Annotated in this window: 44 protein-coding genes (1 of these 44 running past the window's edge); 19 read left to right on the top strand and 25 right to left on the bottom strand. The window is 45.5% G+C overall.

Annotation, left to right across the window (positions count from 1 at the left end):
* Window positions 1-1,262 precede the first annotated feature (1,262 nt).
* The gene (locus J2736_RS22055; RefSeq protein WP_310500756.1) at window positions 1,263-1,898 is read right to left on the bottom strand and encodes an SLOG family protein; all 636 of its coding nucleotides are present in this window, start codon (window positions 1,896-1,898) and stop codon (window positions 1,263-1,265) included.
* A gap of 241 nt (window positions 1,899-2,139) precedes the next feature.
* Between J2736_RS22055 and J2736_RS22050 the strand changes: the two genes are divergently transcribed.
* The 5 genes from J2736_RS22050 to J2736_RS22030 all read left to right on the top strand — a co-directional run bounded on the left by J2736_RS22050 (window position 2,140) and on the right by J2736_RS22030 (window position 6,391).
* Entirely contained in the window at window positions 2,140-2,574 is a 435-nt protein-coding gene (locus J2736_RS22050) for a methylglyoxal synthase (RefSeq protein ID WP_310500755.1), read from the top strand.
* A 105-nt stretch (window positions 2,575-2,679) separates the two neighbouring features.
* Window positions 2,680-3,060: a YmaF family protein gene (locus J2736_RS22045; protein WP_310500754.1), complete on the top strand. Its 381-nt coding sequence runs from the start codon at window positions 2,680-2,682 to the stop codon at window positions 3,058-3,060.
* Window positions 3,061-3,184: 124 nt separating this feature from the next.
* The gene (locus tag J2736_RS22040; protein ID WP_310500753.1) at window positions 3,185-4,072 is read left to right on the top strand and encodes an AraC family transcriptional regulator; all 888 of its coding nucleotides are present in this window, start codon (window positions 3,185-3,187) and stop codon (window positions 4,070-4,072) included.
* Window positions 4,073-4,199: 127 nt separating this feature from the next.
* On the top strand, window positions 4,200-5,549 hold the full coding sequence (locus tag J2736_RS22035; protein WP_310500752.1) for a DUF455 family protein: 1,350 nt from the start codon (window positions 4,200-4,202) through the stop codon (window positions 5,547-5,549).
* Window positions 5,550-5,581: 32 nt separating this feature from the next.
* A complete protein-coding gene (locus tag J2736_RS22030; RefSeq protein WP_310500751.1) occupies window positions 5,582-6,391 on the top strand; it encodes a sugar phosphate isomerase/epimerase family protein in 810 nt (269 codons plus the stop codon).
* Window positions 6,392-6,453: 62 nt separating this feature from the next.
* Here J2736_RS22030 and J2736_RS22025 read toward each other — a convergent pair whose 3' ends face one another.
* Window positions 6,454-7,476 carry a dienelactone hydrolase family protein gene (locus J2736_RS22025; protein ID WP_310500750.1) on the bottom strand — a complete coding sequence of 341 codons (1,023 nt, stop codon included), beginning with the start codon at window positions 7,474-7,476 and terminating at the stop codon, window positions 6,454-6,456.
* A 21-nt stretch (window positions 7,477-7,497) separates the two neighbouring features.
* Window positions 7,498-8,784: a Gfo/Idh/MocA family oxidoreductase gene (locus J2736_RS22020; RefSeq protein WP_310500749.1), complete on the bottom strand. Its 1,287-nt coding sequence runs from the start codon at window positions 8,782-8,784 to the stop codon at window positions 7,498-7,500.
* A 167-nt stretch (window positions 8,785-8,951) separates the two neighbouring features.
* On the opposite strand from J2736_RS22020, the gene J2736_RS22015 reads away from it, so the two are divergent.
* Window positions 8,952-9,782: an AraC family transcriptional regulator gene (locus tag J2736_RS22015; protein WP_310500748.1), complete on the top strand. Its 831-nt coding sequence runs from the start codon at window positions 8,952-8,954 to the stop codon at window positions 9,780-9,782.
* Here J2736_RS22015 and J2736_RS22010 read toward each other — a convergent pair.
* On the bottom strand, window positions 9,730-10,650 hold the full coding sequence (locus tag J2736_RS22010) for an AraC family transcriptional regulator (protein ID WP_310500747.1): 921 nt from the start codon (window positions 10,648-10,650) through the stop codon (window positions 9,730-9,732). The two genes, J2736_RS22015 and J2736_RS22010, sit on opposite strands and share 53 nt — an antisense overlap.
* A gap of 148 nt (window positions 10,651-10,798) precedes the next feature.
* Here J2736_RS22010 and yicI point away from each other — a divergent pair, with 148 nt between their 5' ends.
* Window positions 10,799-13,135, top strand: coding sequence for an alpha-xylosidase (gene yicI / locus J2736_RS22005; RefSeq protein WP_310500746.1), 2,337 nt, complete (start codon window positions 10,799-10,801; stop codon window positions 13,133-13,135).
* 368 nt (window positions 13,136-13,503) lie between these two features.
* On the opposite strand, the gene uxaC is transcribed toward yicI, so the two are convergent.
* Both uxaC and J2736_RS21995 read right to left on the bottom strand, forming a co-directional pair.
* Window positions 13,504-14,904, bottom strand: coding sequence for a glucuronate isomerase (uxaC, locus tag J2736_RS22000; RefSeq protein WP_310500745.1), 1,401 nt, complete (start codon window positions 14,902-14,904; stop codon window positions 13,504-13,506).
* A 137-nt stretch (window positions 14,905-15,041) separates the two neighbouring features.
* Entirely contained in the window at window positions 15,042-15,974 is a 933-nt protein-coding gene (locus J2736_RS21995) for a VanW family protein (RefSeq protein WP_310500744.1), read from the bottom strand.
* Between the two features lie 159 nt (window positions 15,975-16,133).
* On the opposite strand from J2736_RS21995, the gene J2736_RS21990 reads away from it, so the two are divergent.
* Window positions 16,134-17,366 (top strand): aminopeptidase, encoded by a 1,233-nt coding sequence (locus J2736_RS21990; RefSeq protein ID WP_310500743.1) that lies wholly within the window; start codon window positions 16,134-16,136, stop codon window positions 17,364-17,366.
* A 52-nt stretch (window positions 17,367-17,418) separates the two neighbouring features.
* Here J2736_RS21990 and J2736_RS21985 read toward each other — a convergent pair whose 3' ends face one another.
* Window positions 17,419-18,708 (bottom strand): hemolysin family protein, encoded by a 1,290-nt coding sequence (locus tag J2736_RS21985; protein WP_310500742.1) that lies wholly within the window; start codon window positions 18,706-18,708, stop codon window positions 17,419-17,421.
* 226 nt (window positions 18,709-18,934) lie between these two features.
* Between J2736_RS21985 and rocF the strand changes: the two genes are divergently transcribed.
* Entirely contained in the window at window positions 18,935-19,852 is a 918-nt protein-coding gene (gene rocF / locus J2736_RS21980; protein ID WP_310500741.1) for an arginase, read from the top strand.
* Window positions 19,853-19,918: 66 nt separating this feature from the next.
* Here the strand turns inward: rocF and J2736_RS21975 are convergent, their stop codons facing one another.
* Window positions 19,919-21,346: an aspartate ammonia-lyase gene (locus tag J2736_RS21975; protein ID WP_310500740.1), complete on the bottom strand. Its 1,428-nt coding sequence runs from the start codon at window positions 21,344-21,346 to the stop codon at window positions 19,919-19,921.
* A 231-nt stretch (window positions 21,347-21,577) separates the two neighbouring features.
* Between J2736_RS21975 and J2736_RS21970 the strand changes: the two genes are divergently transcribed.
* The gene (locus J2736_RS21970; RefSeq protein WP_310500739.1) at window positions 21,578-22,780 is read left to right on the top strand and encodes an ornithine--oxo-acid transaminase; all 1,203 of its coding nucleotides are present in this window, start codon (window positions 21,578-21,580) and stop codon (window positions 22,778-22,780) included.
* 316 nt (window positions 22,781-23,096) lie between these two features.
* On the opposite strand, the gene J2736_RS21965 is transcribed toward J2736_RS21970, so the two are convergent.
* The 3 genes from J2736_RS21965 to J2736_RS21955 all read right to left on the bottom strand — a co-directional run bounded on the left by J2736_RS21965 (window position 23,097) and on the right by J2736_RS21955 (window position 24,567).
* Window positions 23,097-23,705, bottom strand: a complete 609-nt coding sequence (locus J2736_RS21965) for a carbohydrate-binding family 9-like protein (protein ID WP_310500738.1) — start codon at window positions 23,703-23,705, stop codon at window positions 23,097-23,099.
* Window positions 23,706-23,739: 34 nt separating this feature from the next.
* Entirely contained in the window at window positions 23,740-24,183 is a 444-nt protein-coding gene (locus tag J2736_RS21960; protein ID WP_310500737.1) for a DUF2663 family protein, read from the bottom strand.
* Between the two features lie 147 nt (window positions 24,184-24,330).
* Window positions 24,331-24,567 carry a cold-inducible protein YdjO-related protein gene (locus J2736_RS21955; RefSeq protein WP_310500736.1) on the bottom strand — a complete coding sequence of 79 codons (237 nt, stop codon included), beginning with the start codon at window positions 24,565-24,567 and terminating at the stop codon, window positions 24,331-24,333.
* 157 nt (window positions 24,568-24,724) lie between these two features.
* Between J2736_RS21955 and J2736_RS21950 the strand changes: the two genes are divergently transcribed.
* From J2736_RS21950 to J2736_RS21915, 8 genes are all read left to right on the top strand, one after another.
* Window positions 24,725-25,984: an MFS transporter gene (locus J2736_RS21950; protein WP_310500735.1), complete on the top strand. Its 1,260-nt coding sequence runs from the start codon at window positions 24,725-24,727 to the stop codon at window positions 25,982-25,984.
* Window positions 25,985-26,110: 126 nt separating this feature from the next.
* Window positions 26,111-28,480, top strand: coding sequence for a helix-turn-helix domain-containing protein (locus J2736_RS21945; RefSeq protein WP_310500734.1), 2,370 nt, complete (start codon window positions 26,111-26,113; stop codon window positions 28,478-28,480).
* Between the two features lie 351 nt (window positions 28,481-28,831).
* Window positions 28,832-30,496 carry a type 2 periplasmic-binding domain-containing protein gene (locus J2736_RS21940; protein ID WP_310500733.1) on the top strand — a complete coding sequence of 555 codons (1,665 nt, stop codon included), beginning with the start codon at window positions 28,832-28,834 and terminating at the stop codon, window positions 30,494-30,496.
* 75 nt (window positions 30,497-30,571) lie between these two features.
* Window positions 30,572-31,501, top strand: a complete 930-nt coding sequence (locus J2736_RS21935; RefSeq protein WP_310500732.1) for an ABC transporter permease — start codon at window positions 30,572-30,574, stop codon at window positions 31,499-31,501.
* A 15-nt stretch (window positions 31,502-31,516) separates the two neighbouring features.
* The gene (locus tag J2736_RS21930) at window positions 31,517-32,392 is read left to right on the top strand and encodes a carbohydrate ABC transporter permease (RefSeq protein ID WP_310500731.1); all 876 of its coding nucleotides are present in this window, start codon (window positions 31,517-31,519) and stop codon (window positions 32,390-32,392) included.
* Between the two features lie 168 nt (window positions 32,393-32,560).
* Window positions 32,561-33,334, top strand: coding sequence for a class I SAM-dependent methyltransferase (locus tag J2736_RS21925; protein ID WP_310500730.1), 774 nt, complete (start codon window positions 32,561-32,563; stop codon window positions 33,332-33,334).
* 126 nt (window positions 33,335-33,460) lie between these two features.
* On the top strand, window positions 33,461-40,180 hold the full coding sequence (locus J2736_RS21920; protein ID WP_310500729.1) for a hypothetical protein: 6,720 nt from the start codon (window positions 33,461-33,463) through the stop codon (window positions 40,178-40,180).
* On the top strand, window positions 40,177-41,862 hold the full coding sequence (locus tag J2736_RS21915; RefSeq protein WP_310500728.1) for a DUF11 domain-containing protein: 1,686 nt from the start codon (window positions 40,177-40,179) through the stop codon (window positions 41,860-41,862). Before J2736_RS21920 ends, J2736_RS21915 begins: the two co-directional genes overlap by 4 nt.
* A gap of 63 nt (window positions 41,863-41,925) precedes the next feature.
* Here J2736_RS21915 and J2736_RS21910 read toward each other — a convergent pair whose 3' ends face one another.
* The 5 genes from J2736_RS21910 to J2736_RS21890 all read right to left on the bottom strand — a co-directional run bounded on the left by J2736_RS21910 (window position 41,926) and on the right by J2736_RS21890 (window position 47,080).
* The gene (locus tag J2736_RS21910; RefSeq protein ID WP_310500727.1) at window positions 41,926-43,689 is read right to left on the bottom strand and encodes a glycoside hydrolase family 2 protein; all 1,764 of its coding nucleotides are present in this window, start codon (window positions 43,687-43,689) and stop codon (window positions 41,926-41,928) included.
* 318 nt (window positions 43,690-44,007) lie between these two features.
* Window positions 44,008-44,286 carry a hypothetical protein gene (locus J2736_RS21905; protein WP_310500726.1) on the bottom strand — a complete coding sequence of 93 codons (279 nt, stop codon included), beginning with the start codon at window positions 44,284-44,286 and terminating at the stop codon, window positions 44,008-44,010.
* Window positions 44,287-44,451: 165 nt separating this feature from the next.
* Window positions 44,452-45,294, bottom strand: coding sequence for a putative periplasmic lipoprotein (locus J2736_RS21900; RefSeq protein WP_310500725.1), 843 nt, complete (start codon window positions 45,292-45,294; stop codon window positions 44,452-44,454).
* The gene (locus tag J2736_RS21895; protein WP_310500724.1) at window positions 45,291-46,310 is read right to left on the bottom strand and encodes a hypothetical protein; all 1,020 of its coding nucleotides are present in this window, start codon (window positions 46,308-46,310) and stop codon (window positions 45,291-45,293) included. Before J2736_RS21895 ends, J2736_RS21900 begins: the two co-directional genes overlap by 4 nt.
* Before the next feature lie 14 nt (window positions 46,311-46,324).
* A complete protein-coding gene (locus tag J2736_RS21890; protein ID WP_310500723.1) occupies window positions 46,325-47,080 on the bottom strand; it encodes a DUF975 family protein in 756 nt (251 codons plus the stop codon).
* A gap of 165 nt (window positions 47,081-47,245) precedes the next feature.
* Between J2736_RS21890 and J2736_RS21885 the strand changes: the two genes are divergently transcribed.
* The gene (locus J2736_RS21885; protein ID WP_310500722.1) at window positions 47,246-48,826 is read left to right on the top strand and encodes a glycoside hydrolase family 26 protein; all 1,581 of its coding nucleotides are present in this window, start codon (window positions 47,246-47,248) and stop codon (window positions 48,824-48,826) included.
* 95 nt (window positions 48,827-48,921) lie between these two features.
* Here J2736_RS21885 and J2736_RS21880 read toward each other — a convergent pair whose 3' ends face one another.
* From J2736_RS21880 to J2736_RS21840, 9 genes are all read right to left on the bottom strand, one after another.
* Window positions 48,922-49,758, bottom strand: coding sequence for a carbohydrate ABC transporter permease (locus J2736_RS21880; protein WP_310500721.1), 837 nt, complete (start codon window positions 49,756-49,758; stop codon window positions 48,922-48,924).
* A gap of 17 nt (window positions 49,759-49,775) precedes the next feature.
* A complete protein-coding gene (locus tag J2736_RS21875) occupies window positions 49,776-50,714 on the bottom strand; it encodes a carbohydrate ABC transporter permease (RefSeq protein WP_310500720.1) in 939 nt (312 codons plus the stop codon).
* 66 nt (window positions 50,715-50,780) lie between these two features.
* Window positions 50,781-52,127 (bottom strand): ABC transporter substrate-binding protein, encoded by a 1,347-nt coding sequence (locus J2736_RS21870; RefSeq protein WP_310500719.1) that lies wholly within the window; start codon window positions 52,125-52,127, stop codon window positions 50,781-50,783.
* Window positions 52,128-52,491: 364 nt separating this feature from the next.
* Window positions 52,492-53,610: a GntR family transcriptional regulator gene (locus J2736_RS21865; RefSeq protein ID WP_310500718.1), complete on the bottom strand. Its 1,119-nt coding sequence runs from the start codon at window positions 53,608-53,610 to the stop codon at window positions 52,492-52,494.
* 155 nt (window positions 53,611-53,765) lie between these two features.
* A complete protein-coding gene (gene msrB, locus J2736_RS21860) occupies window positions 53,766-54,227 on the bottom strand; it encodes a peptide-methionine (R)-S-oxide reductase MsrB (protein ID WP_310500717.1) in 462 nt (153 codons plus the stop codon).
* A gap of 6 nt (window positions 54,228-54,233) precedes the next feature.
* On the bottom strand, window positions 54,234-55,205 hold the full coding sequence (msrA, locus tag J2736_RS21855) for a peptide-methionine (S)-S-oxide reductase MsrA (RefSeq protein WP_310500716.1): 972 nt from the start codon (window positions 55,203-55,205) through the stop codon (window positions 54,234-54,236).
* A 334-nt stretch (window positions 55,206-55,539) separates the two neighbouring features.
* Window positions 55,540-56,832: an epoxide hydrolase family protein gene (locus J2736_RS21850; RefSeq protein ID WP_310500715.1), complete on the bottom strand. Its 1,293-nt coding sequence runs from the start codon at window positions 56,830-56,832 to the stop codon at window positions 55,540-55,542.
* A 45-nt stretch (window positions 56,833-56,877) separates the two neighbouring features.
* Window positions 56,878-57,246, bottom strand: coding sequence for a hypothetical protein (locus J2736_RS21845; RefSeq protein WP_310500714.1), 369 nt, complete (start codon window positions 57,244-57,246; stop codon window positions 56,878-56,880).
* Between the two features lie 155 nt (window positions 57,247-57,401).
* Window positions 57,402-57,671 carry the 3' portion of a response regulator gene (locus J2736_RS21840; RefSeq protein WP_397341332.1) on the bottom strand. 363 nt of this gene lie beyond the right edge of the window, so the window shows 270 of its 633 coding nt (coding positions 364-633); its start codon lies beyond the right edge, outside the window; the stop codon is at window positions 57,402-57,404.

The raw sequence follows: 57,671 nt of genomic DNA, 5'->3' as shown, positions 1-57,671 counted from the left end.
TTCCCGCTGTATGAGGACGGCCTCATCGGCCCTTCAATGGAGTTCAAGCCGGTGTCCCCATAGCCGATATAAGTGGAGCCCCAAGTGTCCATGCCGTGCTCGTTCGCGCGGATGTTCATCGGTGCGACCAACTCACCCGGCTTATTTACAGCCTCGGTTCCCCCGCCTTGTAAACTTCGGGTTATTTTAAAATCTGATATTGCCTGTATGGTTACGGCGATTGTGTATCTCCTTGTGTTTTCACCATTTGTAACGTCTAGGAAATATGTTCCACCGGTCCAGCCCGGCACCACTCTATTCCCTTGCGAATCTTTTAGCCCCAGCTCGTAATCACCATTGTTTATGCCGGTGAGACTGACGATTTCAGCGCCGCTGCTCTCATAAACCTTAACATTCGAGCCTGCATCGACAACTGGGTGCAGCATCTGATAGAACGTGCCGTAAGGCAGTTCAATAGTAATGGTGCCCGTGGTTCCCGATTTAGTTACCGTCGAGCCTCTGTACGGCTTTGTGAGTACCACATCCAAAGGATCGCTCGGGTCGAGCGTTTGGTTCGCCGAAGTCGAGTAGATATCCGTACCAGCTGCCCGGGCAGTTGTACCGGGTAAAACCATACCGCCGAAAGCCTGAAAAACAAGTGTTAATGTAATCAGAAAACTAATCGGCATATTAAAAATATTCCTTTTTTGCATGCTACTCCCCCTTCTCCATAATAATAAATAAGATCTTCTTGAATTATTTTCATAATTCCAACCCTACTGTGATTGATTCTTTTGAAAGAACATTCCTTCAGTTCCAATGAATGCGTTTTCAAATTTCATTATATACGATAGATAATTTTTTGGGCTTGAAAAAATTTACGATATTGTTGTGTTTGTTTTCGTTTTTTTGCAAGACATATGCACTACTCGTCGGTTATCGCCGATACGCAACAATTAGGAATACATGGTTAAATAGAGGGAAACATGGTTAAATAGAGGAAACGTAGAAAAACATTTGAGTAAGCTGACGGATAACGTTAGTTCAAATAAAACAGCAGCAGTCTAGGACTTTATTTTCTCGTCCATGGCTGCTGCTGTTTCAATTCTTAGGTCAGTCTAATACTTTATTTTCTCAAAACATCAGCACCAAATATCCGTCTCAGCTAGTGCTTGATCTTAGTTGAGTTCCTATGGTGTATGGGACGTTGATTCGACGTTTGTGAAGTACCTATTATGCACGAAGGTATGCTTGGAGGTCCTTCTTTTCGGAAGTCAGTCAGCCTAGATGTCATCATCATAATGCCACTTATCTCCCCCGCTTCCGGTACTGCCCGAGTCACCTGGCAGGTCATCCTGCATGTCGCCAGGATAATCCCCCTGTTCATCCTCGGCTACATTTTGCAAATCAAAAGCGTTGATCGTCATAATCGGATATGTATGGTTGGCTGCGATTTGAGCTACTTGCAGCTTCATAAATTTCGGTGAACCTTCTGTCTCTTCATCATAGACAAGCAAAATACCATCTGAATTGCGTAATAGAAACTTGTCTCGTTCTTTGAATTGCCAAGGTCCCTCATATTTGGTCTTCGTTACACTGTTCACGTAATTTGCACGCTGCATGACATTCGCATAGCAGCCTTTTTTATCATCGCTCCACTTCTCCTCCTGCTCTAGAAATGGTGTAATGACAGCTAGCTTAAGCTCGGGATGCGTGCTCTCTCTCAATTCAAGCACAGCTTCTGCTGCCCAGAGCTCTACGCCCCATTGGCCAGAGACGACGACCCACTCAAGCCCATCATCCAACAAAGCAATGAGTCGTTTTTGAATTGCTTTTTTGATTATGGCAATGCCAGGATGCTTTAGCGAAAATATGCCCAGCTCATTTGCTTTATATCCCGTAATAAGTACTCGTTTCAAGGAACTCACCCCTTGTTGATTATCCTAAAAGGTTAGCATAGAAAGAACTATTAAGAAAGATTCCGTCCTCTGAATAAAATTAATGTTAGTTAATATGACATAATAATCACTTTTCACAATAAAATTATGAATAATTGACTGAATTTTTCAAAATAATGATTGAATTTCACGGAAAATTAAGTTAATCTGTATTCAACACCTAATTAAATGTTATGTAATATAACATAAGGAGCGAGAAAAAATGAATATTGCACTTGTTGCTCATGATGTTTACAAAAACTTACTCGTGGACTTTGTCATTGCTTATAAGCATATTTTTCAAAAACACAAGCTTTATGCAACGGGCACTACAGGCAGAAGAATTAGTGAGAGCGCCAAGCTCGATGTCATTCGTTTGCGCTCAGGTCCATTCGGTGGAGACCAGCAAATCGGGGCTATGATTGCGATGGATGATATTGATTTGCTTATCTTTTTTCGCGATCCCATCTCAGCGTTAGGACACGAACCCGATATTACTGCACTCCTTCGCCTTTGTGATGTTCAACAAATCCCACTCGCTACTAATCTAGGTACAGCAGAAATGCTGATCAGAGCCATGGAAAGCGGCTTCCTCTCTTGGCGTGAAGAAATTCGAAAATATGACTCACCACGACTTAATGGTACGGAACACAAATAATGTAGGTATATACTGATTTCCACATGTATAAGCCATTCGACCGGGGCAAGTCCACAATAATTTGCATATTTTAATATCATCTCTTGTTGAAAGGATGATAGAATAATGGCAAAAATCACACAAGGATCTGGTGGTCCTGTACAATTTAGACATCGCATGGAGGGCTTAACGTCTCGTGTACAAAATCATCGGCATTCTTTCGGCAATTTGAGTGATATCGTAATTCCAGAAGACGGTAGACACCGCCATACCTTCCAAGGGATTACGACAACTGCTGACGGGCACCGTCATTCCTATTCTGGACGCACAGGCCTCAACATCGGTGTAGGACCAAACCATTTTCATCGTTTTCAAATTTCAACAAACGTTGCAGATGGACATCGCCACATCATTTCTGGAAGAACAACAGGTGTCATTCGTCTCGGAGTCGTCGTTGGACACAAATTAATTATTGAGAGCATCGTCCGTCAAAAGGTAAAAAAGTGACAAGAAAACTACTGAACCCTGTTCAGTAGTTTTTCTATTTATAACAGCATGGGTGACAGTCTCACTTATTTTTTGTACATTAAAAGAAAGTGCATTTGTTTGGGCACTGGAAAGGCGTGTGCCTATGGACAATCAATTGCCCCATGTCATAGATCAAGAATTTAACCGTTCGCTTAGCGATTATCCCGTTTATTGCAAAACCAAGCGTGATGCGGCAATGATGGCATTTATCCATGCTCATGACGGCTACGAATTTCACTTCCCTTGTTCGTCCGTCGGAATATGCGTAGTGGATGGACAACAACTTGAGTTTGTTCCTGGCAAACTGACCATCATCCGTCCAGATGCTTATCACTATATCCGCTCAACCCAGACAGTGGAGTACTCACGGATCGTACTATCTGTCGATGAGTCCTATCTCCGGGAACTGTCGGTACAAGAGTCTGTTGTATCCGGATTAGTGGACAATTGGTTTCCAACGGAGCAGATTGTCGCGGTTCAGCTTCACATGGAGTCCAAGGAAGAAATGGAGGCGGTCCAATACCTCCTGCGTACGATCGAGAAGGAGCTTGATCTACGTCGTCCTCACTTTCAATTGATCGTGAAGGCAAGATTGTTGGAGTTGTTTGCAATACTTGGCAGGCAAGCCAGCTTGGATCTCGCCAAACGATTGACACTCCCACCTTCTTATCGTCAATTGATGACGGAGGTCGCGGATTACATAACAGCCCGTCATAATGAGCCGTTATTAATGGATGAACTAGCAGAGACTTTTCATTTGTCCAAGTCTTATTTACACAAGCTTTTCAAGCAACACACAGGGCAGACACCTCATCAATACCAAATGTTGGAGCGGATCAATCGTGCAAAGCTTCTATTGAGTGAGAGCGAAGAGCCCATCACGCATATTTCATTGACCCTTGGATTTGGCGAGATGGCCTATTTTAGCCGATGCTTTAAGGAAATGACGGGCGTGTCGCCGAGCTTTTATCGAAGAAGTATGCGGACTTGACCATAGAATCTATGCCCTTCTAAGAATTGTAGAGGATAATCCAACTAACAGATAGTGGTGTGCAAGCGTGTTCATGATTTGTCTGTTACTGTTGATGTAATCACATTAACAGAGGTGCATGATGACAATGGATGCGAACAAAATAATTATGGTCGACGTTAATGACGTGGGCTTTCTGGATAACACAGAAAATCGGACAGGGGCGTTTATTCGTCCAGTAGATACCGCGCTTATGCTGAAGGATTGCTATTGGATTGAGTTCGAGTTATCCCGTTTGGCGATGGGGTGGGTAACAGCTGCCCCTAATTGGGAGTGGAAAGGCGAACTGGTCCGCATGGGCTATCTACACACAGAACACATGAAAAAGCTTCGACAGCGGATTGATGAGCTGCCAGGCGCTGCGCTGAGCGACCGTTCTTGGACGCCGGAGCGAGTCGCAGAAGTGTTTTTGGCCGTGTCGCTGGCACCTGCTTTTGCCGAATTCGCATTAGCTTACCGGAGCTTTGTGAGTAAGCTTTACAACCGTTATACTTGGCTCGCTGATGCGCTTGATCCTATTCTAGAGGAGCCGACGCTAGACGCGTTGCGGGTCATCGAGTTGGATCGAAAGCGACTCATCGATTGGGCAGATCCGCATGTCCGCTTCGCTTACGTAGACGACTCAGTGAGCCGTATGCGCTTTGACAGTTGGCGGCAGTATGTTGATCGAATGTGGGACGAAATGTTCACAAAGGGAGGGAGTCCAGCGACGGATTGGGCGGAGCGGCTGCAACATCCCCCTGCGGGTCCTGTGCCGGCAAATCCGGCTGTCGATCCCAAATATCCGCACGTCGATCTGACCAAATATAAAAGCGCCATGTTTGACCCAAACTCGCCAACCTATGATAGCGTAAAACATATGATATTTATTAATGCCAGCGAAATGTCGGCGACCGAAAGTCTCACGTACTTGTATTATGGCGTGCAAAAAATGCCGATGGACTTCTATCACGATATCGCTCGCCATACGTGGGACGAAGCGCGTCACAGCCAAATGGGCGTGCGCAGGTTAAAGCAGCTGGGCTACCGTACCGAAGATTTCTCTTGGCATCCTTCAACCGCACTGACGCCAGACAATTTGGAGCGAACATTTCCTGAGTTTTATTCAAGCTTAACGATGGTGATGGAGCCATGCTCGTTTATCAAAAAACGCAAGTCCGTGGAATCCTTTAAAGATCACGGTGACAATTTGTCTTCGCTGCAATCGGAGTATGATATCGCTGACGAGCGGATGCATGTTCAGTTCGGCAAGCGTTGGGGAGCGAAGCTGTTCGAACATATCGACGACTTCGTTACTGCGCAGTCCGTTGCCGAGAAGGCCAAGCAGTTGCATTTGGAAAAAATGGGATACTCCCAATCAGAAATCAACGGTGTCCTGAAAAGCTTTCCTGAATTTTGCGGGTTTGCCACAATGGATTTGAAATACGACCGTTATTAAGTACCCGTGTAGTTCAATAAGGAGGCATAGGCTTGAAGACGATCATAGCAAAAGCATTTTGGGGTATGGAAGGCACCACAGAAGAAAAGATACGCCGAATCGGCGAGGGTGGATATAATGCCGTCGAGGCACCTGTTCCGGATACAATGACGCCAGGGGCATTCCGATCCCTACTCGATGAATACGGTTTGAGCTATATTGCCCAGATGGCAACTACCGGCGGGGATCATGCTGCAGAGCATGCCACTTCTTTTGGCGAGCGATTGCGACAAGCAGCCGAATACGGCCCCTTATTCGTTAACTGTCATACAGGACGGGATCGCATGGAACTCGATGAACAGTTACGCTTGTTTGAAAGCGCGTTACAGAACGAAGTGGATGTCGGTATAGCCGTCGCCCACGAGACACATCGCAGCCGCTGCATGTACACACCATGGACGACTGCAAAGCTACTGAAGTCGTATCCGGAGTTGAAAATATGTGCGGATTTCAGCCATTGGGTATGCGTCACGGAGTCGTTCCTGCAGGCAAGTGAGGCTGATTTATCACTCGCCATTGAGCGAGCACTGCATATCCATGGTCGTGTAGGTTATATCCACGGTCCACAGGTGTCAGACCCCCGTGCGCCCGAATTCGCCCAAGAAGTACATGTGCACGAAGGCTGGTGGAAGCGAATCCACGAAGCGAGGCAGGCAGCGGGAGTCGAGCAATTTACATTTACGCCAGAATTCGGTCCCCCAGGCTATATGCACACGCTGCCTTACACACGGCAGCCGGTGGCTGATTTATGGGAGGTATGTGACTGGGGCCGCAACCGAGTGCCTGTATGGATTGGCCAATAATAGCGTTCGTATATATTATCAACGCACAACAGGCTGTCCCACTGATGGGACAGCCTGTTCATTCAACGTTTTAAAACCTCAACTAACCACGGATACGCCTGACTCCCATTAACTTGATGAACACCCTCATAGAGATGAACACCCAAATGTTCACTAGCATTAACTTCCGCATACACTTGTTCCAAATACGAGACGGCCGTTTCCACAGTTTCTATAGGAAATATAGGATCCTGTTTACCCGAAGCAATGAACAAGGGACGCGGAGCAAGCAAGCCAATCAATTCAGGAAGCTCTGCGTAGTCAAGCGCACCAGGTAGATAGTTATCAATACAATGTCGCACCGCCATAATGCTACCTTTAAATGTATTGGTGAACGCACATAGAACCGTAGCTCGAATGCGTTCATCCAAAGCGGCCGTATAGGCAGCAAGCAGCCCGCCCCCCGAGAACCCGAAGCAGCCGATTCGACTTGCATCTACGTCTTCACGCGACACCATATAATCAAGCGCCCGAATTGCTTCTTGCACACGCAGTCCAGCCAACGAAAAGCCATAAAGGATAAGATGGGAGGCAAGCGTCTGACAAGACGAATTGCCGACTTGCCCGTCACGTTGATCACCTTCCAATCGCCGGTCACCGAACCCAATAATTTCCGGAACGACGACGATGAAGCCACGTCTCACCATTTCCAACGCATAATTACCATGAACATCCGCTGCACCTGTATGCGCAGTGCCATCAGCTCGCAAACCAACGATCTGTCTGCTGCCAAAGCCATGCCCATGCAAGGCGAGTACGGCGGGCAATCTCCCCACCGCTCCCTTCGGCAGCAACACATAACAAGGTACCCGGAAACCCCATAACGTACCAAATTCGACCCGTTCACGAACGTGATCCTCAAGCACCACACGTTCAAGAAGAACAGGACGAAGCTCGTCCTGCCCTTCCATTGGTACTGATAATGAACTCGCCAAACGCTTTTTCATTTGGTCCTTCGTCAGTTCTGCCCATTCAGCACGCTGCTGCTCACGCTTCAATGCGAAGGAACGATAGAGATTCTCCATGCTAGCATCTGGATTCCACATCGTTCATTCCTCCGTCAAATCTTAAAATTTAACGAGCTTATCTACAGCAACTGGTTGCCCGGTTCGAAGTGAGATATTGCCAGCAATCCCGGTTAGAATGGACATTGCCCCATCTACATGTGAAGCCGCACGTTTGAATCGGTCATCCGATGGCTTATCGAAGATATCTTTCAACAATACAGGATCTCCGCCACCGTGACCGCCGACTCCTTCTTCAATCTCTACTTGATAAGGTGCTGCGAACATTGGGAATACGGTAATGGTTTTACCTTCCAACGCACCCTCATCTGCTTTTTCTCCACCAGCGTTCACGTAGGACTTCTCAACAACTTTCATTTCAATACGGCCTTTGCTGCCATTGATATTCACACTGAAACCTTCCCAAGGCAAATACGCGTTCAAGGAATACGTGAGGATTGCTTTATTTTTATAACGCACCATCACACCCATCGTATCTTCAATGGAGATCCCGTCGCCAAACACGCTTTGATCACGTTGATAACCATCTTCATGCTCAGCATCCAAATACAAGCCCTTCAGATTCGGATTGCTGTCTAAATGCAGGGCAAAAGGATCTTCTTTCGCATAGGCGTTCCCCGTCGCACGTTGGTAAAACTTCGTTTCTCCACGCTTCTCAGCATTCGCTTTCCCGTAGAACATCAAATCGCCCATGGCGAAAACCGTCTCCGGCTGTGTCCCTAACCAGAAGTTCACTAGATCAAAGTGATGCGTTGACTTATGCACAAGCAAGCCGCCGCCATTGCGCTTATCGCGATGCCATCTGCGGAAGTAATCTGCACCATGTTGGGTATTTAACAACCATTCAAAATGCACAGAGTGCACATCGCCAATTGTTCCGTCCATAATGAGCTCACGAATTTTCGTATTGTGCGGAGCGTACCGGTAGTTAAATGTTACACGAAGCTGTTTGCCTGTCCGTTTAATCGCATCCAGAATTTCTTGGCATTTCTCTTCGTCAACGGTCATTGGCTTTTCTGAAATAACGTCACAACCAAGCTCCATCGCTCTGATAATGTACGTATGATGTGTACGGTCTACCGTTGTAACGATGATCGTATCTGGTTTTTCTTGACGAATCATTCCTTCGAATTGGTCCGCCTTGTACGTAGGAACAGCATGATATTCATATTTATTAGCTAGTAAACCGTTCGTGAAATTCATCCGTGTTTGGTTAATATCACAAATAGCTACAAGCTCTGATGTATCTCGAAAATCCTTTACCATGGAGCCATAGAAGAATTCAGCTCTTCCTCCAGTACCTACAATCGCATAACGTGTTTTAGTCATCCGTAATCATGCCCCTCTCATTTAAGTACCCTTACATGTCATACTGCAAGATTAATACAATATTTGTTGTGTTTCTAATCAAATATTACTTAATCACTTCATTTCCTTGCATATATTGCTATTCAAAGGGATGTGGTAAAATAGAAAGCAGATTCCGATTCAGAGAGGTGTCCACGTTGATTTTTTACGAGATTGAAAGACTGCGCAGAGAGCAATCCTACTCGATGCCATTGAATCATTTTCATGATCATTATGAAATTTATTATTTACTTAGCGGTAAGCGTTACTATTTCATTCAGGATCGCTCTTATTTGATGCAAGAGGGTGATCTCGTATTTATCGATAAAAATAAATTACACAAAACGATCGACGCCAACTCGCTTCCGCATGAACGTATCTTATTGAGCTTTAACGACAATTGGGTGCCTGCCAAGGATCCTGATTATCAGGAGACGGCACTCGCTCCCTTTCGGCAAAAACATATTATCTTTTCGCTGTCAGGCGCCAATCGAACACTTGTTGAGAACCTGCTATTTAGCCTAATGCGCGAGCAGCAGCAAGCACAGAAAGGTTGGGAACTGAATAGTAAAGCACTGCTCACACAGTTGCTCGTCTTCTGCGCGCGGCTCATTGATCAGCAAGGTCCAACGGAAGAGCATCCACAGGCTCATAATCCTAAAATATTCGAGATTGTCTCCCATATTAATGAGCATTTTCAAGAGCGACTTAGTCTAGCGACGATTTCAAAAAAATTCCATATTAGTCCCAGTTATTTCTGCCGTTCCTTCAAGGAAACAACGGGATTCTCCTTCGTTGAATACTTGAACAATATTCGCATACGAGAAGCGCAGCGGCTGCTAAGGGAAACGAAGTTAAAGGTTATTCACATTGCCGAACAGTCCGGGTTCGATAGTGTTGCCCACTTCGGACGCGTATTCAAGCAAGTTACTTCGCAAACTCCTCTGGAATGTCGGAAAATGATGCATCTCGGGCTGTAATCAATTGACGGTACGCCGTCGGTGTCATCTTTTTCAGGGCTTTGAACGTTTTGATAAAATAACTTGGACTTTCAAAACCGACCTCACTTGCGACATCAATAATGAGGATCTTCGGATTTTCTAGACACTTCATCGCCTTCTCGACTCGATACAAGTTGAGATATCCGATAGGTGTCTTTTTGACGATGGCTTTGAAAAACCGGCAGAAATGACCTTCACTCATTGAAATGATAGAAGCAAGCTCTGGAATGAGAAGACGTTCTCGGTAATGCTCATGCATATGCTGGAGCACCGGCTTGATACGCTCAATTTTGCTAGCTTGCATGGAGCTGCGCGGCAAATCCGAGGACTGTTCACTATGTGGCAGCAATAAGGCAAATATAGCAAGCAAATCCGCTTTTATTTTCAGCTCATACCCATACGGCGTCTCTTCATATTGCTTGATAATGTCCGTGAGCAGTGTAAGGACGTCTTGTTCCCAGTTCACTTTTGAACGGAAAATGCCCGGCAGAATCAATCGTTGTTCAAGCCAAGGTTGCATGTATTTCCTTTGGATCACATCATAAGCGCTGCTGCAGAGAAGCTGAGGATCGAAGACAATCGCATGAAAATAAGCAGGTTCTTCATTTGAAGGATAACAGGCATGCAGCTGCCCGCTTGGAATGAGCACCCCTTCCCCCTGGAGCAGCTCTAGGTTGATGGAGCCGATATGAAAGGATGCACTTCCTTGTGTCATATAGATGAATTCAATTTCTTCATGCCAATGATAGTTGAAGAAAACATCATTTACTTTTTCCACACGGTACACACTCAGCGGAAACATGAGATCGCCATGATTTCGATCCTCATGCAAGGATTCTAGATTCATTGCCGTATGACTCCTTTGATCAAAATTGTTATATCACGATATCAACATTATGCAAGACAAATATATCATACTCCCAGTATGATTTTGCTAAGGAAGATTTCATTGTATCAATATCGTTATATATTTCGGTTACAAGGAGATGGCACTAGTGAAATTTAGTGATGGTCAATGGATGACTCGCAAGGAGTACCAGATTATTAGTCCTGTTGAAGTACATGATACCTACACAACCGATCATTCTCTTACCCTATTTGGACCACCGAAGCCAATTACCAATCGTTCAGGCGAGTTAGATACCCCATTAATTGAAGTTAAATTGTCCTCTCCGATTAAGGATGTCATTCGCGTTCAGATTTTTCATCATAAAGGTAAAAAACAAGTAGGACCCCATTTCGCAATTAATACCGATCCTGAGCTCGCCGTCCACATCGAAGCCAATAAGCAGGAAGCCAGCTTGACTAGCGGCAGCTTGCGCGTAAGCATTCGTAGAGACCAGCCTTGGCATCTACAATTCGATTATGAGGGGCGCAAACTCACTTCCAGCGGCTTCAAGAACATCGGCTACGTGATCTCAGAAAACGCCACCACCTATGTCCGCGATCAGCTTGATCTTGGTGTTGGTGAGTATGTTTACGGGCTTGGCGAGCGATTTACTTCATTTGTCAAAAACGGACAGAGCGTTGATATTTGGAACCGTGATGGCGGGACCAACTCTGAGCAGTCCTATAAAAATATTCCATTTTATATAACGAATAAAGGTTATGGTGTTTTCGTTAATCATCCTGAGAACGTTTCCTTTGAGGTTGCTTCTGAGAAAGTTTCGAAGGTGCAATTCAGTGTGGAAGGGGAGTCCTTGGACTATTTCCTCATTGGTGGGGCCAATTTGAAAGAAGTCCTTGGTAATTACACGACGTTAACGGGAAAGCCAGCCTTGCCACCTGCCTGGACATTCGGACTCTGGTTAACTACTTCCTTCACGACGAATTACGACGAGTCAACGGTTACTAGCTTCATTGATGGGATGGCTGAGCGGGAATTGCCACTGCATGTCTTCCACTTTGATTGCTTCTGGATGCGCGAATTCCATTGGTGTGATTTTGAGTGGGATACACGTATTTTTCCCGAACCTGAGAAGATGCTGCAGCGCCTCAAAAACAAGGGTTTGAAAATTTGCGTATGGATTAATCCGTATATCGCACAGCGTTCTCCTATGTTTAGTGAGGGCATGGAAGCCGGCTATCTCCTGAAGCGACCTAACGGTGATGTATGGCAATGGGATATGTGGCAGCCAGGGATGGGTATCGTGGATTTTACGAATCCTGCCGCGTGCGAATGGTATGCCGAGAAGCTGCGGAGGCTGGTAGATATGGGGGTTGACTCCTTCAAAACTGACTTTGGCGAACGCATTCCGACCGATGTCGTTTATCACGATGGATCCGATCCTATTAAAATGCATAACTACTACACGCAGCTCTATAACGAAGTCGTCTTCCATGTGCTGGAAGAAAAGCTTGGCAAGGGAGAAGCTGCTTTGTTCGCTCGATCCGCAACCGCTGGCGGCCAGCAGTTCCCCGTACATTGGGGAGGAGACTGTACAGCCACCTACGAATCAATGGCAGAAAGTTTGCGAGGCGGATTGTCTCTAGGGCTCTCTGGCTTCGGATTCTGGAGCCATGATATCGGAGGCTTTGAAAGCACTTCAAGTGCAGACTTATACAAACGTTGGGCCGCATTTGGACTGCTATCCAGCCACAGCCGTCTGCATGGCAGCCGCTCGTACCGAGTTCCGTGGATGTACGATGACGAAGCTGTGGATGTATTGCGATTCTTTACAAAGCTTAAGAGTACATTGATGCCTTATATTTTCCAAACGGCTGTAGATGCCTCCAAGCTTGGCTTGCCATTGATGCGTGCCATGGTACTAGAATTCGCCAATGATCCAACCTGCGATTATCTGGATCGACAATATATGATTGGCGACTCACTTCTCGTTGCGCCGATCTTCGATGAATCTGGTATTGTCAGCTACTATCTGCCAGCCGGCACATGGACTCATTTCTTAACCGGCAAGCGTGTCGAAGGAAATCGTTGGTTCAAGGAGCATCATGATTATCTGAGCATCCCTTTATGGGTAAGAGCTAACACGCTATTGGCAGTTGGAACAGTGGAGGAGAAACCCGACTACGATTATACAGCTCACAGAGAGTTCCACCTTTTTGAGTTGGAAGACGGACAACTTGCAACTTCTCGTGTGTATCATCCGACGACGAAGGCTGAGTCTATACTTACAGTTGCGCGCAGGGGAAATGTCCTTCTAGTTGAGGCATCTGGTGATGCCGCCTTGAGCGACCATGCATGGAGCATCGTGCTTAGAGGCGTCTCCTCGACACCAGTGGTGGAGAATGGCACCGTTGCTACACATGCATTCGGCGTGCGAATTACTGCTGACGATGCGGGGGCCGCGGTTCGTATAACAACCTGCTAAGGCATCGTTTGCTTACCAGTCCCCTCCTACACCACCGCAGCGGTGACAAATGCAATGAGAAACACGGCTGCTCCGTCCTCTGAAAGTTAGAATCGAAAAAAAGATGCGAATCTGCATCCTTTTCCGCTATAGAAGTCGCGGTCTATTAGGAAAGATGCGAATATGCATCTTTTTCCACCGCATTTCTCCTTTTTATGGAGTATAGGTAAAAAAGGATGTATTTTCACAGCAATTCCTCGAAAACCGGTCTAATCTCCTTAAAAAGATGTATTTTTGCAGTTCTCGCTCAATTTCGAGATGGAGATGCTTCATGGGATATGCACAAAAAAACCTCCGTGCGAGCTCACGCTCACACGAAGGTTTTTCATTTAGAATCCGAAATATTGTTTGGCATTGTTGTAAGAAATACCTTGAACCAATTGCTTCAACAATTGCTCGTCATTCGGGAACTCGCCAGCTTCGACCCATTCACCGAACATATTACATAGAATGCGGCGGAAATAATCATGGCGCGTGTAGGACAAAAAGCTGCGCGAGTCTGTCAACATACCTACGAAGCGACCAAGCAGACCGAAGTTGCCTAGCGACTTCATTTGGGAAATCATGCCGTCACGCGTATCATTGAACCACCATGCTGCGCCCAATTGGATTTTTCCTGCGATGCCGCCACCTTGGAAACTGCCCATCAAGGAAGCGAGAATTTCATTATCCCGCGCATTCAAGGAGTACAGAATTGTTCTAGGCAGCGAATCCGCTACAGCCAGGGATGACAACAAGCCAGTCAATGCGCTTGCTACTGGGCTGTCACCGATGGAATCAAAGCCCGTATCGGGACCTAGCTTAGCAAATGCCTGTCCATTGTTGTTTCTAGAAGCATTAATATGGTATTGCATCGCCCAATCCAGCTTCTTGTAGATGCCTCCTAGGAATAATAGCGTGTAGGCTTTATATTTCTTCTCATCTTCTAAGCTAACAGGCTGACCAGCAAGTCCAGCAGCGAAGATCGCGTCAACTTCTTCTTTCGTCGCAACTGCGAAAGGCACGTAGTCTAGTGCGTGGTCAGAAACTTTACAGCCAACGGAATCAAAGAACACCGCGCGGCTTTCCAAGCCTGCTAGCAAATCATCATAAGTACGAATCGTTGTTCCTGTCGCTGCTGCCAATTGCGCAATCCACGGAAGGAATGTAGCGCGATTGATTTCTAACGCCTTATCCGGGCGGTAGGAAGGCAATACTTGCGTATCGAAGCCTTCGATATCTTTGATTTTGATGTGGTATTCCAAGGAATCCACAGGATCATCTGTTGTACAAATGACCGTTACTTTGGAGTTTGTGATCAAGTCCCTAGCGCGCGATCCACCTTCAGCCAGCTTCGCATTCACTTTTTCCCAAATCACTGGTGCATTCTGTTCATTAATCAGATCGTACACACCGAAATAGGTTTGAAGCTCCATATGGGACCAGTGGTACAATGGATTACCTATCGCCATAGGCAACGTGGAAGCCCAAGCGACAAAGCGATCATAATCACTGGCTTCACCAGTAATTTTGGACTCTTCGATGCCGTTGGCACGCATCATCCGCCATTTGTAGTGGTCGCCATATAACCAAGCTTCTGTAATGTTATTGAACTGTTTATTTTCATAAATTTCCTTAGGACTTAAATGGCAGTGATAATCGATAATCGGTAATTCTTTGGCATATTCATGAAAAAGATGTACTGCGGTTTCATTCGTAAGTAAGAAATTCTCATCTAAAAACGTTTTCATAAAGCGATTTCCACCCTTCTCAAGCTGAATGATCTGCCCTCTATATTAGCAAAAGAATGGCTTAGAAATCTTGTGATTTCGTGCTTTTATTTCATAAAATATGCATATATTGACCTCAACTAAAAAGCCCCCACGCGTTATGGGAGCAGTGTGCCTACATTCGAATTCGTTTCAATTTCCTCTGGGATCGCTTCCGTTGCACCTGGCACATGGCGTGCCTTAAAATTTATTAGCTCAGAAGAGGTAATACTGATTTGAACCTGACCAGGCAGCGTATGCGCTCGGATGAGGATAGGCTGATTATAATCATTTCGAAAACTAAAATCAGGCCCGCCCCAATTGACTGTCGCATCTCTTCCATGTGGCACATAAGGTACAGATCGGCTGTGTGAATACCTTTCAATAATGGTAAGGCCAGCACGGTCTACGGCATTAAACAGGGTGGACGAGATTTGACAGATGCCTCCGCCAATCCCCTCTGAGAATTCCCCTCTAACAATCACCTTGGCCGGCATATAGCCCCTGTTAGGTGTTCGAACACCGACTACACGATTAAAAGAGAACGTCTCATTCGGCTGCACGACGTAATTGTTAATGGCTTGCGAGGCTAGTTTGAGATTCGTTACACGATGCGTATTCCGTGAATTAAAATAGGTAACATAATAGCCGATTGGACGGACGCGAATGCTGGCAAGCAATTCACTATCTACTTTGGGATACATCGTTTGAAGCGGCAGCTCCACCTTCATCGGCCCTTCTGCATAGAATTGCTCATAAAACTGATTGAGAAAAGCACGACGATTCAGTCTTACGCCCGCGACTTCTTTCACAATGCCCCCACCATCATTAATGGTGGCATTAATGGGCTTGCGATAAATCGATTTATCAATCTGCTCCGCAAGACGGTCTAATTTTTGCGTATTAACCATAGGCACATCGAGAAGATGCAGGGTATAAGGCTCTCTCTGGATCTGGGCCATCCGTCCACCGTCTGAATTCTCCGATAGTTGAAATGTCATTTCTTTGGGCTGGGCAAGCAGCAGCAGGCCCAATAGCCATTCATAGCGCATGAACGCAATTCACCTCCTGCACCTAGTGTAAACAATTGTAAAAATTCCATTCAATAACAACCTCGAATATGTCCTCACCCAAACGGTAAAATTTATTTGACAGTCGACGAGTAGAGCGATAAACTTCAAGCAAGACAGAGAAAAAGGAGGATGACTCGAATGAATTTCGAACAAAATCTCGAGAAATATGCGGAGCTAACAGTTAGCGTTGCTCTCAACATTCAATCCGGTCAATCGCTTTGGATTAACGCACCGATTCAGCACCCTGAGTTCGTACGACTCATTTCCCGAAAAGCTTATGAAGCCGGTGCTAAGCATGTACATATTGAATGGCAGGATGAAATCTGCACTCAAATTCGCTATACCCATGCACCGGAGGACTCCTTCAACGAGTATCCAACATGGCGCGCGCAAGCCCTAACCGAATTGGCGGAGAACAATGGCGCTTACTTATGGATCGATGCCGATAATCCTGAGCTGCTTAAGGATGTCGAACCCTCTCGCATTGCTGCGAATGCCAAAGCCGCAGGTCCTAAGCTAGTCAAATGGCGTGAATACATGTCCTCTTATAAGATGACATGGTCCATCATCGCAGCCCCTTCTCTAGCCTGGGCACAGAAAGTATTCCCTGATCTAGAAGATCAAGCAGCTGTGAGTGCTTTATGGGATGCGATCTTTGAAGCTACTCGCGTGGATCAAGCAGATCCCGTTCAAACGTGGCGAGATCACAATGCGACACTTCGAAGCAAACGGGAACAATTGAATGAGAAGCAGTTCCATAAAATTCATTACCGTGCCCCAGGCACAGAGCTGACGGTTGAACTTCCACCACAGCACATTTGGCGAGGGGGATCTGCGACGAACGAAACCGGCGATTTCGAGTTCAACCCGAACATCCCGACAGAGGAAGTGTTCATTTCTCCTAATCGTTTAGGCACGAACGGAACCGTTCGCAGCTCTAAGCCGCTGAGCTATCAAGGAAGTTTGATCGATAACTTCTCGATCACCTTCGAGCAAGGCCGCGTCACACACTACACCGCGGAGCAAGGTTTTGAATCGCTGCAAGCGATGATCGAAATGGATGAAGGCGCGCACTTTCTCGGCGAAATCGCGCTAGTTCCTCATGTGTCCCCCATTTCAAACACTAATTTAATCTTTTTCAATACGCTCTATGATGAAAATGCGTCAAACCATTTGGCCCTTGGCAGAGCCTTCCCTACGTGTATCGAAGGCGGCACGAAGATGACCAAAGAAGAGCAGCTGCAAGCTGGATTGAATGACAGCCTCATTCATGTTGACTTCATGATCGGCTCCGCCGATATGGATATTGACGGCGAACACGCAGACGGAACCATCGAACCCATCTTCCGCAAGGGAAGCTGGGCATTCTAATACAAAAAAGGCTCAGATTGTAGTTAACCAACTACGATCTGGGCCTTTTGAATTAGACTAGGCTATTCTTTATAATCTCAACTTTACGAATGCGATTCGTGTCTCGCTCCCGCACAATGAAAGTCAAATCTTGATACTGCCATTCTTCACCGATTTGTAACTCTGAATTTGTGCTGTACAGCCATCCACCAATTGAATCCACGTTCTCGTCTTGAATGTCCATACCCAACCTAGCATTTAACTCGATAATCAAGGCGTTGCCATCAACGAGATAGTGCCCTTCGGCTAACTTATCAATCTCTTTCCGCTCATCTTTATCAAATTCATCCCGAATCTCGCCAACAATTTCCTCTAAGATATCTTCAATCGTAATCAATCCAGACGTCCCGCCGTATTCATCGAGGAGCAACGCAATATGTACTTGTTCACGCTGCATCTTCTTCAGCAGGGCTTTCACGGGCATTCCTTCCGGAACCGTCATGATCGGTTGAAGTAATCCTTTGAAATTAAAATCCGGATTGGAAAAATAACTTAAGAAGACTTGCTTCGTATTTACGAACCCGATGATATGATCTTTGCTCTCTTTGGCAACTGGAAAACGCGTGTATTGCTCTTTGGTGATAATCTCCATGTTCTCTTCAAGTGATTTATCTGCGTATAGACAGATCATATCCGTCCTTGGGACCATGATTTCCCGTGCTAACAATTCATCAAAAGAGAAGATTCGATTCACATAACTATATTCTGTTTTATTAATTTTCCCACTCATCAGGCTATCTGATAAAATAATTCGAATTTCCTCTTCGGAATGGGCTTCTTCGTGTTCGCTTGCGGGCTTGACGCCAAATATTTTGACCAGCTGAGTCGCTGAACCATTTAAAATCCAGATGAATGGGTACATAATTTTATAGAAAAAGATAATTAACGGAGCTGTAAATATAGAAATAGCTTCCGCTTTCTGAATAGCTAACGTTTTGGGAGCTAGTTCACCTAGCACAACATGAATATATGTAATGGATAAAAAGGCAATACCGAAAGATAGGATATGTGAGAGTGTTTCACCTAGGCCAAGTCCTTCGAACAAGGGACCTAGCAGTTTCTCGACTGTGGGCTCTCCCAACCAACCAAGACCTAATGCTGTAATCGTAATACCGAGCTGACACGCTGACAAATATCCATCCAAATTGGACGTAACCGTTTGAACAGCCCCTGCATTTTTCTTGCCTTCAAGAACCATTTGATCGACACGACTTGGTCGAATTCGAATAACTGCAAATTCTGTCGCGACAAAAAAAGCGGTAAGCACAATCAATACTACGATTAAAAATAAATTGATAAACATAATAACCTTCTTTCGGAGATTTAGATTTACATCTATTATTTTAACTTTGTTGTATGAACTTATCAATATTTGCGAAAAGTGATAAAAAGGATGCCACAAATGAACAAAGAAAGTCTAGCCTCATATAGTAATATAGGATACTTGCTATCCGTTTGGGAATGAGAGTCAAAGGAACGCAAACTCAGGAAATAGTGTCTAATCCGCCAATCAAAAAGGAGTTGATCCGATGAGTATCAAACCGAACATCGCTGCAATCAGTGTTAACTTTGATCTGGGAGCAGGTCGCCGCGGAGCAAGCCATGGACCTAAGGCTATTATGGAAGCAGGACTATTTCATGAGTTACAGCAATTAGGCTATACCATTGATCATGCTGCTGATCTTCGTCTCCCGAACGACACAGCGGCTCCTTTAGATGCTCAAATAGATTCTCACAACCTCAAATATTTCGCTGAAGTTATAGAAATCAATACCCAGCTTGCTGATCAGGTTTCTCGGGTTGTCGGTCAGGGGGCTTTCCCACTCATTATCGGTGGAGATCATAGCATTGCCATTGGTACAATTGGAGGGTTATCCAGCCATTATGCCAACTTAGGCGTGATCTGGATAGATGCCCATTCGGATTTAAATACGCCGGATACAAGTCCTTCAGGGAATATACACGGCATGTCACTTGCGGTCAGCATGGGAATCGGGCATCCTTTGTTAACCGACATTAAGGGGAAGAATCCCAAGGTGAAACCGGAACATATCGTGCTCATTGGGGCGCGCTCACTTGATGAAGGTGAAAAGAAACTTATACGCTCGCTGGGAATCAAATGTTTTACCATGTACGATATTGACCGCAAAGGCATGGCCCATGTTATGCAAGAAGCCATTGACTATCTACAAAACAAAACAGATGGCGTTCATCTCAGCTACGACGTGGACTCCGTTGACCCCATTGAAGCGCCAGGGACGGGCACTGCCGTCAAAGGCGGGCTTCATTTCCGCGAAGCGCATCTCGCCGTCGAGATGCTGCATGAGGCAGGCATCGTAACTTCTGCCGAGTTTGTGGAGGTCAATCCGTTGCTGGATGACAGCAACAAGACGTCACAACTGGCCGTAAGCCTCATCAGCTCTTTGTTCGGCGAGCAAATCCTATAGGCTGGATGCGCAAATACCCCCACTCTAGGTAATAGAGATGGGGGTATTGTTCGTCACGCTCTGATATTAATCTGCTGGCCGAAGCAGTCTATCACCGGCTATACCAGGCGTAGTCATTTGAATCGGATTGAGAATTTCTTCAATCTCCTCTGGTGTGAGAAGACCTTTCTCTAGGATCAGCTCCTTCAAGGTATAGCCCGTACGAACCGCTTCTTTCACAAGCTGCGCGGCGACCTCGTAGCCTAGATGCGGGTTGAGCGCTGTAACAATGCCGAAGCTTTGCTCCACATAATTCTTGCATCGCTCGCGGTCAGCTTCTAAACCTTCAATAGCGAAGCGCTCAAACACGCTGGCTGCGTTCCGCAATATTTTAAGAGACTGCAACAGATTGAAAGCTAAGACTGGCCCCATGACATTGAGCTCGAATTGCCCTGCTTCACAAGCTAGACAGATCGTATGGTCATTCCCAATGACTTGGAACGCCACTTGGTTCACGACTTCCGGCATCACCGGATTTACTTTGCCCGGCATGATCGAAGAGCCTGGCTGTCTAGGCGGCAGCTTCAATTCCCCTAGTCCTGCACGAGGTCCAGAAGCCATCATGCGAATATCGTTACAAATTTTCGATAGGTTCACTGCACAAACTTTCAGGGAAGCAGACAACTCCGTGTAAGCATCCATATTCTGAGTTCCGTCTACTAGATGCTCCGAGATTTCAACTGGAATTCCGACAGCACCTTTTAGATGAAACATGACTCGTTCTACGTATTCAGGCTTCGCATTAAGCCCTGTACCAACGGCGGTAGCCCCCATATTGACGATCAACAATCCCCGCATCGCCTGCTTAATTCGATTGATATCACGCATCAGCACTCTTGCGTAGGCGCCAAATTCTTGTCCCATCCGAATAGGAACGGCGTCCTGTAGGTGGGTTCGGCCCATTTTGATCACATCATCAAACTCAATTTCTTTCCTAGCAAACGCGCTCTGCAAAGAGCTTAATGCCTCGATTAATTGCTCAGAAAGACGGTATGCAGCTATTTTGATCGCGGTTGGAATGACATCATTCGTCGATTGCGACATGTTCACATGATTGTTTGGGTTACAGTGAAAATAACTCCCCTTTTGCTCACCCAACACCTCTAAAGCACGATTAGCCAGCACTTCGTTCATATTCATATTAATGGAAGTACCTGCTCCGCCTTGAATGGAATCGACGATAAACTCCTCAACGAGACTGCCCTTGCTTACTTCCTCAGCCGCTTGTACTAAGGCTTCACCTATCTTCTTAGGCAGCATATGAGTATCCATGTTCGCAAGCGCGGCTGCACGCTTCACTTCGGCTAACGCCGTAATGAGTTCCGTATGAATCGTAACACCTGTAATCGGGAAATTCTCAATTGCTCTCATCGTTTGAATGCCGTAGTAGGCATGAGAAGGGACTTGCTTTTCACCTAAAAAGTCTTTCTCAATGCGAAAAGTCATCGGAACCATCCTTTACCACATCATATTTCATTCCCTAAGCTTTCATGGAACCCATCGTGGCATCTAGCCCACTATCGTGGTTATTTTTTGCTTAAAAGTCAGGGATATGCACGGTCAGGCTAATTTGAATCGCCTCACCTCATTACCAATTATATACTTAGGATGTCATCCTACGCTAATACTAGAATACAATGTAGTACACCTGTAGAAGCTAGGAACTCATGAAAGGGAGGAATTCACATGGCTACTCAAAGCTCCTCTATCATTGAACAAACAGAGAAATATGGTGCACGTAATTACCATCCACTCCCGCTAGTTATTTCTAAGGCCGAAGGCGTCTGGGTTGAAGATCCGGAAGGAAGCCGCTATATGGACATGTTGAGCGCTTATTCTGCCTTGAATCAGGGGCATCGCCATCCGCATATCGTAAACGCATTATTGGAACAAGCAGGAAAGGTGACCCTAACCTCAAGAGCCTTTCATAGCGAAACGCTCGGCATGTTCTATGAGAAATTAGCCCAATATACAAGTAAACCCATGATTTTACCTATGAATACAGGGGCAGAAGCGGTTGAAACTGCCATTAAAGCCATTCGGCGCTGGGGCTATGATGTCAAGGGAATACCCGCTGATCAAGCTGAGATCATTGTATGCGCAGGCAACTTCCATGGTCGAACTGTGACCATCACGTCATTTTCCTCTTCACCGGAATATCAACGAGGTTTCGGTCCCTTCACGCCTGGCTTCCGGATCATTCCATACGGCGATGTTGAGGCGCTGCGTGATGCAATTGGACCGCATACAGCGGGGTTTATGGTGGAGCCCATTCAAGGCGAAGCTGGGATTGTCATTCCACCAGAGGGCTACTTGCGCGAATGTTATGAGCTGTGCACGGCGAATCGGGTATTGTTTGTTGCGGACGAAATCCAGACAGGATTCGGCCGCACCGGCCGCCGCTTTGCCAGCGACTGGGAAGGCGTCACGCCGAACCTGTATGTCTTGGGCAAAGCCCTAGGCGGCGGTGTGTTCCCGATCTCGGCTGTGGCCGGAGATCGGGAGGTTCTAGGGCTGTTCGAGCCAAGCTCGCATGGCTCGACGTTCGGCGGGAACCCACTCGGCTGCGCCGTGGGGATCGCCGCTCTTGAGGTGCTCGAATCCGAAAAGCTCGCAGAGCGTTCGGATGAACTTGGGGCTTATTTCCTGAAGCGGCTTCAGGAAATCAAATCGCCGCAGATCGCCGAGATTCGCGGCCGCGGTTTGTTTATCGGCATTGATCTAACCGTTGCGGCACGCCCATTCTGCGAAGCATTGAAGGAGAAAGGGCTGCTATGCAAGGAAACACATGAGCATATCATCCGTTTGGCGCCACCCCTGATCATTACGAAGGATGAGTTGGATTGGGCTTGGCAGCATCTTTATGATGTGTTGCAGGAAACTCAATAACGAGAAAAAACCGGCTGCTCCGTCCTGGGAAAGCCAGAATCTAAAAAAAGATGCGAAAATGCATCTTTTTCCACTAGAGAAGCCGCGGTCTATTAGGAAAGATGTGAAAATACATCTTTTTCCACCTCATACCCCCTTTTTATGGAATATCGGTAAAAAAGGATGTATTTTCGCAGCAATTCTTCGGTAAAGGGTCTATTTCCCTTAAAAAAGATGTATTTTTGCAGTTTTCTACTCATATCGAGATGCTTAATGGAAACCAAATAAGGGGTAAGCTTCGCTTACCCCTTCAACATATAAATTCTTATATGTGTAGTTACTCCTTCACAAACACGAGCTCCTTGAATTGCTGCGAAATATGGAAATTGACCTTCCCTGTAGGTGACCAAGCCGAATAGTGACGGACGCCTTCACGATCATCATCGATCCGAAACACATTCCAATGCCAAACCGTTCCCGGTTCCGGCACGCCGACATCTTCCAAGTCGGCAAATGGTATCTCGGCTTCATAAATGAGCCAGCCTTCCTCCGTCCCTGGCGTGACCTTGGCCTGAAATCCGTTAGCAGTCCATGATCTATCCACGTCTATTTTTCCTTGTAATGAGTTATGAATGAGTGCATCGAATAAGACGCCTCGCGGGCTGATCTCGAATTCATAATATGTCGTGCCGCCGCCAAATGGATCAATAAATACTTCTACGACGTCTTCCTCGTAAAGTGAATCGTCACGGCTCGTCATCGTTGCAACGATATGATCATCTTGACATTCATAACGGATATGCAGCGCTTCCTTCGTCCAGCAGGCACGAAACCGTGTTTCTAGCCGCGGAGCTTCCGCGGTCACCACATCTCGCAGATAACCTACCGGGGACGAGGGCCAATCCCATTGACGAACATTTTCCACAAAACCACACTCATACTTCATTCTCGTTATCTCAACCTCACTTCGCTTACCAGATTCAAGTCTTATATACGATATTAATATCAAACTCTTTCGAAAGAAAGCTTGAAATTTGATCGCGAGATTCCGACTTCACATCTTTGAGCCAAGAGGCATCCAGGCGCTCTATCACTTCTATACGTAAATCTTCATACTTCCCCTTCGCCTTCTCTGTTTCGCGCGCACGATTCGAGGTGTAGAGAAATAAAGAAATACAAGCGAGCAACAAGCCGCATAATAATTTATTCGCTATGATCAACTCCAAGATGAGCAAGGCATTCCCGCCTGAACGGACAATGACTTGTCGATACAACAAATAGATGACAAACAGAAGGATACCACCCGTTAGGATGGATAGGATGGGCTGCATTTTTTTCATTCTGTCCCATTTCACTTTTCTTTCTTGCAACTCTTTTAACAAGACTTCGGTGTCATCACTCACATTAATCGTAGGTCCAAGCACAGCATCTCCCCCTCATATTTCATGCTATGCTTGTCTATTCCTTTTCTTTACAAAAAAAAAGACCAAGAGCATCACTCTTCACGCTTCGCTGAAGATGCTCTTGATCATAACCTCTTATTTTAGAAGAAATAACTTCAATAATTTCGTTTAGAAGCGTTTCTTTCCTACAAGAAACTTTTTGTTTCCTTTTTTAGATGTTACAGGCACGTGTTTGTAGCTACGCACCATTTGTGTTTTACAAAGCGGGCATGTCGGTAAAGCTTCCGTCACGAATTCTTTGCGAACCCAAGCTTTACATTCTGTGGCTTTACATTTCCAAATCTCAATCTGTTCAACTTCTGGCTTCTGTTCTTCTTCCGTTACAATACTCGTTGATGTAGACATTTCAATTATGTGCTCCCTGCTTCGTAGATTAGACTACTTATTATTATACAGATTGGATCGAATATCAAGTCTTTCCCGTGTTCAAAACTATTTACCAATGGTAGAATAGACAAAGCGATTGCAATTTAGACACAAAATACAAAGGCAGGAATATCGCATGACCACTTTACTACGCGAATGGAAGCAGCAACTGCAAGGCTATAGCCGGAATATTAAGCTGTTCTTCTGGTTTAATTTTGTTTGGAACTTAGGGATCAGCATGTTCGGCCTCGTATACAACTTATATGTTCGTAGTCTAGGTTACGAGCAAACCATGGTCGGCAGCCTGGTAGGCATGACCGCGCTCGCCGCGGCTATCATTTTGATCCCAGCGGGTATTATGAACGATCGCTTCGGACCGAAGCGTATCATATCCTTCGGACTTCTTTTTACAATTGCCGCCCTCACCGCACGTTCCCTCATTGAATTGGAAGAAGGGATGATGATTTCAGCCTTCTTAGGCGGTATGGCGCTAGCAGTCGTTTCAGCTACCATTCTACCATTTTTGGCTAATAACTCCTCCCCGCAGCAACGGGTGCATTTATTCAGTCTCAATATGGCGCTGGTTATGCTAGCCAATGTCATTGGCATCTCGCTCGGAGGCGTGCTGTGTGATTTCTTTCAATTTATGATTGGTGTAGATGAGGTTCACAGCCTTCGTTATACCCTTTTAATTGGTGTCGCCATTGCCGCACTTGGCGTCTTGCCAATGTCCATGTTTGGGAAAAGCGATCAAGAAGAAGCAACACCAGCGCGTGAATCGTTAAACTGGAAGCAAACGTGGCGCGAACACAAGACATCGATCCAGGTCATTAGCATTTTTTGCTTACTTGGCTTACTTTCTTCGCTAGGTGGCGGGATGATCGTTCCCTATTTGAACGTATACTTTGAGGATCGCTTTGAAGCGTCCAAATCCGCCATTGGGATTGTCGTGGCATTGGGACAAGCTGCTACAGGCGTCGCTTTCCTCATTGGACCGATGATTGCTAAGCGTTATGGGGAAGTCAAATCAGTTGTTTATTTGCAGCTAAGTTCCATCCCTTTTCTACTACTTACTGCGTTCTCGGCAAATTTCTACTTATCTTCTGGTGGTTATTTATTCCGTCAAGCACTGATGAATGCGGCGAATCCTTTCTATAATTCAATCAAAATGAGTTATGTACATCGCTCACTTCGCGGATTAGCATCGAGTTCAGGGGAAGCTGTTTTTAATCTCGGGTGGTTTATTGCTTCTCCAATTAGTACAGGCCTCGTCTTCCGATATGGCAGTTATTTCGGTTATGCCTACGCCTTTTGTATTACAGCGGTCGTCTATTCTGTCATTTCCTATTTATTTTATTTCTTCTTTGGGAAACAACGATTTAAGACCCTTGAATAATTCAACATAACTTGCACTTTTCCATCGTTGACTTAGGCGATGGGAAGGAAATACAATAGAATGAGAGCGCATTCATACTTGAATCTTCCTTCTTCAATGGAATTCTCATACTAGGAGGCCCTGCCTATGCGAAATAAAATCATTTTTAATGGACAGAGCATCGTCTTAACGTGGTTAATCTCATATGCCGTCATCCTTCTACTGCCAGTAGCCGTAGGCTTATTATTGTACGTAGAATCCAGCCGTACACTAAAGGAAGAAATTCAACAAGCGAATGATTCCTTATTAAAACAAGTACGAGAAGTGATGGACAACCAGTTCAAAGCCATGGAGCAGCTTAATTTCGAAATTACATGGAATGTGAACATACAAGAGCTCCTCTACTCCAACAAATATGAAACGTTCCCCAAGGATCTTCCTTATGATGTTTATCAAATTGCCAAGAGCCTTTCTTTATACAAAACCTCCTATCCGTTAATTGACTCTTTTTATATCTATTTAAACAAAGACCAGACTGTCATACTACCTACCACCGCTCGCTCCGTTCCATTTGCGTACCAAACCTTGCACATGAGTGATGATTTCCCTTTCTCCTCCTGGCAATCGATTATGACACGCAATAATTTCAAGGGATTTATTCCTATGTACCGCATCGGCGATGATAATGTGCTTAGGAAAACAGTTGCTTATGTCAGTACTTATCCCGTGGAACACGATCAACCGCTCGCCACCAACGTCATTATGGTTGATCAGACGCGTATTCTAGGGGCCATTCAAAATACGGAACTATTTAATCAAGGCCATGTACTCATTCTTAATGATCAAAATCAAGTACTCGCTTCAAGTTCATCGAGCACGATGCCTGCTGATTTTCCGTATAAGGATTTAGATAAGACTTCTAATTTTTATTTCAAAAGCAGCGATGGTGCAGAATACGAAGTCTTTAATATTCAATCACCGCGTTCCAAATTAAAATATATTTCCATCGTACCGAGCCAAATCTATTGGCAGAAGGCCTCGCACGTTCGTAACCTGACCTATTTAAGCATGATGATCAGTTTACTAGGTGGAGGGATACTCACAATCTTTTTCTTACGTCGAAATTACAATCCTGTTCGTCGCTTGGTTCATGCTTTTTCTAAGAAACAGGTGCTTGAGTCTGGTAAAACCTATAATGAATTTCATTTCATTCAACAAGCGGTAGACAGCACGTTAATCGAAATGGCCGATTTCAAAAGCAAAATGGAACAGCATCGACATATCCTGCGATCTCATTTTGTAGAAAAGCTGCTTAGGGGTAAACTCGATGGGAAAATTCCCATCGCTGAAGCGCTAACCACGTTTGATATGAAGCTGGATCGCAAAGAGTTTGCTGTCATGCTGTTTGTCATCGATAAGAGTGAGGCCTTTTTCGAGCGAATCACGCACACATCAGAAGCCGATAAGCGGAAGCTGCTCCAATTTATTGTAAGTAATGTCGTCGAAGAATTAGTGGCTCAGCGGCACCGCGGCTATGCAGCCGAAATCGATGATACGCTAGCCTGTTTAGTGAATATGACGATGGCTGACAACGAGAGCTCCAAAGAAGAGCTGATTCGTATCGCGGATGAGGCACAAACGTTCCTTTCAACCACCTATGATATCCATCTGACGATCGCTATCAGCAGCAGTTATATGCATATCGGGTCTGCACCGCAAGCTTTCTTGGAAGCACTCGACGCGATGACCTACAAGCTCGTTATGGGCGATAACGAAATTCTTGCTTATAACGATCTCCACACGTATACACATTACGATAATTCTTCTGGTTATTACTACCCGATGCAGGTTGAACAGCAATTGCTGAATGCTTTGAAATTCGGGGAGCTTATGGAAGCTAGACAACTGCTTAGCGAGATTATTCAGAAAAACTTTGAAGGTGCTGGCATCTCCGTTTCCCTCACGAAATGTCTCATGCTAGGTATCGTCACAACGATTATGAAAAGTATCAATGATACTGGCGGTATCCAGGAAAGCTTCTTCATCCGTAATCCAAAGCAGTTAGATCGTCTGCTGAACAGCAAAACGGTGCAAGAGATGGAACTGCTGCTTGGTGACATGTTCGCCCAAATCTGTGCTTTTACTTCCGCTAAACGATTGCATGCGAACTCGTTGACCAAACAAAAAGCACTGCAGCAGCTCGTCGAGCAAGTCAATACGTACATTGAACATAACTATACCGATGTCAATTTGAATGTGACGATGATTGGCAATCATTTTGACCGGAAAGCGACCTATTTATCCAAGCTATTCAAAGACTATGTTGGCGAAGGATTGCTCGATCGAATCAATAAAGTGAGGATTGAGAAGTCCAAACAACTGTTAAAAGGGAACGAGCAAACCGTTGGAGATGCGGCATATGGCGTAGGGTTTAATGATATTAATGCTTTTATACGCGTATTTAAAAAAGTAGAGGGCATTACACCAGGTAAATATAAAGAAATGCTGGAGAAATAAGGCATGATGGGGTGGCTGCGGGCTGCCCCTTTTGCATTCAAATAGCTATTTCCATCCTAATAAATGGGTTGTAAACACTTAAATTGTATTTTTTATCGAAGGAATTGGATATTTTGTAGACCATAACACGATTTTTCGAGAAGCCATTGGAGGTATTCAAGATATTCAATTTGTAAGCGCTATCATATAGTTAGTTCATAGCACAAGCAACCTTGCCGCTAGACTTCCAAAGCTAATATTTGAGGCAAAATGTTTCGATCGTCTCACAAGCCAGCTTACATTTTGGCGAAAAAGCAACACCCTTTTTCGAAGCCAGATCTTATGGCGAATAAAATTTCAGGAGGTCATTTTATGCAAACAAACAGAAAAAAAATGTTCACCATGTTAGTTGCCACATCTTTAATGGGAAGCTTAGTAGTTGCTTGCTCCTCCAATTCTTCCACACCAAGTGGCAGTACAAGTCCAGCCGCCTCTTCGGGAACGACGACGACAGCACCCAGTGCGGCAGCAGGTGGCGCTGTAACGTATCCGCTTAAATCAGACAAAACGTTAACGTATTGGGGAGAGCTGCCTGGTAACTTAACGGGGGTTAAAGCGACTCACGCCGACACGCCATTTTTCCAAAATTGGCAAAAGGTCACGGGTGTTCCACTAAAATTCACAGCGCCACCAACGAACCAAGGGAAACAAACATTGAACGTTTTATTAGCAACTGGCGATCTGCCAGACATGATTGAATATAACTGGCAAGGGGATTTCCCAGGCGGTCCTGAAAAAGCAATTAAAGACGGATATATCTTGAAATTAAACGATGTCATTGATAAATATGCCCCAAATTTGAAGAAATATCTCAAAGAGCATCCTGATGTAGATAAACAAGTCAAAACAGATAACGGAAGTTACTATGTGTTCCCTTTCATCCGCGGCGACGATTATTTGCGCGTCTTCCAAGGGCCGATCGTACGGAAAGATTGGTTGGATGATCTCGGCCTGCCTGTCCCGCAAACCATTGATGAATGGTATACAACACTGAAAGCGTTCAAAGAGAAAAAAGGCGCTACAGCGGCCTTCTCCGTCGTCAGTGCTCCTAGACCTTTCCAAGAATCTGGTGGCGGCGCCTTTGCTGGTGCTTTCGGAGTCGTACGTGATTTCTACCTTGACAATGGCGCGATTAAATTTGGTCCAGCTGAGAAAGGCTTCAAAGATTATCTCGCTACGCTGCACAAATGGTATGCAGAAGGATTAATTGATAAGAACTTTGCAACGGCTGATGGTAAAGCTTTGGATGCCAACATGGCTTCAGGTGCAACAGGTGTAACGGTACAGAATGCCGGCGGTGGGATCGGTAAATGGCAGCCGCTCATTACAGCGAAAGATCCTAAGGGCGTACTGATCGGCGCTCCATACCCTGTACTCAAAAAAGGCGACGTTCCCTTCTACGGTCAAAAAGACCCTGCAAATGCGCCTGGTGGATCTGTAGCGATCACAGCTACTTCCAAAAATATTGAAACAGCAGCAAAAATGCTTGACTATGGCTATTCCCAAGCAGGCGGAATGTTCTTCAACTTCGGAACAGAAGGTACTTCCTACAAAATGGAAAACAACTATCCGAAGTACACGGATCTCGTAATGAACAACCCGGATAAACTCGCTCCTGCACAAGCGTTGTCCCTCTATATCCGCGGTAACTACAACGGTCCATTTGTCCAAGATAAACGTTACATTGAACAATACTTGGCTTTGCAAACGCAACGTGATGCGGTAACCACTTGGTCCAAAACCGATGTAGATAAGCACAAATTGCCACCGATCACAGCTACACCAGAAGAAAGTACAGAGCTTGCTAAAATTATGACTGACCTCGACACGCTCGTGGATGAGATGACGCTCAAAATTATTTTAGGTACAGAGCCTGTAGACAGCTTCGACAAATATGTTGAGAAATTCAACAATGTGAAATTGAGCCGTGCGATTGAAATCAAAAAAGCTTCTCTTGATCGTTTCAACAAAAGATAAGAAGTCCCACGGGGGGCGAGGAGCACTAGCTCCTCCCTCCAAATCTTTAATTCCTGCGGCGAAGGGAGAGATATTATGCGTAAACCAGCGGAGGCTAGCTTTTCCATTCGCTTTAAACGCGATTTTCTATTAAATAAATATTTGTACCTCATGATGGTTCCCGTTCTGGCTTACTACTTTACTTTCCATTATGCGCCGATGTATGGAGCCTTAATTGCTTTCAAAGAGTACACGCCGATCAAAGGTGTTTTCGGCAGTCCATGGATTGGGTTTCAGAACTTTCATGATTTCTTTACGAGCTATTACTTCTGGCGTATCCTAAAAAATACGGTCATCATTTCTCTCTATTCGTTATGTTTTGAATTCCCTGCTCCTATTATTTTAGCTATTTTAATTAACGAGCTGACCAATAAGAAATTCCAACGCTTTGTGCAAACGGTTACTTATATGCCTTACTTTATCTCACTTGTTGTCATTGCCGGGATGATCAAAGATTTCACGAACAATGGCGGTTTAGTGAACACACTGCTGACTTACTTTGGCGCGAATGATACAGCGATGCTCCAGAAGCCTGAGCTGTTTCGAACCATATATATTTTATCTGAAATTTGGCAAAAAATTGGCTGGGAATCGATTATTTATCTAGCCGCGCTTATGAGCATCGATCAAGAACAGTACGAAGCTGCCAAAATGGATGGGGCCACGCGATTGAAATCGATATGGCATATTACCTTGCCAGGCATTCTCCCTACGATTTCCATCATGTTTATTCTTCGTATGGGCAATTTGCTAAATGTCGGATTTGAGAAAATCATTTTGCTCTACAACCCTAGTACTTACGATACAGCTGATGTCATCTCATCCTTCGTCTATCGGAAAGGTTTACAGGAATTTGGGTGGAGCTTCTCTGCCTCCGTTGGCCTGTTCAACTCTGTAATCAATTTAGTCCTGCTCATTACAGCCAACAAAATAAGTAAACGAGTTAGTGAAAACAGCTTATGGTAGTAAGGAGGAGCCAGCATGAAAATCAGCTTTTCGGATCGCATATTCGTCAGCATTAACCATATTTTATTGCTTCTACTAGTTGTAGTAACCTTATATCCAATGATCTACGTGACCTTCTCTTCCATCAGCGACGGTGCACAACTCATCACACATAAAGGTTTCCTGTACAGGCCGCTTGGTTTTAGTTTGGAAGCGTACAAAAGCGTTTTTAAAAACCCTGCTATTCTCAAAGGCTACCGCAATACCCTGTTTATTCTTGTGTTCGGGGTTGCAACCAATTTAATTGTCACCGCTTTAGGGGCCTACGTTCTTTCTCGGAAAAATGTAATGTGGAACAAAATCTTTATGTTCATCGTCGTGCTTACCATGTTTTTCAGCGGTGGACTCATTCCGATTTATCTCGTTGTGAAAGGTGTTGGCTTAATCGATTCTTTATGGGCAACCATTTTACCTTTCGCAGTCAACACCTTTAACCTAATCATCATGCGCACAGCTTTTATGGCGGTTCCCGAGAGCCTCGAAGAGTCCGCCAAGATGGATGGTGCCAATCATTTCACGATCCTGTTCCGTATCATCATCCCTCTTTCCATGCCCGTTATCGCCGTTATGATTTTGTATTATGCAGTTGAAAAGTGGAACGGCTGGTTCTATGCCTCCATCTTCATCAAAGACCGCGATCTGTATCCACTGCAGCTAACGCTCCGGGAAATTTTGATCGCAAATAACACCGAGATGATGTCCACCGGCGCCAATCAAGCCGATCAACATCAGATCGGGGAAACGATCAAGTATGCCACCATCATGGTTGCCTCTGTACCGATTCTAATTCTCTATCCGTTCGTTCAAAAGTATTTCGTGAAAGGCGTCATGATTGGCGCTGTTAAAGGGTAATCACGAACGATACTTACGAAACGTCGTCTTCTCCGATTCTGGGGAGGCGACGTTTTTTTCGTTGGACAAGATGAATATTTCGCACCGTTAGGCACAAGCAGAGACTGCCAAGTGCGATGGACATACATTATAGGACAGTTCATTTTTACAGAGTAAGGAGGAACCTCCATGCATATCGATCTTGGCTGCGGTCACCACAAGCACTCGAATTTCTTTGGCATCGATCGCGAGGCGTTACCCGGTGTTGATTTAGTATGTGATATCAACGCAGGAATTCCTTTGCCTGACAACGCGGTGGAGTTTGTCATGGCTAGTCGAAGCCTTCCCTTTGTCACTGATTTATTCACTGTCATGTCTGAGCTCTACCGGATCTGCAGGCACAAAGCCATTGTCTGTATTCTTGCGCCCTATGCGCATCATTTTCGCCATACGTCGAATCCGTATTTGAAGCAAAAATTTGATGAATATACCCCTCGTTATTTAACAAACTCCTTCCTTCAACCTGCAGGCAGCCCTATTTGTCCACCTGTACCCGAGTACCGTGAACACCATTCTCCTTTCGATTTCCGACTTATTCGGATGGAGCTATTCTATGAACCGCCATACTCGACAACGTTGTATGAGCAGGATGAATTAGACATGTTACAATACGTACAACCCAATCTAATTAGCGAAATTATGTATCATTTCGTGGTCGTCAAACAGGAATTACGGACCGACGATTGGCACCGAATTTGCAATCAAAAGTATGCCGAACCCATCTGGACTCCCTCACTTCGCCGTCAACGCGCACCAGAAATCGAGGAAAGCTTCGAAAATTTGGATGCCATCCCCCAATCCAAGAAAGCATCGCCCGTCAATCCAACTTCTAGCAATGAATCGATAAAATCCCCAAAAAAGTCAACTCAGCCCGTTAAAAAGAAAACAGGCACACACAAGTAAGATTTTTCATGTGCTGTTAATCATTTTTTCGTTTTCGGCTCATATCTTAAGACCATCGGCCTATTTTACTTTCCATCACCACACCGTTTACTCGATTGTGAGAATGAACGGTACAAATACTAGGGGGTGACGATCATAGCTCTCGTCGTCAGGGCCACACTCAACGCAACTGGCGCGATTACGTTCACCGGAAATACACTTGGCCTAAGCCGCTCAAATACAGAAGGTGTACCGGGAACCCAAGATAGTATTGGTGCTTTTACCACGACTAATACAGCGCTCAAATACGGAACTTATCCTAACGGAACCACTAGTCTCTATACCCTTAACAACTCATCAGCCATCCTTAACATTCCTGCTGGGAGCACCGTATTATACGCTGAATTAATCTGGGGTGGTTCTTATGTGAATGGCACTGTTAACTTAACAGCTTTTATTAACAATGCCGTCACCTTTACCACGCCTGCAGGGACCAGCAGCATTACGCCAGACAACGCAACCAAAAATGAATTCGACTTAGGTGGCGGAGCACTGGGATATGTCAGATCCGCTAACGTCACGACGCTCATTCAACAAGGAATGGCAGGAACGTATACAACTGGAAATGTGGTTGGAACCATCGTTATTCCTGGTGATTCCACCGCCAACCATGCTGGCTGGACGCTCGCTGTCATTTACCAGAACACCAGTTTGCCTTTCAGGAATATGTCACTGCGTGTTGGCGCTGTCCTTGTCCAATCAACATCTCCGCCCGTCAATACTACGATCACCGGATTTGCTACACCAGTAACGGGTGCTCTAGGCGGCAGAGCATTATTTAGCGGCCAGGAAGGAGATGCCAACCGAACAGGGGATCAAGCGTTATTCGGTCCTACAACCGGTTCATTAGTTGCATTATCTGGACCCAACAACTTTGCGAATAACTTCTTCGCTTCTCAGATCAATAATGACGCAGGGAACCTGAACACCACAGGAACTTTTGGCTCATCCAATCAGATCAATGGAGCGCCAGGGACGAATATTAGCGCCGGACGACAAGGTTGGGATATCACCAACATTGATGTATCTGCACGCCTTATTAACAATCAATCCTCAGCCGTACTGCAATTAACAACATCAGGCGATGCCTATGTCGTGAATGCCAATGGGATTCAGGTTGATATCAACGCTCCCAAAATTAATGTCACCAAAAGCGCCAATGTCGCTGGCACTGTGGTAGGGGATACGATTACCTACACAGTCACAACCAGCAATACGGGAACAGCCAGCGCTGCCAGCATCGTGTTATCTGATGCGCTCCCAACCGGCTCAACATTCGTTCCTGGCAGTGTCACGGTAGCTGGTGTTGCTAGACCCACCTATGATATTACTTCCGGTGCACCTCTTGGCTCACTTGCTTTCGGTTCCTCCATCATCGTTACGTACAAAGCGACGATCACAAGTATCCCAACTCCGTCCCAAATTGGGAATATGGCGAATGCCGCTTTTACGTTCCAGAGTGTCGCTGGAGGTAATGTCATTACGGGTGTCATTCCTTCGAACACGGTGACAACGCCCATTTACGCACCGAAGATTGGCATCGTAAAGTCGGCTAACACAGCCAATGGTTCGGTGGGAAGTACAGTCACGTATACACTGCAAGTCGCCAATACCGGGAATATCGGGGCGAATGTTACCATCACCGATAACATTCCTCAAGGTACTTCTTATGTACCTAATAGCTTTAAGGTCAATGGTGTCACTGTCCCTGGTGCGAATCCCGTGACAGGTGTCAACATCGGGACTGTCGCCGCTGGCGGCACATCAACCGTTACCTTCGACATTCTGATTCTCGTACTGCCTTCGCCATCGCAAATTATTAATAAAGCAAATAGTACATATACTTTTCAACCACCAGATGGCCGAACCATTTCAGGTGCGGCAGAATCCAACACGCTCACGATTCCTGTTCGATTACCGAGCGTGGGAGCTGTCAAAAGCACACCCGTTATCGACGCCGTCGTTGGAGACACCTTTACATACAACACAGTTATTACAAATTCAGGTGTAGAGAGCGTTACAAATGTTGTTCTAACCGATACGATACCCGCTGGCACTGTATTCGTACCAGGAAGTGTACTTGTTGGCGGAGTTTCCAAACCAAGCGCCGTTCCTGACGGAGGTATTGGTGTTGGCTCCATTGCCGCAGGCAGTTCTGTCACCGTTAGCTTTCAGGTCAATGTCGTCTCCCTACCGCCTTCAGGACAATTAGCGAATCAGGCTGGCGTCTCGTATTCATCTGGTACCTTTAATGGGACATCGTTAAGCAATACCATTACAACACCGGTTTTCCAACCCATCGTTTCGATTGCCAAAAGTGTCAACAGCACGAACGCCACAGTTGGCGATACCCTGACCTATACACTTATCGTTAGCAATCAAGGTAATATCGCTGTTCAACCAACGATCGTAGATGCGATATCCCCATCATCTTCGTTTGTGGCAGGCAGTGTTACGATAAATGGCGTTTCCAGCCCTGGTTCCAATCCTGCTACTGGCATTGCGGCAGGTTCTCTTGCACCAGGGGGCACGACGACGATTACCTTCCAAGTTGTTTTGCAAAGCTTACCATCACCACCACGACTGACGAACTCCGGCACCGTCAATTACACGTATCAACCGCCTGATGGGCGTGTATTGCCGGGAAGTGCAACGTCCAACACAACTGACATCCCAGCCTCGGCACCGAATGTTTTAGTGACGAAATCCGTCAACCTGACCTATGCTGCCTTTGGTGATGTTCTTATTTACTCACTAGATATTCTTAACAATAGTGTTGTTCAGGTTATGAATGTGGTTATTAATGATGCGCTTGCAAGCGGGGTTACCTTCCTGCCTGGCAGTGTGATCGTCGATGGCGTTCCGAAGCCTACCGCCAATCCTACAACGGGATACACACTAGGTTCTATAAATCCAAGCGTCACAACTCACGTTGTATTTCGGGCAACCGTAACATCACTTCCTAATCCGCCACAAGTCCCGAACAACGCAAGTATCAGCTTCACATCTGGCGCTTTTTCTGGGTCAACTTTTTCGAACAGCGTCATTACCTTCATCGAACAGCCCATCATTTCCCTTACCAAAAGCGCTAGTCAATCCTTAGCGGTTATTGGTGACATCGTTGCGTACACGATTGAAGTGCGCAACACGGGAAGTATAGCGGCCAATGCGACGCTTTTTGATAATATTCCTGCAGGCAGTTCGTTTCTTGTGAACAGCGTTATTGTCGATAATGCACCATTACCTGGCGTTGATCCCATAAGCGGCATCCCCATTGGTACCATTCCTGTGGGTGGAGTTAAGTCTGTCGTATTTTCAGTGGCAGTAGAATCGCTGCCGAACCCGCAGCAATTAGTTGACCAAGGTACAACTAGCTACACATTTACGCTCACAGATGGCCGTTCACTCTCTGGATCTGGCAGTTCCAATACGGTAACGATTCCCGTATCTGCCCCTAATGTCGTGGTGACGGAAACTGTCAATGTAAGTTCAGCGGTTCAGGGTGACACAGTTATCTACACAGTTGTGATCACCAACCAAGGTGTTGCGAACGTCAACAATGTGATTATGACCAGCATTGCCGATGTCAGCACTTCATTCATTCCCGGAAGCGTCCTCGTAAATGGCGTACCATCGCCAAACACGAATCCGTCCACCGGTATTCCAATCGGAACACTGGCTCCCAATACGCCGGTAACCGTGACATTTGAGGTGAAAATCACAATGCCAACGCCACAAATCATTAACCAATCTAATGTCAGCTTTACATCTGGTACGTTCTCAGGCTCCTCCTCTTCCAATAATGTCGTCACACCTGTCACACAAGCGGATCTGACGTTGCTGAAAACGGCCAATACATCGAATGCCACTGTTGGTGATACCGTACTCTATAGTATTCTGGTAACAAATACAGGCAATCTAGAAGCGAATGTGATTGTGACCGATACCATTCCAGCAGGAACTTCTTTCGTTCTAAATAGTGCTATCGTTGATGGTACGCCTCAGCCAGGGGCTGATCCGATCACAGGTATTAACGCCGGCACGATTGCAGCAGGCAGCTCCAAAACGGTATCCTTCTCGGTACTCATCAACACCTTACCTAGCCCACAAGTCATCAGCAATACCGGAACGGCTACATATACCTTCTTCCCGCCAGATGGGCGTACCATAACACGCACAGCGACATCCAATACCGTTTCGTTCCCTGTTTCTTCGCCTAATGTGGCGGTTAATAAAACCACATCATCTACAGCACTCACGGTTGGGGATACGATTACGTATAGTACCGTCATCACGAATAACGGGATTACAGCCATTACGAATGTTTCCTTTTCAGATCAAATTCCGACCGGCGGAACCTTCGTTCCTGGCTCTGTCGTCATCACAGGTGCTCCAACACCTGTCGTTCCTCCAAATCCTGCCACAGGTGTTAGCATAGGTACAATTGCCGTCGGCGCATCGGTTACTGTTTCTTTCCAAGTACTCGTTACTTCGGTGCCTAGCCCAGCGGAATTTCATAATTTTGCATCCGTCAGCTTCACTTCTGGCGCACTGTCTAGCACAACTAATTCCAATACGGTTATTACACCTATTTATCAACCTGTCGTTAATGTGCTCAAAAGCGCGAACAGCACGAATGCCACTGTTGGCGATACCATTGTCTACACGCTGAACGTCTCCAACACAGGGAATTATCCCACTGCCGTTAACATTTCGGACACCATTCCATCCAATACGACATTCCTACCAAACAGCGTCTTTGTAAACAACGTACCTTGGCCAGGGGCCGATCCGGCGACAGGCTTTTCCATTGGCACACTTGATCCTAATACGACGGTGCCGGTTACCTTTTCCGTCATTATCGATTCGTTGCCTAACCCGCAGATCTTAACGAACACAGCTACAGCTGCCTATTCCTTTACACTTCCTGATGGTCGTACATTCAATCGCAGCGTGAGTTCCAACACGGTTACCATCTCGGTATCATCACCTGACGTTAGCATTGCCAAAAGTACAACCGTTACTGACGCTGTCGTGAACGATATTATTCCTTATAAATTCGTCATTATGAACAATGGTATTGCTCCTATTAATAATGTCGTATTCTCTGACCCGTTGCCTTCCGGAGAAGCCTTCATTCCGGGCAGTGTCATCATTACTGGCGCTCCAACGCCTCCTGTTCCACCGAATCCAGTATCAGGTATTGCACTTGGTACCATTGCAGTAGGTGCGACCGTTACGATTACCTTCGATGTTAGAGTCACATCCTTGCCAGACCCTGCTCAATTAAATAACTACGGTTCTGTTAGCTTTACTTCCGGCGCCTTCTCAGCGGTCACCTTCTCCAACACCATTACGACGCCGGTCTATCAACCAATTCTATCCGCCGTCAAAAGCTCTAATTCAACCAATGCAACGATTGGCGATTTGATTATTTACACGATTAATGTCAAAAACTCGGGGAATTACCCAGCTTCCGTATCTCTCATTGACAACATTCCAAGCGGTACGACATTCCAACAAAACAGCGTTGTACTTAACGGAATTACACAGCCTGGAGCTGACCCTACAGCGGGCATACCATTCACTTCACAGCCTGGTGCAACTGACATCGTTACCTTCGGTGTTTTAATTGTATCCTTACCAACTCCGCAAACATTAGTTAATACAGCAACAGCTAACTATACATTCAGTCCGCCTGACGGGCGTATTATCACTGGCTCCATCAATTCTAATACAGTGAGTATCCCTGTCTCGGCACCTAATGTGCAGTTATCTAAATCATCTACAGCAACGGATGCCGTTGTTGGCGATATTGTTCCTTATGAAGTTATTATCACGAATAGTGGGATTACTACCGTGAATAACGTCCAATTCTTTGATCCGCTTCCAGCCTCCACAAGCTTCGTAACTGGCAGCGTCAAAATTAATGGGGTAACGGCACCGAATGCGAATCCGACGAATGGTATTTCACTCGGTTCGATTCCCGCAGGAAGCCAGGTTACCGTCGCTTTCAATGTCACGGTTACGGCATTGCCTACATCCCAGCAGCTTAGCAATCAATCGTCAGTCACCTTTACAACGGGTGCTTTCTCAGCGTCTGCCTTCTCCAACACGGTCATTGTCCCTGTATATCAGCCGATACTTTCTGTGCTCAAGGGTGCGAATACAACGAATGCAACAGTTGGGGATACGATTATTTACTCCTTAACACTGACGAATTCCGGAAATCTATCTGCGGATGCAACGGTCTTTGACTCCATCCCAGCAGGTACAGCTTTTGTTCCGAACAGCGTAATTATCGATGGCGTTTCTCAGCCAGGCGTGAATCCATCAACTGGTATTAATGCTGGAGCGATTGCTCCGGGTGATTCTGTCGATGTCTTAATCACACTAGAAGTAACCGTAGACGCACTGCCATCTCCGCAGTTGCTTTCCAACCAAGCTACGGCGAACTATACGTTCTCACCGCCAGATGGCCGTCTATTAAACGGTTCTGTTCAATCCAATATTTTGGTCATCCCAGTTTCAGCGCCTAACGTTAAAGTTGTAAAAAGCACGGATGCCATTGATGCGATTGTTGGCGATACCATTCTATACACCATCGTGGTCTCGAATAATGGAATTGAAACCGTTAATAACGTCGTGCTGACCGATCCGATCCCAACTGGAACCAGCTTCATCGTGGGAAGTGTCATCGTAGGCGGAGTTTCCAAACCTGCTCTTAATCCGAGCACAGGTGTACCAATCGGTTCTATTCCTGCCGGTGGTTCAGTCACGGTTACATTCGAGGTGACGGTCGTATGACGGCCGACTCCCACTCCTCGAATCACCTGATCAATCAATCTGTCGTAAGATTCAGTTCAGGCACCTCCACCAGCCATTCTTACTCGAATATCGTAGATACGCCTGTGGTTGGTCCGATTATTACTGTACTCAAAAAAGCAAACACACATCTGGCCGTTCTCGGCCAGATCATCACCTACACCTTGTCGATCGCCAATAAGGGTAACTTGGATGCACAAGTTACCCTTTTTGACAACATGCCTGAAGGCACCGCCTTTATTCCAAACAGCGTAATTGTTGATAATATTCCGTTGCCTATGGCAAGACCTGACCATGGTATACCCCTAGGTACTATGCAGGTATGCCAAACCATTGAAGTTACCTTTCAAGTTATCGTCTTAGAAATACCTGACAATCGACAACTAAAGAATCAAGCAACTACCGTCTATTACTTCCATACACCTGGCGGCAGAGATGTTTCGGGCAGCTCTAAGTCCAACACGATTATCATTCCGTTTAAAGAAACCAAACTAAAATTCACCAAACAAGCAAGTACAACATCTACGTATGTTGGGGACACGGTCACCTTTTACTTTACGATCAAGAATGACGAAGACTGTCCGATCCATCACCCCTTCTTCAAGGATGAATTGCCTGCAGGTGTTGCCTTTGTACCAGGAAGTGTTAAGATCGATGGGGTTAGCTACCCTGCCGCAAATCCTAATATGGGTATCAAGCTTGGAGATATCCCTGCGCATTCGGAAGTTTGTCTTCAGTTTCAAGTCACCATTGTGCATGTGCCCGCATCGCATTGCATCGTAAACTCTGCCGTTCTAACGTATACCTTCGAGGATTGCAAAGGAAAAATCGTTTCGAATTCGATATCGATCCACGTTTATGATCCTGCTCTAACCGTGGTTGAATCTGTGCTTGAACCTAAAGCTACCCTTGGTGATACATTGACTTATTCCATTACAATTGCCAATCATGGCAATATTACCACCGAGGTCCGACTTTCCGATTTCATTCCCGAAGGCAGCTTCTATGTCGTAGGAAGTTTAACCGTAGATGGCGTTCCCTATAGTCAGACTGTTCTCCCTAGCATCATACTGCTTGGTACGTTGCAGCCGAATACGTCATTTCTTGTGAAATTCCAAGTCACGGTCAACTCGTTCGCCATTTCCTTGAATCAGAAGTTACTTACTAGCCAAGCTCATGTTTTATTTACTTATCAACTGCCAGATGGTCGTATCGTCTCGAATATGATGTTATCCAATCTCGTTACGGTTGAACTCTTACTGCCTATCATGGATATTCTTCTGTCAGCTAATCCACGTCAGGCAGAGCCTGGTACGACGATCCATTACCACATTCTTATTGCCAACACTGGCAATTTAGCTGCAAATCAGGTGAGTCTGACCGACTGGATTTCTCCGTTAAATACATTTATTCCGGGATCTCTACGGATCGATGGTGTTGTCATCCAAGACGTTAATGTCAAACAGCCACTGCTACTTGGCAATTTACCGCCGCGTTCGAGCATTGAAATCACCTATGATGCCTCTATCGTCCACCATACCAATGTGAGACGTCTCACGCTTCAAGTCCCTTCAACATTCGAATACCAAGTGAATGACCCCATTCATAAAGGTACCGTACTTTCCAACGTTATCGTGATACGTATTGATCATGCCGAGGAGTAGCAAGTTGAATCTCTCATCATCACCAAAAAAGAAGCCGAGGCTGCCATAGCCTCGGCTTCTAAATTAGTTACGATCATTAATCGCTTTGATGATTTCAACAGGGATTTTCGGCTTGCGATCATAAGTGAGCAATCCATTAATTTCCTGCTCGACATCCGTCAATTGCGTATAGCAATAACCTTGTACAACGCCGGAGTTCAGGAGTGGACGAATGACTGCGCGCAGCTTTTGCTCATAATCCTCGTCATTATCTGCCCCGGAGTAGCCCCAGCCTTCCCATTCACTCTTCTTGTACGCAATTCCGCCAAATTCGGTAACCAGGATCGGCTGACCTTGATAAGGGAACCCTTCCACAAAAAGACGTCGATTGGCAGGCATTGCATGAACCGCTTTTTCCTTGGAACTGTATCGCTCGCTCAACACTTCTTCCCGCCACTCATAATCATGAATCGCGAATATGTCAGTTGTGACAAGCTCCCATCCATCATTCGAAATGACAGGACGCATTGGATCCAGCGATTTGCTCAAATGATACATCGTCAAAGCGTGCTGCTGCTGCAGTTTATCAATTTGAATGTTCGGGACACCCCAGCTTTCATTAAGCGGTACCCAAGCAATAATTGACGGATGATTATAATCCCGCTCCATTGAGGCAATCCATTCTTTCGTAAATTGCCCTACATACTTATCCGTGTACTCGTATGCATTCGCGGCTTCACTCCACACAACGAGCCCCAGTACATCGCACCAGTACAAGAATCTTGGATCCTCCAACTTCTGATGCTTACGAGCCCCATTGAAGCCCATTGCTTTAGTAAGCTCGACATCTTGTTTGATCGCATCATCGCTCGGCGGCGTCAAATTCCCATCGGGGAAGTAGCCTTGATCCAGCACCATTTTCAAGAAATAAGGACGATTATTCAAGCACAACTTGCCATCTTCAATGGAAACCTTGCGCATACCGAAGTAGCTGCTGACAACATCCACAACCTCATTATCGATTAGCAATGTAAAATTAACATCGTATAGGTTCGGCTTCTCCGGTGTCCACCAACCGCCAAGTCCATGATCATTGAAGTCATTCAACCGCACTTTCCGTGCGCCAGTTCCGCTTCGAATGCCATAAACATCTTTCGATACGATCTCGCCTTTAAACGAAATATCAACCTTCAATTGATACGTAGACGTGGCATGTGCGTCGATACCTTCGATGTCATAGCTAATTTCAATCTGCTTCGCATCGATATCCGGCGTCATCTTCACCTTCGCTAAGTGAGCATCTGCAGAGACCGCTTCCATCCACACCGTTTGCCAAATACCTGTAGTTCTTGTATAGAAAATGCTTGCGGAATCCGCTTTCCAATATTGCTTCCCTCTTGGCAGTGTCACATCTTTACTGAAGTCTACAGCTTTTACAACGAGCTTATTGCTCCCGTCAAGAAGAGCATCTGTAATGTCCGCGTGGAAAGGCGTGTGACCTCCTTCGTGCGTTGCTACCAGGATGCCATTCACCCAGACCGATGCTAGGTAATCGACGGCTCCAAAATGAAGTAGAATTCGCTTATTCGCAAATTCCTTAGGAATCTCCAGCTCGCGGCGGTACCAGACGACATCGTGGAATTCATTATTGCCAATGCCGCTTAATTGACTTTGAAAAGCAAAGGGCACTTGGATCTTCTGTGAAAATGCCTTCTCGCCTTGGTGCCATTTCTGTTTGGATCCTATAGATTCATCATCGAATTCGAATTCCCACTCACCGTTCAAATTGATCCAACTATCTCGTACAAATTGTGGTCTAGGATATTCAGCTCTTGGTTGATTGCTCATTGTGATGGAAAACCTCCAATTAGATAATTTATAAGTTAATTAAATAACGTAATAATTCCTGATTTCATTATGCAATCGCACGAATATAAAGTCAATACATGTTATTCAATTAACTTATAGGTTACACTAATGAAGACCTTATGACTCGTCGTTTAGACTTAATTCACTGAGACTGCTACTTTCGACGTCTCAGAGTGAACTTGGTGCTGATGCGGCTCCGAGACTGCAATTAATGACGTCTCAGCGCCGCGTTTTCGTAGTTATATGTAAAAGACCCCCACACAGATATTCTCCATGTGAGGGTCCTTAGAACATAAACTAGTCAATATAACCGGCCATGCCATTCTTCATCAAGTATTCCATCTCAGCTTCCAAGATAGTATCCACCGCAAGCTCACTCAGCTTCACATCAGGCCGGCTCAGAATATGATCGATCAAATCATCACTATCAATGTCTACAGGGCCTTTGGAGCCTTGCTCGGCTTTGGTGATATACGCTTTCTCATGTTTAAGTACAAGCTCAACTTGCTTCGGGTCGGCCTTCGTCTTGCTGATAATCAATTGTAACAGCTCCTGCTCATTCATGGGTGCAGTCATTCTTCTCACTCCTAATCTGGTTATATCGCCTATTGTACCATAAGTGAACAAAAAGAGACCCACAGCAACGGGCCGCGGGTCTAAAGGTTTATATTTTAAAAGGGGGTCGTCTTTTATTATAAGCGATTAACATGTAGGACAGATTACTATCATATTTCTTTTATATTACAAATTCACATTGATCACATACGGAACGATGAACACTTCGTTATTTTGCTGAAACTGGCCCCAAATTTTGTATATGCCTTTTTTGGGAAACAGAATCTTAAACGCCGCGCTTGGCCCTGAAGTCGCTGATGGATCCGCCGGATGAACATGGACATACTCATTCCCATCCTCACTAATCGCAACAATATGACCTACGCTGCCGAGATAAGGCTGCAAATTGGTAACAGGCGTTTTCTCGGTACCTTGCTTGAATGTAAATACCATGTCAAGAGTCATACCTGCCATGAGATGATCGAAGGCTAGCGTGACTTCCTTGTCACCTACTTGTTTGGTTAAGCTTTTGTCGGGCTGAAGCTTAATAGCCTTCGGGGCTTTTCCGTTAATCGTCACCCAATGAGATTGAACAGTCTCCCCTAAGCCCGTCGGTGTAAAATCAGCAATAAGCTGATAGTATCCTCCCGCGGGGAATGACGTTTGGACATCGAATCGGCCAGCGCCCGCATAGTTGGGATGCAAGTGGTCGAAGTAGGACAAATCCCGACTGACCACGATGAGGTGCATCAGCTTCTCATGCATCAGATCAAACTTCTCGATCGGCCGATTCCATTTATTTTGAACCAGAATGGTTAGGTTGGATAACTCATTCGGTAAATAATGGGGTGAATCCAAGGAGAAGCGGGCAAGTGCGTCACTCGTATGTTGATGTGTAACCGATGATGAAGACATCGTCATGCCGGTCATGCCTGACATATCCGACATATCAATCGTCGTTGTTGAAGATGAACCGCAAGCTGAAAGGAAGACAACTAGGCAGATAAGGGGCAGCAGTTTCCCTCTCATCTGCTTTGACTAGTTGCAACTGGCGCTGCAAGAATACTTAAACCAAGCGACGACAAGGCACACAGGAATATCGTCCCTCCCCACAGCTCAGGCGACCAGTGTAAGGTATGAAATAATTTCAAGCTAGCGAAATACAGTCCCCAAATCAAGACAGGAAGCACAAAGAAGACAGCCTTATACCGCCAATCTGTTACCTCTCTCTCTTTGATTTCACGAAATAAGACATCACCGATCACGCCGCTAATGAGCAGAATGATGATGGAACCATAATCCCTGAATCCATCCAGAACCGCAAGGAAGATGGACTCAAACAGGAAGAATAACGTAACCGTACCGAAGGGGAGCTTCCATCTGCGCAGGACAAACATGACTGGAATGACAAGAATCATAGTTGTCAGCATAAAATCAACTACAGCTTTTGCTACCGCATCGTAGTCTCTCGCCATCCATAAGTTTTGGCGGAAGGACCATGCGTACATAAGGAAGAAAGCGAACACCGTAAACGTGAGCCCAATTGATGTTAGCGCCGGTAACAATTGGCGAAACGTTGGCGCAGCCCCCTTTTCAGCAGCGCTGATCGCACGGTAGGGACTTGTCAATATGAGGAGCGCCCCCGATAACAATAGGAGATGGGTTGGGCTTAGAAGCGCTTCAATATTTTTCTCAATGCCGAAGACCGTGTGCCAATACATATCGCCAAGCCCACCTGCAAAGAAGAGGATAACCCCTGCTACGCCAAGCTTGTAGCCAACGGGGATCGCTGAGATCCAAGTCGTGGATGGGTTACTGATTTTGTTCGAGCGAATCATGAAGAAAATCCAACCTGCACAAGCCAAGTAACCGGAGTAAAGAATCGCGTGCCACGGTGTAAAAAAGGTTTCTACTGCTCCATGGTTATGGGCGAAGCCATCAATAAACAGGCCAATAATGAGCCACATCCCCATGATCATCGTGATCGAATGCTTGGACGTCGTCGTGGTACCCATTACCTTACTTACCTCTACTTGGACAGACAAAAACGATCAGCTCCTTACGATATGATTAGATTTAATTCTTCGGGGGTGCTAAGTCCATCGTTCAATGCTTGCTGACGCAGTGCCAAATATAACTCAGCTTTCGTCGTATTATAATAAGGTAATACAAACAACACACCTACGCCAAGTGCTAAAACACCCAGAAGAAACCACCCAATAAAGGAAAGATCCAGCACAAACATCCGCCATTTAAATCCGCGCGTCATCTGATTGCTGAGCTGTACGGCTCTTTTCCGGCCAATCGTAGGGTTATCTCCCAAAATATACGGAACCAAACTGTACGCATAACTCTTCACGATACCAGGGATGATGAGCAATAAATACCACAAAAAGTTAAGCAAAGCACTCCAAAACATCGCAGCAACCGTTCCTATATACTTTCCTTTACCAAATGCGTAAAGCAGATAGTTCATATTCACATCGCCTTGAGAGGCTTGTTTGAAATATTGCTGCGTGTTCACTTTAAACGGGGCTATCACAAAGATATTGAAGGCAGCTACGGTCAATCCTACTACGATCGCAACTAGAATAATGATGATCAGAATAAGTGCACCTACACCATCCGAAATATCCCCAAAATCTGCCCGCATGCCGGATAGGTTAACGGAGGAACCACTATTTGAATTCCAGTTGCAACTTGGGATCCCCCCGCCAATGATGGCAAGCAGTAAGCTGACCAAGAATGCCTTCCAATAGGATGTTCGAAGTACTAGTTTGGCTCTGCTTTTTAATTCCTTACGTGACCAATCCACGCAATCCCTCCTCAGGTAAATCCATATATACCATCTTATTTTATCTTGGAATGGCATAGAACAGTACCTATTCTTACCAAATTAGATGCGATCTTTCTTTCATTGACCGTCTCCTAGATATGGGCATACAATTAGTCATAATCCCCTGTGAGAGGAAGCCACTTCATGCATACAAAGGTTGTCTGGATTTTTGCAGCTTTACTAGGCTTGGCGAGCTCTATCGCCATTCTCCTATTCGTTATAGATCGTAAAGTGGATCTGATTGAGCCTAATCAACCTGCAATGGCTGATGTGAATAATCCTCCCGCAACGACTGATTCTCCTTCTCGCCCCAAGCAACCCGATCTGATTACCTATTGGACCGACCAAGAAAAGAAATCTAACCTAACAGGGCATCCAGAAGCTGCATCTGTCTACAGAGAACGAATCACCGCTTACTCAGCTGGACCTCCTTCGTTACCTCCTATTTGGCCTACTATACAAACACCTTCAACGCATATGGAGATTTATCTTCGCGACGCAACGCCAGGGGATTCTTCCAAAACAGCTCCGACTTCTACTTCTTTGTTAGCCAAACATGAACCAGCATCAGGAGTTTATATCGGTATGCTTGGGGCAGATCGCCGAGTAGGCTATGATGTCACGAAGATCGAAGACGTATACGGACGTAAGCACGCACTTTACTTGGCTTATGTCGGATGGCGGAAAGTGCAAACGGACACGAATACCTACTTCCCCGCACGGACTGCCGAAAGAGTCAAAGAGCTTGGCGGAGCCCTCCAGATTGGTTGGGAACCACGCTACGGCTTAGACGACGTACAAGATGATGAATATGTCCGCCGATTTGCGCGAGAGGCGAAAGTGTCCGGAATCCCAATCTTCCTTCGTTACGCTTCGGAAATGAATGGAGCTTGGGTGCCCTGGCACGGAGAACCCCAGAAATATATAGAGAAATTCCGCCTTGTTCACAACATTATGGCCGAAGAAGCGCCGAATGTAGCCATGGTATGGTCGCCTAACTTCTGGCCACCGGATACGGTGGATGACTACTATCCTGGGGACGCCTACGTGGACTGGGTTGGTTTTTCCTTATATAGCACCCCCATCTCAGCTGAGAAAGAACAGTTAAAGGGCACCGTTATTGATACCTTTGCCCCGCTCTACGAACGCTACAGCCATAAGCCTATTATGATTTCAGAAGGAGCTGTTGCACACACCTATTTGCCAACGAATCAATCGTATTGGAGCTGGGCAGAAGGCCAGTTGGGTTACATGTATGGACTCTTACCGCGATTGTTTCCACAGATAAAAGCAATCACTTACTTTAACTACAGCCGTGCTCAAGCTATTCGAACAAACGGAAGTTATGTCTACGATATCGGAGAGAATCCTTACATGGACGGGTATTATCAAAGGCTGATCGCTTCCGATTGGTTTTTGAGTAAAATCGAACAAGGAGTGAATCCCATTTCGTATCGGTATTCGCCAGTCAACTCACCTTCGCTCCCGACTGGGAAACAAACCGTGCTCGTGTATCCCAAGCTTGTTAATGATCGAGGTGAACCCCCATTTGCCATCGCCCTATACCAAGGTAAGCAATTGCTTGGTGTGAGTTATGAAGCTCCCTGGGAAATCGACATTCAAGTAAATGCCGAATCGGCCTCTGAACCTTGGTCTTTGTTCGCCTACAATGCCAAGATGGAACTGACGGCTGTCAGCACAGGGATTGGGCTCGCCAAGAGGTGAACATCCTACATACATAGATAAAAGGTACAGTTCCTCCCATTCAGTGAGGATAGCTGTACCTTTTTCTTTTACCAATACAATTTGGCATGAATTGGTTATCCTTTTATACCGCTAAAGGTAATTCCACTAATAAACGTTTTCTGAAGAAGAAAGAAAAGCACAATAACCGGCAGTGTCATTAAGGTGGATACGGCCATTAACAGCCCCCATTCTGAACCTTTTTGACTTTGAAATTGCTGCAATCCGAGTGATACCGTGTAAGATGGTTCATTCGTTAAATAAAGCAACGGACCGATGAAATCCGTCCAGCTCCCCATAAATTGAAACAGAGCCACTGCTAAGACCGCCGACTTCGCTAATGGAAACATAATTTGCAGATAAATACGGAACTCACTGGAGCCATCAATACGTGCAGCTTCCCGAAGGGCATCCGGCAGTCCAAGGAAAAACTGTCTCAATAAGAAGATGTAAAAAGGGACTCCAAAAAATTGCGGAACAATGAGCGGGAGATAAGTACCCACCCAACCTAATTTACTGAACAAAAGGAAAAGTGGAATCATGGTGACTTGTCCGGGAATCATCATAACTGCAAGTGTGACGAAGAACAATACATCGCGACCACGCCACTCTAGCTTGGCAAAACTGTAGGCCACCAGTGGACAGGAGATGATGACTCCTAATGTGCTGACAATCGTAATAATCGCCGTATTTTTCAAATACGTCCAGAAGGGGATATAGTCAACGGCACGCGCATAGTTGCTCCATTGGAAGGGGTGCGGAATCCACTCTGGCGGAAAGGTGAAGATTTGTGTGAGCGGCTTCAATGAAGTCGATACCAGCCAAATAAAAGGAATAATGAAAAAGAAGGAAGCAATAATCAAGCACAAATGAGCGACAGATCGACTTACTCTCTTACTAGCTAGTGGATTCATTCCATTATGTCCTCCCTTTATTTCCCTTGATAATGAACCCAACGTTTTGAGGTTACAAAAATCAATCCCGTTAATGCAATAACGATCACAAACAAGATCCAGGCCATGGCGGAAGCGTAGCCCATTTTGAAATATTTGAATCCATTCTCGTATAGATACATGACGTAAAATGTCATGGAATTGGCAGGTGTTCCTTGCCCTTTGGTCATGGTGTAGGGAAGTGTGAACTGTTGAAAGGCACCGATCGTACCCATAACCAAATTGTAGAAAATAACTGGTGTTAGCAACGGCAGCGTTACGGCTTTCGTTTTCTGAAACCAACTCGCGCCATCAATTTCCGCTGCTTCGTAATATTCATCGGGGATATCTGCTAATCCGGCAAGGTAGATGACGACAGCATGACCAATTCCCCAAAGCGACATTAAGATCAAGGATGGTTTAGACCACGATTCACCACCTAGCCAAGGGGGTCCATCGATCCCAATACTGGCTAACATCCCATTCACTAAGCCAAAGTTTGGATGCAGCAGCCACATCCACAGCACCGCCAAGGCCACTTGCGGCACAAGCGTCGGTAAGAAGAAGATCGTTCGGTAAATGGCCATTCCCTTGATTCTCATATTTAACATCATGGCGAGCGCTACACCGAAAAATATACTTAAGGGTACGAAGAATACGGCAAAATAGATCGTATTGTAGATGGATTTCCAAAACAGCGGATCATTGAAAAGATCCTTATAGTTCGTCAAACCGATAAACTCACCAGGCTGCAGAATGCTATATGTGGTGAGGCTGAAGTAAAAGGAGGCGAACATCGGGATTGCATAAAAGCCGAGTAGTCCGAGCGCCCACGGTGATGCAAAGAGCCATCCAATCAAGTTTGTCTTGTGGAAAGATTTCCGTTTTCTTGTTGTTCGACGGTCTAGTACGAGCACTGAATTAGTTGAATTTGCCATGGACATCCACCTCCCGAATCGTTCAATAGGCAAGGAGAGACAGACTCCCCCTGCCTATTGAGCATGTTATTTCTTATATTTCTCTAAGGCTTTGTTAACGGTCTCGGTCACTTTATCTAAATTCTCTTTGGGACTGCCGCTGCCACGCGTGGACTTTTCAGTTGCAGAAGCTAATTCATTCCAAAGCAGCTGGCCTTCCGGAACAACAGGACGGTTGTGTGATTTCGGAAGAATATTAACGAATTCTTTCATAATCGGATCATCTTTGTAGCCAAACTTCGCGTTTACGGCATCGATGACGGACATCCCCGACTGCGCATTCAGCAAGTACTGCCCTTCTTCCTTACCTAAGTATTCAAGGAACTTCCAAGCAGGTTCGATGTTCTTAGCTCCCTTAGGGATAATTAAAGACATACCGCCAGACCATGTTGTAAAGTTAGTTCCTGTTGGCGTCGGTATTGGTGTAACGCCATAATTCAGATCTGGTTTAAACTTTTTGATACCCGCAACTGTCCAGTTCCCACTAATCTTCATACTAATTTGACCCGTGATGAATGGATCCATCTCATCTGTCCCTGCTGCACTTGTGAAACCTGTTATGTCTTCAACATTGTATTTTTTCGCAAAGTTCGTCATCCACTGCAGCGCATCTACTACCTTGGGATCATTGGCAGTAACTTTCCCCGTTGCCGGGTCCATAAAGTCTCCTCCGAACGACCATCCCCAGCTATATAGCCAACCTTGCGAGTACCATGGAATAAAACCGATACGCTTGAATCGTTTGCCATCCTTAATCGTTAATTTTTCAGCGGCTGCTTCGAGTTCGGCAATTGTTTTAGGCGGGTTATTCGGATCTAGTCCGACTTCTTTGAATTGATCTTTATTGTAAAAGAGTAAGCGGGAATCCGTACCTAAGGGGATCGCATATAGCTTGTTTTGATAACTAGACTCATCCCAGGCAAATGGATAATAGGAGTTCTTCGTAATACCAGCGCCTGTAGCCATTGTAGTCAAATCAGTCAAAGAACCTTGCGCTGCCCAAGAACCTACCTTAAAACGATCGAAAAAGGCAATATCCGGCGGGTTGCCGCCTGCAACGGCTGTAAGCAGCTTCTGATCAGCACCTTCGTTGGATTCTGTATAAACCAACTTGATTTTGATAGAAGGATTCTTCTCTTCAAATGCTTTCACGACTTTATTCATATTCTCCAAATCAATGGAGGTCAGACCGTGCCACAGTGTGACTGTTGCATTTCCCTGTCCGCTTGTATTATTCGATCCTGCTGTGGTTGATGGCGTAACGGAACTAGTCCCTTCTGTGGATGAAGTCGACGATGAACAAGCAGTTGCCAGAACGGAAATAGCGAGGACCGATACCATGGTTGGAAATATGAACTTCGTGGATTTTCTCATGCATAATTCCCCCTTCAATTAGGTTTTGTATGCGCTTACATACTTGTTAAGCTTCTTCATGTAAAAAGGATGTTGGCGTTGAATACAACGTTTGTGTAACTTTTTACTAAGGAAACTGCTTACTTATATCTGGCTAGATAACCAGTTGTCTCACCTCTTTTCCATAAAATAGCATTAGTACATACTAAGTATATTAATATTTGCGTATATATCATGTCAACTCCAATATCACGACATGCAGGTGCACTTTCATCCCTTTTTCAGACCTTCCCGGGTAGGCTTCTGCCTTAGCTGAACAACAAAAAAGACAAAAAAAAACATGGAATCATCCATGTTTTTACTTGCTATTCAGTGACCGTTAAAGCTACGCTCTCACGATCATCCGATGCTCAATTATTCGTTGTTCAGGAACGGCCTCACCGATTAACTGGGAGACGAGCAAGTCAACTGCGCCTTCACCCATCCGTTTCTCATCTTGTTGAATGTGTGTAAAGATCGGCTTGCCTAGATGGTCGTTCAATGAGTCGAAGCATACGATATCATAGTCGTCCAAAGATTTACCCATTTCATCAATGACCTGAGTCAACAGAGTAGCCACCAAGAATTCTGAAGCGACGAATGCTTTGACCTCAGGATATTGTTCCAAGAAACCTTGAAGCGCCAATTTGTCACTATCGTTGGCAGTTCCATTGTGATTAATAGGCAGGATTCCCTTTAAACTTGTCAAACAATAAGGTAGATGCAGCTTTAATCCCTCTTGCGTAAAGGCTAAGGTATACCCCAACAGCCTGTCTTCCAAAGTTGATGTATTTTCTACAGGAGGAGACAGAAACGCAATTTCTTTGTGGCCTCTCCCGATCAGATGAAGTGTTAAGTCTTTAGCGGCTTTCTTGTTGTCCGTGTACACCGAGCAAACCGGAATTCCCCTCAAATATCGATCCACCAATACAACAGGAAATTTGTCCAAGACGAGACGCAGCAGATCCGCATTATAATGCTCGCCATGAATAGGCGTTACAATTAAGCCCTTAATACCTAGACTGACAAACAATTGGATAGCGCGTTCTTCTTCTGCTCTGCTTCCCCAAGTCCGCTTGATGATGAGATCATAGTTGTGCGCTGCGCTTTGCCTTTCCATCGCTCGTAGCAGCTGCAGGCCGAATTCATCGGAAAAATTAGAAATAATAAACCCGATCAATGGTCTTGTTTTGACATTAGTTAGTATCGCTCTTTCCTCGGAATGTCGCATAGGCTCTTGCCCAACCGCAACTGGCTGCGCCACAAATGACCCTTTTCCCTGGATGCGTTTAACGAGCCCCTCTTCTGCCAGCTTCTCCAACGCTTTCTTGGACGTGATGCGGCTGACACCAAACTGCTCAGCAAGTTCTTTCTCCGAAGATACGCGATCTCCGACCTTCAATTTGCCCTCTTTAATCTCATGCACAATATGCCAATAAAGCTGTTCATATAAATGCGCTTCCATCTGGATCACCTGACCGTATGCCTTTAATATACTAAGTATATCATCCTAGGCATAATTAGCAATCCAAACATTATCACTGTCATTTTTTGTCGAACTTGTTGTCCTTATTCGAAATCCCTTCAGTTGACCCCACGATAACGAATAAAGGTTTGATTTTATTTCTCGCTAAATAGAGAGAGATAGGCACCATAGCCACTTTCTTCAAGTTCATCTTTCGGAATAAATTTCATAGCGGCAGAGTTCACGCAGAATCGCAATCCTGTCTCATCAGGTCCGTCATTAAACACATCGCCTAAGAAGGAATCCGCATTGCGACTTCTGACTTCACATCCAGAAAAGAATCCTTTCTTTTTCAGCACAACGTTCGTGGAATCCAATGGCTTTGTAAAACTCGGCCAGCCTGTACGAGCGTCGAACTTGTCTTTTGAACTAAACAGCGGCTCACCTGAAACGATATCTACGTAAATACCCTCAGCTTCATTATCCCAGTATTCATTTGCATACGGTCTCTCGTCCACACCATGCTGGGTGACATTATATTGTTGTTTCGTCAGCGTTTTTAACTTTTCTTCTTTATTAAAATCCCCATGATAACTTTGTTTTGAGTTCGTATTCACGGCTCATCACTCCCAGTCCCACATATTTTGTTCAAGATACCGAGGATCGGAGTAGTACTTGTTCATCGTTTTCTTTACCGCTCCGCGAACTCTTTTGTAATAGTTCTGATGCTCGTCCTCCGCTTTGTAAAACGTTGATGCAGCGGCAATCTTCGTTAGAACTGGCTTACTATACTGTCTAGCTGCAGCGAGTTCCTTTTTAGATGCTTCAACGATCTCTTTTTGTGCAGGACTCCTGTAAAAAACGGCGGAACGATCGCCTGCGTTTGTTGGGTCAACGTTCTTCCAAAAATTTAGGAGTAACTCCTCATACGTAATCACATTGGGATCAAATTGAATCTCAACCGCTTCAAGATGGTCGGACGTTTGGGAAACGACTTTTTTATACGTCGGATTGTCATCTTTTCCACCGGTATAGCCGGTAGACACATCTGTCACGCCTTCAAGCTCTCGGAAAGACTTTTCCATATGCCAGAAGCAGCCACCAGCAAAAATAGCGGTATCGGAAGCCTCGATCACAACCGCCTTCAGAGATTTGTTCATGCCGTAAATGATGCCTTGGTGATAGAAGATATGCATCGTACTCGCGTAGATGAGCTCACCGATCGTCTCGGCATGCAGAAAATTCTCGCTCACGGGCTCATCTAGTCTATCTTGTAACGTATCATGGATATAAGTGCGAAGTTCTTTCAATTGTGTGATCAAGACGTTCCACTCCGGTGGTTCTTCTGTCCAATCCGCAGGTTTCGTACCGTAAGCGAACAAGGTTTTATAGCTTTCGGGAAGGATCAGCGGCTGCTTGGAAAGACCGAGCACTTCCCTATGTGTAATGTATAGAACATGACCTAGCTGCCAATGAATATTGTTTTTATATCCTTCCGGAATGGCGCCGCGTTTCTCTGGTGGACATTCATTACATACGTGTATGAATTGATTCATGTGTTTATCCAATAAGCGAAATGCGAATGCTGCCCTCATGTTATTGTTCCTCCTTCAATGGTAGTAGTTCGCTCTTCCCCACAACTCAGTAATTCAAAAAACAATTAATTTCATAAAAAGAGCTCGCAGTTAAAATAAGGAGTAGAAAAATAATGACTAATTTTTTTCGCATAACGGAAAACTCCTTTTTCATGTATTTTTCAATTGTAACTATTTATATAAATTTTATTAGTTACGAATATATCATAAACAATAGCGTACTACAAGTAACTATCTATATAAAATTTTAGAGGTTACGAGAACGATTAGTAAAAATGCAGCCCAACTGTCAAAAGGGCTGCATTTTTAACCTGATGGTTCCAACAGATAGGAATTAGCGTAGCGACTTGAATGCGGCTCGGAGTTCATTTGCGAAGATATCTGGCTGCTCCCAGGCAGCGAAATGACCGCCTTTGTCAGGTCTATTGTAATAGATGAGGTTGGGATAGGCCTTCTCTGTCCAACTCCGCGGAGCCTGATAAATTTCGTTCGGAAAAGCACTCACGGCCACCGGAATAGTGACACCCTTGGTGTTGAAATAACCACCTTTATATTCTGCATATAGTTTAGCCGCAGAGACACCCGTGTTCGTCAGCCAATAGAATGTGATATTGTCCAAGATCTCATCACGTGTTAGTTCGCCAGTCTTGCTCGATTTGCGCTTCAGTCCTGAGACGAACGCTCCAGCAGGTTGGCCCTCAGCATCATTGTGATCGAGAAGCCAAGCGGCAAGTCCTATCGGTGAATCTGCAATACCATACAAGGTTTGAGGGCGTGATGACATAAACTTGCCATACTCGCTTTGCATGGTATTACGAACCAACTGATCATAGGCACGTTGTTCATCAGCCGACAGTCCCTTAGGAGCCGGACCACCTGCTAGCGCTTTGTCAATCTCCACGGGAACTGTACCCGGCATGTTGGTGTGGATGGCGAGCAGCCCCTTCGGTGTCTGCAAACCCATCTGATCGACGATGATCGCCCCCCAATCCCCGCCTTGTGCAACATATTGGGTATAGCCGAGTCGTTTCATCAGCTCATCCCAGGCACGTGCAATGCGCTCGGGGCCCCAGCCAGGGCTCGTCGGCTTCCCGGAGAAGCCGTAGCCAGGCAGCGACGGGATGACGACATCAAACGCGTCTTTGGCCTTCCCGCCGTACGCGGTTGGATTGGTCAGTCGATCGATTAGCTTAACGTGCTCAAGCAACGATCCAGGCCAACCATGCGTAATGATGATCGGCAGCGCGTTCTTGTGGGGCGAACGGACGTGGATGAAATGAATGTCCTGCCCATCGATCTCAGTGACGAATTGAGGCAACGCGTTGAGCTTCGCCTCTACTTTGCGCCAATCGTAATCGTTCGCCCAATAGTGTGCTAGATCTTTCATCATGGCTAGCTGCACGCCTTGCGATGCATCCGCCACTCTTTCTTGCTCAGGCCATTTGGTCGCATTTATGCGACGTCGTAATTCAGCAAGCTCCGCATCTGGAACTTGGACATGAAAAGGACGGATAGCGTTTTTGTCTACAAGCTGATTCTCTATCTCATTTGCGTGGGTGTCGAAGGCCGGCATTACCAGCGATATAGCCAAAATCATGACAAAGCGATGCCAGTACCTGATGCTCATAAGGAATAGCGCTCCATTCGGAAAGTTTTTTGGAATAACCTTCCGTTAGGTTCTTTCCGAGGGGCAAATCTTATTCATTTTCCCACAATCAAAGAATTCGCGGCAGATAACCAAATGATCAGTCAAGCTCATATCATCATTTGTGCTGCTGACCTCATCTATCTTCTTGACCATCGCATTGGTCTCGTCAAACATCATCGCTCGCCCTACATAAGTAATTGAATATTCCATTAAAAAATACCCATTGCCGGTTTCTGTTGACTTACTCAAAATCAAGGTAACATCAGGTGTTGAATCGTCATCGGCTTCGTAAGCATATATATGGATTTCCCATATTTTCAAGCAATCCGAACAATCGCAACAATAACAATCTTCATGCTTGCATTTGTCCAGTTCAAACCAGCCTTTTTTCATCCATTCACTTCCTTTACCCTTATGCCCACAAAGTATAACATGAATGGAACGTAAGCAAAGCTGTGAAAAGTCATGATCTGCCTACGAAAAAAGGCAAAACCTTGGATAGCCAAACATGAATAATTTCATGCTTCTATGCCAAAAGTCATGCCCATTCAACCTAATAGATGACGTACTGCAAATAGAGCTACTTGCGTCCTGTCACGCAGTCCCAGCTTCGCTATTAAGCTAGAGACGTGATTCTTCACGGTACCCTCTGTCAAATACAGCATGCCAGCAATTTCTTTATTATTAAGCCCGCGACCCAATAAGGCGAGCACATCTTTCTCTCGATCCGTCAATTCTCGCAGTTTCTCTGGCTCCGCGTTACTTAATGCGTGGGTCTGATTCGGAATTCTATCCGACACGGCAATTAATTCTTTGAG

Source organism: Paenibacillus qinlingensis, from assembly GCF_031455095.1.
Taxonomy (GTDB): Bacteria; Bacillota; Bacilli; order Paenibacillales; family NBRC-103111; genus Paenibacillus_E; species Paenibacillus_E qinlingensis_A.
Note: the sequence above shows the minus strand (reverse complement) of the source record. Positions and strands in the feature narration are given on the sequence as shown.

What these genes read in the sequence shown, in the direction of transcription:
- J2736_RS21990 (WP_310500743.1), top strand. Translation starts at nt 16,134, where the DNA reads ATGAATTTCGAACAAAATCTCGAGAAATATGCGGAGCTAACAGTTAGC.
- J2736_RS21945 (WP_310500734.1), top strand. Translation starts at nt 26,111, where the DNA reads ATGCGAAATAAAATCATTTTTAATGGACAGAGCATCGTCTTAACGTGG.
- J2736_RS21970 (WP_310500739.1), top strand. Translation starts at nt 21,578, where the DNA reads ATGGCTACTCAAAGCTCCTCTATCATTGAACAAACAGAGAAATATGGT.
- J2736_RS21950 (WP_310500735.1), top strand. Translation starts at nt 24,725, where the DNA reads ATGACCACTTTACTACGCGAATGGAAGCAGCAACTGCAAGGCTATAGC.
- J2736_RS21910 (WP_310500727.1), bottom strand. Translation starts at nt 43,689, where the DNA reads ATGAGCAATCAACCAAGAGCTGAATATCCTAGACCACAATTTGTACGA.
- J2736_RS21905 (WP_310500726.1), bottom strand. Translation starts at nt 44,286, where the DNA reads ATGACTGCACCCATGAATGAGCAGGAGCTGTTACAATTGATTATCAGC.
- J2736_RS22045 (WP_310500754.1), top strand. Translation starts at nt 2,680, where the DNA reads ATGGCAAAAATCACACAAGGATCTGGTGGTCCTGTACAATTTAGACAT.
- J2736_RS22040 (WP_310500753.1), top strand. Translation starts at nt 3,185, where the DNA reads ATGGACAATCAATTGCCCCATGTCATAGATCAAGAATTTAACCGTTCG.
- J2736_RS21870 (WP_310500719.1), bottom strand. Translation starts at nt 52,127, where the DNA reads ATGAGAAAATCCACGAAGTTCATATTTCCAACCATGGTATCGGTCCTC.
- J2736_RS22010 (WP_310500747.1), bottom strand. Translation starts at nt 10,650, where the DNA reads ATGAATCTAGAATCCTTGCATGAGGATCGAAATCATGGCGATCTCATG.
- J2736_RS21880 (WP_310500721.1), bottom strand. Translation starts at nt 49,758, where the DNA reads ATGAATCCACTAGCTAGTAAGAGAGTAAGTCGATCTGTCGCTCATTTG.
- J2736_RS21930 (WP_310500731.1), top strand. Translation starts at nt 31,517, where the DNA reads ATGAAAATCAGCTTTTCGGATCGCATATTCGTCAGCATTAACCATATT.
- J2736_RS22050 (WP_310500755.1), top strand. Translation starts at nt 2,140, where the DNA reads ATGAATATTGCACTTGTTGCTCATGATGTTTACAAAAACTTACTCGTG.
- J2736_RS21885 (WP_310500722.1), top strand. Translation starts at nt 47,246, where the DNA reads ATGCATACAAAGGTTGTCTGGATTTTTGCAGCTTTACTAGGCTTGGCG.
- J2736_RS21935 (WP_310500732.1), top strand. Translation starts at nt 30,572, where the DNA reads ATGCGTAAACCAGCGGAGGCTAGCTTTTCCATTCGCTTTAAACGCGAT.
- J2736_RS21985 (WP_310500742.1), bottom strand. Translation starts at nt 18,708, where the DNA reads ATGTTTATCAATTTATTTTTAATCGTAGTATTGATTGTGCTTACCGCT.
- uxaC (WP_310500745.1), bottom strand. Translation starts at nt 14,904, where the DNA reads ATGAAAACGTTTTTAGATGAGAATTTCTTACTTACGAATGAAACCGCA.
- J2736_RS21925 (WP_310500730.1), top strand. Translation starts at nt 32,561, where the DNA reads ATGCATATCGATCTTGGCTGCGGTCACCACAAGCACTCGAATTTCTTT.
- J2736_RS21975 (WP_310500740.1), bottom strand. Translation starts at nt 21,346, where the DNA reads ATGGTTCCGATGACTTTTCGCATTGAGAAAGACTTTTTAGGTGAAAAG.
- J2736_RS21915 (WP_310500728.1), top strand. Translation starts at nt 40,177, where the DNA reads ATGACGGCCGACTCCCACTCCTCGAATCACCTGATCAATCAATCTGTC.
- J2736_RS21875 (WP_310500720.1), bottom strand. Translation starts at nt 50,714, where the DNA reads ATGGCAAATTCAACTAATTCAGTGCTCGTACTAGACCGTCGAACAACA.
- J2736_RS21995 (WP_310500744.1), bottom strand. Translation starts at nt 15,974, where the DNA reads ATGCGCTATGAATGGCTATTGGGCCTGCTGCTGCTTGCCCAGCCCAAA.
- J2736_RS21850 (WP_310500715.1), bottom strand. Translation starts at nt 56,832, where the DNA reads ATGAGCATCAGGTACTGGCATCGCTTTGTCATGATTTTGGCTATATCG.
- J2736_RS21940 (WP_310500733.1), top strand. Translation starts at nt 28,832, where the DNA reads ATGCAAACAAACAGAAAAAAAATGTTCACCATGTTAGTTGCCACATCT.
- rocF (WP_310500741.1), top strand. Translation starts at nt 18,935, where the DNA reads ATGAGTATCAAACCGAACATCGCTGCAATCAGTGTTAACTTTGATCTG.
- J2736_RS21865 (WP_310500718.1), bottom strand. Translation starts at nt 53,610, where the DNA reads ATGGAAGCGCATTTATATGAACAGCTTTATTGGCATATTGTGCATGAG.
- J2736_RS22035 (WP_310500752.1), top strand. Translation starts at nt 4,200, where the DNA reads ATGGATGCGAACAAAATAATTATGGTCGACGTTAATGACGTGGGCTTT.
- J2736_RS21965 (WP_310500738.1), bottom strand. Translation starts at nt 23,705, where the DNA reads ATGAAGTATGAGTGTGGTTTTGTGGAAAATGTTCGTCAATGGGATTGG.
- J2736_RS21900 (WP_310500725.1), bottom strand. Translation starts at nt 45,294, where the DNA reads ATGAGAGGGAAACTGCTGCCCCTTATCTGCCTAGTTGTCTTCCTTTCA.
- J2736_RS21955 (WP_310500736.1), bottom strand. Translation starts at nt 24,567, where the DNA reads ATGTCTACATCAACGAGTATTGTAACGGAAGAAGAACAGAAGCCAGAA.
- J2736_RS22025 (WP_310500750.1), bottom strand. Translation starts at nt 7,476, where the DNA reads ATGTGGAATCCAGATGCTAGCATGGAGAATCTCTATCGTTCCTTCGCA.
- msrA (WP_310500716.1), bottom strand. Translation starts at nt 55,205, where the DNA reads ATGAGGGCAGCATTCGCATTTCGCTTATTGGATAAACACATGAATCAA.
- J2736_RS21845 (WP_310500714.1), bottom strand. Translation starts at nt 57,246, where the DNA reads ATGAAAAAAGGCTGGTTTGAACTGGACAAATGCAAGCATGAAGATTGT.
- J2736_RS22020 (WP_310500749.1), bottom strand. Translation starts at nt 8,784, where the DNA reads ATGACTAAAACACGTTATGCGATTGTAGGTACTGGAGGAAGAGCTGAA.